The organism is Micromonospora sp. NPDC047134 (assembly GCF_040643455.1).
Lineage (GTDB): Bacteria > Actinomycetota > Actinomycetes > Mycobacteriales > Micromonosporaceae > Micromonospora.
This window is the reverse complement of the sequence record NZ_JBEYUI010000032.1, coordinates 1-51835: the sequence shown is the minus strand read 5'-3', so window position 1 is coordinate 51835 and position 51835 is coordinate 1. Positions and strand designations below refer to the sequence as shown.

Below are 51835 nucleotides of genomic sequence, written 5' to 3'. Positions count from 1 at the left end.
CCCCCACCCCCCACCCCCACCCCCACCCCCGTCTCGCCCCGTTGATCATGAGGTTGGCGGCACCTTGGAGATCAACGACTGCCGCCAATCTCATGATCAACGGGGGCAGATGGGGGAGTGGGGAGAGGGGGGTGGGTCCTGTAGGGCGTCAATGGTGACGTTCGGATGGAGTTCAGCTGTGCAGCAGCACGATGTTGGTGTTCTCGATGAGATTCAGCGGCGGGTGCTCTGGCTCGCCACCCGGATCGTGGATGCGGCCAATCGGGAACGGGTGACCGGGGACGGGGTGAAGGTCGGGGGGCATCAGGCGTCCAGTGCCTCGCTGGTCAGTACGATGACTGCGTTGTGGTTCGCGCATCTGGATGGCGAGGACCGGGTCGCGGTCAAGCCGCACGCCTCCCCGGTTTTCCATGCCATTCAGTACCTGTTGGGCAACCTGGACCGGTCCTACCTGACTCGGCTGCGGGCCCGGGGTGGTCTCCAGTCGTACCCTTCGCGGACGAAGGACCCCGACGGGGTGGACTTCTCCACCGGGTCGGTGGGGCTGGGTGCGGCCGCGCCGCTGTTCGCCGCGGTGACCCGCCGCTACGTGGACGCGCACTTCGGGGCCCGCCCGCACTCTCGGTTCGTCGCGTTGATCGGTGACGCCGAGCTGGACGAGGGCAACATCTGGGAGGCGGTCGCCGACCCGGCCACCACCGGGCTCGGCAACGTGATGTGGGTGGTCGACTTCAACCGGCAGTCCCTGGACCGGGTGGTGCCGGGGGTACGCATCGACCAGTGGCGGGGGCAGTTCGAAGCGGCCGGCTGGCACGTGGTCGAGGTCAAGTACGGCCGCAAGCTGGCCGAGGCGTACGCCCAGCCCGGTGGGGAGGCGCTGCGCGACTGGATCGACGCGATGCCCAACGAGCAGTACCAGTCGCTGTTCGGGCTGACCGGACCGGAGCTGCGCAAGCAGTTCCTCGACGGCGCGCCGAACGCGGTGGCCACCTTCGTCGAGGACATTCCGGACGCCGAACTGGGCCCCCTGGTCACCGACCTGGGCGGGCACGACCTGGCGGCGCTGCTCGACGCGTACGCCCAGTGTGACGCGGTGACCGACCGGCCGAGTGTCGTGTTCGCGTACACCGTCAAGGGTTGGGGTCTGCCGATCGCCGGCAATCCGCGCAACCATTCCGCGCTGCTCACCGGCGACCAGATCGAGGCCCTGCGGGCCGCGCACGGCCTGACCCCGGACACCGAGTGGGACCGCCTCGACCCGGCCTCGCCCGCGGGCATCCGGGCCGGGCAGCGTCGGGAGGCGCTGTCCCGCGCGCCCCGCCGGCGGGCGCTGGGAGTCACCGTCCCCCAGACCACGAAGGTACGCGCCACCAAGCCGATCTCCACCCAGGAGGTCTTCGGTCGGGTGCTGGTCGACCTGGCCCGGGATCCGCAGGTGGGCAGGTACCTCGTCACCACCGCGCCGGACGTGGCGACCTCGACCAACCTGGCCGGGTTCATCAACAAGACCGGGGTGTTCGCGCCGACCGCCCAGCGGTCCTGGTCGCAAGACCGGATGCTGCGCTGGACGGAGAGCCCCGAGGGGCAGCACATCGAGCTGGGCATCTCCGAGATGAACCTGTTCCTGCTGCTCGGCCAGCTCGGCCTGGCCTGGGACCTGTCCGGGCAGCCGCTGCTGCCGGTCGGCACGGTGTACGACCCCTTCGTGCTGCGGGGCCTGGACGCCTTCCTCTACGGCACCTACTCCGGCTCCCGGTTCGTGGTCGCCGGAACCCCGTCGGGCATCACCCTGGCTCCGGAGGGCGGCGCCCACCAGTCCACCATCACCGCGAGCGTGGGCCTGGAACTGCCCGGGGTGACCTTCATCGAGCCGGCGTACGCGACCAGCCTGGACTGGTTGCTCTGCGACGCCCTGGGGCAGATCGCCGGCCCGGACCAGCCCGCGGCGACCGCGGCACCGGCCGAGGACGGGGCGTACTACTTCCGGCTGAGCACCCGACCGATGGACCAGGCACCCTTCGAGGCGGCCCGCGCCCGCCTCGGTGACGCGGTGCTGCGGCGGCAGGTGCTGGCCGGGGCGTACCGGCTGGTCGACGCACACCAGGCGTACCCGCACCTGGCCGGGGCCCCGACGGTGCAGCTGGCCGCCTCGGGTGCGGTACTGCCCGAGGTGCTGACCGCCGCGGCGGAACTGGCCGAGGAGGGGGTGGCCGCCCACGTCGTGGACGTCACCAGCCTCGACCGCCTCTACCGGGCCTGGCAGCGCACCCTGCGGCAGGGGGTACGCACGGCGACCGTGCCCAGTGTGCCGGGGGCCCTGCGGTCGGCCTTCGCCGACCGGACCCCGGTGGTCACCGTGCACGACGCCGCCTCGCACGCGATGGCCTGGCTGGGCTCGGCCCTGGCCGCCCCGGCGGTGCCGCTGGGGGTGGACGAGTTCGGCCAGTCCGGCAGCGTCCACGAGCTCTACGACCTGCACGACCTGCTCCCCGGCAGCATCGTCAACGCCGCCCTGGCCGCCCTCTCCCTCCACTGACCCCGCCCCCTGAAGCGGCCACCCCGCCTCCGCTCACCCCCACCCCACCCTGCACCCCGCGCACGCCCTCAACCCCGCCACCCCTCCACCCCTCCACCTCCGCGATCTTGCACTTTCTGACGCCACAAACCTCGCGAACCGGCGCAAATCAGCGACCAAAAGTGCAAGATCGGCGAGGTGAGGGTGAGGGTGAGGGCGAGGCGGGGGAGGGGAGGGGAGGCGGCGTGGGGTGGGTTAGCGGGTGGGGGTTGGGGTGGGTGGGGTGGGGGTTGTGGGGGTTGTGGGGGGAGTTATGACGGTGCGTTCCAGGTTGACCTGGGCTTGGCCGGTGCCTCCGACGGTGATGGTGTCGTAGGCCTGGAGCTGCTTGTCCTGGTCGAAGTAGAGCACCGTCATGGTCAGCGGGGTCGGCTCCTCGCCCTCCAGGCCGCGTAGTCCGGCGCCGCCGGTGGAACCCTGCACCATCAGGGTGGTGGGCTGCTGGCCCGGTACCTCCGGCAGCTGTTCGATCTGCCGCCGGTGGGTGTGACCGGCGAGCACCAGCGGGGTGGTGCCGGACAGGGGGCCGGCGATGACGGGGTCGTGCACCAGGGCGAGGTTCACCGGCTTGGGGGAGCTGCGGATGGTGGCGGCCAGGGTCTGACCGGTGGTGACCAGTTCGTCCGCGGTGGGCGGGACCGGGCTGCCGGCGGCCGGGGAGGTGCTCTTGTCCGGGGTGAAGCGGGGGTCGCCGATGCCGGCGATGGTCAGTCCGGCGACCGTGGTGGTCGCGTTGTCCAGCACGATCGCATTCGGTTGGCGGGCCACCGCCGCCGCCGTACGACCGGAGTCGTGGTTGCCCCGGATGTAGACGTACGGCTTGCGCAGCAGGCTGATCGAGCCGACGTAGGAGGCCTCCGGCTCGCTGCCCCAGTCGGTGATGTCCCCGGTGTCGATGACCACGTCGATGCCGAACTGCTCCACCACGGTGCGGATGAGCTGCCAGGCGGCCGGGTTGAGGTGCATGTCGGAGATGTGCAGGACCCGGGTGGTGCCGGGATCCTGCTCGTACACCGGCAGCGCCGACACGGTGGTGTAGAGCTGGGTGACGTTGCCGATGAGGCGTTGGAGCTGCTCGGCGTACCGGGTGTAGTCGTTGGCGATCTTGCGTACGTCGCCGACGATCGCGGGGGCGTTGACCAGCAGCCCCTCGTAGGTCGGCTCCTCGATGGCCTGGGGTCGCAGGGTGCTCGCGGCGGTGCCCAGGCTGCCCGCGGCGATCAGCAGGGCCAGCCCGCCCGCCCAGGCGGCCCGGCGGGTGTCCCGGAACACCAGCAGGGCCAGCAGCACGGTGGCCAGCACGGTGGCCCCGAGGGTACGCAGCCCTAGCCGCAGTACCCCGTCGTGGACCTCGTCGACCGCCGACTGGGTGGCCCGGTTGAGACTCGCCGGGTCGTCCAGCAAGGCCTCGACCCGGCTCTGGTCCAGCGCACCCAGCTCCACGGTCAGCTGGGTGGGCCCGTCATGACTGTTGAGCAGGAGAGCGCCCAGCGGCGGGATCTTGATGGTGGTGCCGCCGACCGTGGTCGGTGAGATGGACAGCTTGGCGCGGAAGGGACCGATGTCCGTGTGAACCTGCCCGCCGGCCAGGGTGCCGAGCAGCACCCCGGCCAGGGTGACGACCAGCACGGCCAGAGCCGTCCCTATTCGGCGTAGGCCGGTGGACCGCCCACGGCGGGGGGACGCCGCATTGCCCCGCCGCAGCGCGGGGAAGCGGCGGGTGCGACGGGTCGGCTCCGCGCCGTGGGGCGGCTGCCCGTGTTCCTGATCGCCCATATCGAGACTCTGACCTGCCCGCCGAAGGATCTTGACAAACCTGAGGGTGCTGTACTAGAGCCTGCCTCAGCTTCGCCCAGCTCCGCCACCTGCGAAAACAAGTCGCAACAGTCGGTCGTCCTCGGCGGCGGGACGGCCCCGCCCGTCATGGTTGGAGGTGCCCACCCAGATCGAGCCGTCCGGGGCGGTGGCCACCGCGCGCAGCCGCCCGTACCGCTCGGTCAGCAGGGCCTGGGGCTGCCCGAGCACCGTCCCGGCGTCGGTCAGCTCGACCAGCCAGAGACGCTGGCCGCGCAGGCAGGCGGTGGCCAGGGTGCGTTCGGTGGCCGCCAGCCCGGAGCAGGAGGCCTCGTCGGTAGACCACTGCACGATCGGGTCGACGTACTTGTCGTCGTCCCCTCGGCCCTCCACCTCGGGCCAGCCGTAGTTCTTGCCCTTGGTGATCTGGTTGATCTCGTCCCAGGTGTTCTGGCCGAACTCGACGGCGTACATCCGGTCGCCGTCCCAGGTGATGCCCTGCACGTTGCGGTGGCCCAGGGACCAGACCGGGGAGTCCGGGAAGGGGTTGCCGGGCGCGGGCTTGCCCTCCGGGGTGATCCGCAGGATCTTGCCGCCGAGCTGCTCGGCGTCCTGGGACTGGTCGGTGTCCCCGGCGTCGCCGGTGCTGGCGTAGAGGTGCCCGTCGGGGCCGAAGGCCAGGCCGCCGCCGTTGTGGATGCCGGCCTTGGGGATGCCGGTCAGGATCGGGGTGGGTTTCTCGCCGAGCCGCAACCGGGCGATCCGGTTGTCCTGTTCGGCGGTGTAGTAGACGAAGATGGTCCTGTCCTGCGCGTACTGCGGTGACACCGCGATGCCCAGCAGGCCACCCTCGCCCGAGGCGACCACCTCGTCGATGGTCTGCACCTCGGTGACCCGCAGACCGTCCGTGGTCGACTCCGGGCCGACCTGGACTATCCGGCCGCTGTCCCGTTCGGTGACCAGGGCCCCGCCGTCGGGCAGGAAGGCGATGCCCCACGGCACCCGCAGCCCCTGGGCGAGCACGGTGGCGACTACCTCCCGGCCGCCCTCGCCCGCCCCGGCGGAGGGGGTGGGCAGGTTCGGCGGTTCACCGGCGGGATCCGGCTCCGGTTCGCCGAGGCTGCAACCGGTGGCGACCAGCAGGAGTGTCGCGCAGGACACCCCCAGGAGGGTACGGAGCTTACGGGCACGGGGGAGTGGCAGACGGGCGCTCACGCGGCCCAGGGTAGCCCGCCGTGGACGCCCGCGCCGGTGCCCGCATCCGCCGACCCGCCGTGGCTCTGGCCGTCGCCGGGGCTATCGTCAGCCAGCGTGAAGGTATGGATTCCGCACGAGACCGGTCACGACCTGCTGGGTGAGCTGCCGCCGGAGGTCATCGTCGAGACGATGAGCGATCCGGATCGGCTGCCCTCCCCGACCGCCGGTGTCCGGTTCTGGGTGCCGCCCTTCCTGGCCCCGGCGGCGGCCACCACCCTGCTGCGGGAACTGCCCGACCTGGCGGTGGTCCAGCTGCTCTCGGCCGGGGCGGATCCGTGGATCGGGCGGATCCCGCCGGGGGTCCTGCTCTGCGATGCCCGGGGGGTGCACGATCCCTCGACCGCCGAGTGGGTGGTCACCGCCATCCTGTCCCAGCTGCGTGGCTTCCCGGCCCTGGCCCGCGCCCAGGCCCAGCGCCGGTGGGCGTACGACGAGGTGGCCCCGACCGACGAGCTGACCGGCAAACGTGTGCTGATCGTCGGTGCCGGTTCGATCGGTACCGCCGTGCGGAACCGGCTGGCCCCCTTCGAGGTGCAGTTCGACCTGGTGGCCCGGACGGCGCGACCGGGGGTGCACGGGGTGGAGGCCCTGCCCACCCTGCTGCCGCAGGCCGACATCGTGGTGCTGCTGGTGCCGCTGACCGAGCAGACCCGGGGCCTGGTCGACGAAGCCTTCCTGGCCGCGATGCCGGACGGCGCCCTGCTGGTGAACGCCGCCCGGGGACCGGTCGTGGACACGAAGGCGCTGGTGGCCGAGGTGACGACCGGCCGGATCAGCGCGGCCCTGGACGTCACCGACCCGGAGCCCCTGCCCGCCGACCATCCGCTCTGGGAGCTGCCGAACGTGCTGATCACCCCGCATGTGGCCGGGTCGGTACGCGGGCTGCTGCCTCGGGCGTACGACCTGGTGGGGCGACAGATCCGGCGCTTCGTCGCCGGGGAGCAGCCCGACAACGTGGTGGTGGACGGCTACTGAGCCGCCTGGACCTCGCCCTGTCCGGCCGCGGCGACCAGCAGCGGCAGGTCCCGCTGGCGTACCGCGGGCAGGACGAGTCGAGAGCCGTCGTCGAGTTGGGCCACCGCCCGGCCGCGGGCGTCGCCGCCCAGCTCGACGATCTGGTCCCAGCGGATCCGGCGGTCGCCGACCAGGGCCCGTAGCCGCAGCCCGTCGCGGTCCGCGTCCGTACCGGCCCGCCAGGCCCAGACCCCCACGGCCAGGGGCACCAGCAACACCGGCAGCAGGTACGCGCTGGCGCTGGCCAGGGGCAGGGCACCGATGGTGCCGATGATCGCCCCCACCAGGAGGGCCTGATGGTGTCGGAATCGGGTGCTCTCGGTGCGGCTCACCCCTCGATGATTCCACCCGCAGGGCGGCGGACGGCACCGGGTGGCGGACGAGGGCCCTGCTGCGTGTGCTCAACCGAGCGCGTACAGTGATCTGGCTCACCGGGCGTCACTGCTTGCGCGCTGGCTCGTTTACGGGGACGAGTGGCCGACTAGCTGTTCGCCCCTCGCACCGCCGCACCGCCCCGTGCCCCCTCACGAAGGCGAATGTCGTGCCCGTCGCGTCCGTGTTCCGCGCCACCCTCCGACGTACCCCCCTGCCGGAGCTCTGCGTCGTCGCGGTGGCGGCCGTGCTCGTCCTGGTCAGCGCCGCCGGAGCGATGCCGGGGCTGGCGGTGGTGGCGCTGGCCGGCGCGGCCGGTTCGACCCTGGCCGGGGTGCGGCTGTCCCGCCTGGCCGCCGGCCCCGAGGTGCCGACCGCCGGTCCGGGCGGCGGGCGGCTGGCCCGTCGCCGTGCGGCCCGCCCCCGTCGGGCCGCCGCCCTGCTGCACGCGGCCGTGGTGATCGCCGGGCTGTCCGTGGCGGTGCTGCCGCTGGTCTCCGTCGGTGGCCGCCCGGCGGCCGCCCTCGCCGGACTGGCCGGTACCGCCGGACTGCTGGCCGGTGGCCTGTTCAGCCTGCCCCGCCGGGCGGAACTCTGCGCCCGGATGGGCCGTCGTCGGCTGCTCGACGGGGTGGCGGCCGGAGCCGCCCTGGTGCTCACCGCCTGGCTGCTGCTGCCGTACGCCGGGGTGTCCGCCCAGGTGCGGTTGGTCGCCGCGGTGGCCGTCGGGGTGCTGGCGGTAGCCGTGCTCGCCGCGCTGACCGGGCCGCACCGGCACTCCGGGATAACCCGGTGTCGGGCCGGGGCAGGACTGACCCTGCTGGCCCTGACCCTGCTGGTGGCGCTGCCGACCGAGGTGGGGCGGGCGGCCCTGGTGGCGGTGGCCCCTCTGGTGATCGGGGTGCTGCTGACCGCCGCCGGGGTACGGCGGGTGGTGGAGACGGACTCGGAGCCGACACCGGCGGCCACGGCGCTCTGGCCACGGGTGGTGGTGCCGGCGGCCGGGGTGGTGCTGGCCACCGTCCACCACCTCCAGTCCGGGCGGCTGCCGGACCGCACCACCGTGCTGCTGGCCCTCGCCGTGGTGCCCGCCCTGGTGGCCCGCGAACTGCTCGACCCCGGCCCGAAGTCCACCCCGACCCCGACAGCGCAGACCACTACGAGCCCGGGAGCCCCGACCCCCGGCGGCCAGCCGACTACCCCGGCCTCGGTGGCGCCGACCCCCACCGGCCCGGAGAGCACCCCGGTGACCATGGCCGTGGCGGCCGTCGAGGAGTCCGTACTCCGTGGCCGTGCCGCCCTGCTGCAAGCCCTGGCGGCCCGATCGCAGTCGGCGGGCGGCACCCTGCTGGTGGTCGACCTGCACCTCACGGAGTTGCCCGGGATGACCGTGCGGGACGACATGATTGCCGAGGCCCTCCGGCGGGCACGGGCCGTGACCACCCCGCAGGACGAGGTGGTAGACCTGACCGGCAGCGGTTTCGCGGTGGTCACCGGCGCCGCCTCGTTGCTGGCCTACGCCCTGGGCGCCCGGCTGCTGGCCGCGTTGAACCGGCCGTACGAGGTGTCCGGGGCGGTGCTGCGCTCACGGGCCAGTATCGGGCTGGCCGAACTGGCCCACGGTCGCCCGGAGGACGTGTTGCGCCAGGCGGAACTGGCCCGCCGACGCGCCACCCAGCTGGGTCGGGACCGGATCGAGTGGTACGACGCGTACCTGGAGGAGCAACTGGTCCGCCGACTGGACCTGGAACGGGAACTGCCCGGCGCGGTCGCCCGAGGCGAGTTGGACCTGGTCTACCAGCCGGTGGTCGGGCTCGGCGACCGGCTGCCGGTCGGTACGGAGGCCCTGCTTCGTTGGCGCAGTCCGGTGCTCGGCACGGTCTTCCCCGCCGAGTTGCTGCCGGTGGCCGAGGATCTCGACATCACCGGCGAGTTGGACGCCTGGGTGTTGGACCGGGCCTGCCGGCAGGTGGCGGAGTGGTCCCTCGGGGGACGACGGCTGCGGATGGGAATCAATGTCACCGTCCGGGAGCTGACCTCGCCGGATTTCGTGCCCCGGACGGCGGCGGTCCTGGCGGCGTACGGGGTGGCGCCGGATCAGCTGGTGGTCGAGGTGGCCGAGCCACGGGTGGGTGCGGAGTTGTCGACCGTGGTGGCCCGGTTGGCCGGGCTGCGGTCGATGGGCATCCGGACCGCTCTGGACGACTTCCGGGTCGAGCAGGCCTCCCTGGCCCAGCTCCGGCGACTGCCGATCGATCTGCTGAAGGTGGGACCGGAGGTGGCCGGGGCCGACGGGGAGCGCCCCCTGCTGGACGTGGTGGTCACGGTCGCCGACCGGTTGGGGGTGGAGGTGGTCGCCGACAAGCTGGAATCCGCCCACCAGGTCGAGGCGGCCCGCCGGGCCGGGTTCCGCTACGGCCAGGGGTACGAGCTGGCCCGGCCCGCCACGGCCGAGCGGGTGGAGGCGTACTTCGAGGACTTCCCGTACACCTTCCGGTGATCGCTTAACCGGTTCATGCCGCCGGACCGGTGCTGCCACGGGGGGTCAGGTGTGCCTGTTCGTCCTGGAGGTCGGTCGCGGGAGCACCCTCGATGAGCCGAAGGAGTTGCCGGGCGGCATGTGCCCCGTAGGCCGGGATGTCCCGGCCCACCGCGGTCAGCGGCGGATGCACCAGCCGACACAGTGGAGAGTCGTCCCAGGCCACGATGGACAGATCGGCGGGAACGGTCAACCCCATCTCCTGGGCCACGGACAACCCGGCGATGGCCATCACGTCGTTGTCGTAGATCACCGCGGTGGGGCGGATGCGGGAACTGAGCAACCGCCGGGTCACCCGGGCCCCTTCCTCCCCGGTGTAGTCCGTCGAGACGACGACCGACTCGGCCAGCCCCAGCCGCTGACACACCTCGGTGAAGGCCCGGGTGCGGATGTCGGTGTGCAGCAGGTCGGGCAGGCCGGCCACCCGGGCCACCCGGCGATGCCCCAGGGCGTACAGGTACTCCACGGTCTCCACGAGGGCCGCGGCGTCGTCGGCCCAGACGCTGGCCAGCCGCCCGGTGCCGGACGGCCCCCCGATCACCACGGCGGGCAGCCCCAACTCCTCCAGCACCGGCACCCGCTGGTCGTCGGTGCGCAGGTCGCAGACCAGCACCCCGTCGACCCGCCGCTCACCCCACCACCGGCGGTAGACCGCGATCTCGGCCTGCGGGTCGGCGACCACCTGGAGGGTCAGGGCGTACGACCGGGCGGACAACTCCGCCTCGACGCCACTGATCAGCTCCATGAAGAAGGGTTCTATGCCGAGGGTCTGGGCGGGGCGGGCGAGGATCAGGCCGATGGCCCGGGCGGTGGCCCCGGACAGGGCCCGGGCCGCACTGCTGGGGCTGAAGCCGATCTCGGCGGCGATGGCGAGGATGCGTTGCCGGGTCGCCTCGGAGACCCCGGGCTGGCCGTTGAGGGCGTACGACACCGCGCCCTTGGAAACCCCCGCCCGCCGGGCGACATCCGCGATCGTGGGCCGCTTCACCGGCGTACGCCCTCCTGAGCCAGTCCGTTGTCCGCTGGACAGGCTACCCGCCGATGGCCACCGACCAGGTGTGGGCCTGAAGGTGGCAACTTGTTCGGTTCAGCTCAGCACCTGAGGGCTCGGGTTCTGTCGAGCTGAGTCGGCCAGGCCCCCTGTATCGCCGGGTGGATCAGGGTTTTGTCGTCCTGAGGTTACGGGCGGGCCGGTTTGGTGACCCGCCGTTGACACGCCTGATGCGTCCCCGTACGGTGGCGTCACTTATCCGGTTCAGTCGATGTATCTCGATCTTTGTATCGAACCCACTCGTCTTGGAGGATGGGTCATGAAGCGGTCTACGCCTCGATGGCTGCGGGTAGCAGCCGTGGCACTGGTGGTCGGTTCCCTCGTCGTAGCCTGCAGCGGACGCAGCACCACCGGTGGCACCGGCGGCGACGGTCAGGTCACCCTGACGATCAACTTCTGGGGCGACTTCGGCCTGCAGGAGCTCAAGACCAGGTACGAGGCCGAGCACTCGAACGTCAGGATCGCCCTCAACTCGGGCGAGTACAACGCCCAGCACGAGGACCTGCAGAAGAAGCTGATCGCCGGTTCCGGTGCGCCCGACATCGCCGCCATCGACGAGGGCTTCATGGTGCAGTTCCGCAGCCAGGCGGACCAGTTCGTCAACCTCCTCGACCGTGGTGCGGGCAAGTACGAGAGCAACTATCTGCCGTGGAAGTGGAAGCAGTCGCTGTCGGCCGACGGCAGGACCCAGATCGCTCTCGGCACCGACGTGGGCGGCCTGGCCATGTGCTACCGCACGGACCTGTTCGCCGCCGCCGGCCTGCCCACCGACCGGGACCAGGTCTCCGCCCTCTGGCCCACCTGGGACGACTTCCTGACGGTGGGCCAGCGCTATGTAGCCCAGACGGACAAGAAGTTCCTCGACAACGCGACCAACCTGTTCAACCCGATCCTCGGCCAACAGCCGGTCGGCTTCTACGACTCCGAGGAGCGGCTGCTGATGGAGGGCGGCCCGAAGGTCGCCTTCGACTACGCGGTCAAGGCCGCCGACCTGGGCCTGTCGGCAAACCTGACCAGCTTCCAGGCCGACTGGGACAAGGGCTTCACCAACGGCTCCTTCGCGGTGCTCACCTGTCCGGCCTGGATGCTCGGCCACATCCAGAACACCGCGCCCGGGACCGAGGGCAAGTGGGACATCGCCGCCGTGCCCGGCGGGGGTGGCAACTGGGGCGGGTCCTTCCTGACCATCCCCAAGCAGGGCAGGAACGTCGACGAGGCGTACAAGTTCCTGGAGTGGCTGATCCAGCCCGAACAGCAGATCGAGGTCTTCAAGACGGTAGGCAACCTGCCCTCACAGCCAGGGCTCTACACCGACCCCGCGATCGCCGACTTCAAGAACGAGTTCTTCAACTCGGCGCCGGTCGGGCAGATCTTCCCGAAGATGGCCGAGGGCCTGACGCCGCAGTACCTGGGCCGGAAGAACGGACCGACCCGGGTGGCGGTGGAGAACGTGATCAACCGGGTGCAGAACGGCACCCTGAAGTCGGACGCGGCCTGGGCCGAGGCGATCAAGGAAGCCGAGAAGGCCAGCAGGTGAGGTGACCGGGATGCGCGGACGGGTCCGCGTACCCCGGCACCGGTCCGTCCTCCCGTCGTACCTGGAGTGTGTCCTCATGCCCACCACGCGCGCGGCCGGCGAACCGGCCCTCCGCCGCCGAGGGGCGGCCCCCGACCGGTCGATGACCTGGCGGGATCGGCTCCACCGCTTCGACGTGCGTTACGTGCCGTACCTGTTGATCGCGCCGTTCTTCCTGCTCTTCCTCGTCTTCGGGCTGTTCCCGATGGTCTTCAACGCGGTGGTGGCACTGCGGCACTGGCGTCTGGACCAGCCGGACCTGACCGGCTGGGCCGGGACGGAGAACTTCCGCCGGCTGTTCACCGACGGCGACTTCGGCAACGCCCTCTACAACACCTTCGGCATCTTCCTGCTCTCCACCGTCCCGCAACTGCTGCTGGCGCTGGTCGTCGCCTCGATGCTCAACCGTCGGCTGCGGGGCCAGACCTGGTGGCGGGTCAGCGCGTTGCTGCCGTACATCACCCCGATCACCGCCTCCACCCTGGTGTTCAACGTCTTCTTCGCCCGTGACCTGGGGATGGCGAACTGGGCGCTCGGGCTGGTCGGGATCGGCACCGAGACCCCGATCGACTGGCGGGCCGACAAGCTGCACTCCTGGATCGCCATCGCCACGATGGTCAACTGGAAGTGGGTCGGCTACCACGCCCTGCTCTTCCTGGCCGCTATGCAGTCCATTCCCCGGGACGTGTACGAGGCCTCGGCCCTGGACGGGGCCGGCCCCTGGCGTCAGCTCTGGCGGATCACCGTGCCGATGATCCGCCCGGTGCTCATCTTCAGCGTGGTGCTCTCCACCATCGGCGGGCTCCAGTTGTTCACCGAGCCGATGCTGTTCGACCTCAACGCACAGGCCGCCACCGGGGGTTCCGGCGGGGAGTGGCAGACCGTGGCCCAGCTGATCTACCGGGTGGGCTGGAAGGACCTCAACCTCGGGTACGCCGCCGCGATGTCCTGGGCGCTGTTCCTCATCATCCTGGTGGTCGCCGCGCTGAACACCGCACTGACCAATCGCATGTCGGGGGGACGCAGGTGAGTCTTCTTCAGCGGCGGCGTACCGCCCCGGCCGTACCCTCCGCCGCGCGTCGGCGGTCCGCGATGCTGGGCCGGGCCCCCCAGGACACCCCGGCCGGCATCGGCACCTATCTGTTCCTGTCGGTCACCGCCTTGTTCGCGGCCTTCCCGCTGTACTGGATGTTCGTCATCGCCACCAGCACCGACGAGGCCACCTCGCAGCTGCCGCCGGTGGTGATCCCCGGGGACCGGTTCCTGGCGAACCTGGAGGAGGTCTTCTCCCTCCAGGACGTCTACTTCGCCGCCTCCCTGGTCAACAGCGTCATCGTCGCCACGGCGGTGACCGCCTCGGTGCTGTTCTTCTGCTCGCTGGCCGGCTTCGCCTTCGCCAAGCTGCGGTTCCGGGGCAGCCGGGCCCTGATGCTCTTCGTGATCCTGACCCTGACCGTGCCCAACCAGCTCGGCATCGTCGCGCTCTACATCGTGATGGGCAGGCTAGGTTGGAACGGCACCCTGCTGGCGGTGATCGTGCCCGGCATGGTCACCGCGTTCGGGGTGTTCTACATGCGACAGTTCATCGTCAACACGGTGCCGGACGAGTTGGTCGAGGCCGCTCGGGTGGACGGGGCCAGCACCATGCGGATCTGGTGGACGGTCGCCCTGCCCGCGGTGCGTCCGGCCCTGGTGGTGCTCGGCCTGCTCACCTTCGTCGCCACCTGGAACGACTTCCAATGGCCCCTGATCACCCTCAACGGCACCGACTACCCCACCTCGATGGTGGCCATCTCCGACCTGGCCAGCGGCAACTACGTCATCTACCGGCGGGTGCTGGCCGGCGCGTTCGTGGCAACGGTGCCACTGCTGATCATGCTCGTCATCGGTGGTCGACAGATCGTCCGAGGAATCATGGAAGGCGCGGTGAAATCGTGAGCGACACGCGCGGGACCGGTCCGCTCCGGCAGGCACTGCACGAGGGTTGGACCCTGCGGGCGGTCACCGGCCCGCAGGTCCCACCGGAGGTAGAGGGTCGGGTCGTACCGGCCACCGTGCCCGGCTGTGTGCACACCGACCTGCTGGCCGCCGGACTGATCCCCGACCCCTACCTGGACGACAACGAGACCCGGCTGGCCTGGATCGGGCACACCGACTGGGCCTACGAGACCACCTTCGACCGGCCCCCCGGCGCCCACCGGCGGCTCGACCTGGTCTGTGCCGGGCTGGACACGGTGGCCACGGTGACCCTCAACGGGGTCGAGGTGGGCCGGACGGAGAACATGCACCGCGGCCACCGCTTCGACTTGACCTCGCTGCTACAACCCAGGAACAACACCCTGGCCGTACGCTTCGACTCCGCCTACCGGTACGCCCATGCCCATCGGGACCGCCTCGGGGACCGGCCCAACGCCTACCCGGAGCCCTTCCAGTTCATCCGCAAGATGGCCTGCAACTTCGGCTGGGACTGGGGGCCCACCCTGGTGACCGCCGGCATCTGGCAGGAGATCGGCCTGCACGGGTGGTCGGTAGCCCGGCTGGCCACCGTACGCCCATTGGTCACCGTCACCGGTGGCGACGGGCGGGTGGACCTGCATGTCGAGGTGGACCGGCTGGCCGAGGTGCCGCTTACCGTACGGGCCCAGGTGGCCGGGGTGCTCGTCGAGGCGACCCTCCCGGCGGGGCAGCGCAGTACCACCCTGGTCGTCGAGGTGCCCCGACCCGCGCTGTGGTGGCCACGGGGCCACGGCGACCAGCCCCGCTACGACCTAAATCTGACCCTGCACGGGCCGGAGGGGGACATTCTCGACACCTGGCACCGGCGGATCGGGTTCCGCTCGGTACGCCTGGACACCACCCCGGACCCGCACGGTGCCCCGTTCACCCTGCACGTCAACGAGGTGCCGATCTTCGTTCGGGGAGTCAACTGGATCCCGGACGACGTCTTCCCCACCCGGGTCACCCGGGAACGCCTGGCCCACCGCTTCGACCAGGCCCTGGCGGCCAACGTCAACCTGCTGCGGGTCTGGGGCGGCGGCCGGTACGAGTCGGCGGACTTCTACGACCTGGCCGACGAGCGGGGCCTGCTGGTGCAGCAGGACTTCCTCTTCGCCTGCGCGGCCTACCCGGAGGAGGAGCCGTTCGCCACCGAGGTGGCCGCCGAGGCCGCCGAGCAGGTGACCCGGCTGGCGCCGCATCCCTGTTTGGTGCTGTGGACCGGGAACAACGAGAACATCTGGGGCTGGCACGACTGGGGTTGGCAGGAGCAGTTGGCCGGGCGCAGCTGGGGTCGCGGCTACTACCTGGACCTGCTGCCCGGCATCCTCGCCGACCTGGACCCCACCCGCCCCTACTGGCCGGGCAGCCCCTGGTCGGGCAGCGAGCAGATCCACCCCAACGACCCGGCGTACGGCACCACCCACATCTGGGACGTCTGGAACACCGAGGACTACCTCAGGTACCGCGACTACCTGCCCCGGTTCGTCGCGGAGTTCGGATACCAGGGGCCACCGGCGTACGCGACCCTGCGCCGGGCGATCTCCGACGAACCCCTTGCGTACGACTCGCCCGGCATGGCGCACCACCAGAAGGCCATCGACGGCGACGCCAAACTGCGCCGGGGGTTGGACGCCCACCTGCCCGAGCCGCGTGACTTCGACGACTGGCACTACCTGACCCAGCTCAACCAGGCCCGGGCCATCCAACTGGGGGTGGAGCATTTCCGCTCCCACCGGGGGCGGTGCATGGGCACCATCGTCTGGCAGTTCAACGACTGCTGGCCGGTCACCTCCTGGGCCGCCATCGACGGGGACGGTCGCCGCAAACCCCTGTGGTACGCGCTGCGCCGGGCGTACGCCGACCGGCTGCTCACCCTGCAACCCCGCGACGGCGGGCTGGCCCTGGTGGCGGTCAACGACACCGGTCAGCCCTGGCGGGCCCCGGTCACGGTCACCCGGTTCACCCTGGCCGGGGAGCCCCGCGCCAAGACCACCCTGGAGGTGGCGGTGCCCGGGTACGCCACGGTCACCCTTGCCCTGCCGGCGGACCTGGCCCGCCCGGAGGACCCGTACACCGAACTGCTGGTGGCCGAGGCGGGCGAGGCGGCCGGACGGGCCTGGTGGTTCTTCGCGGAGGACCGTGACCTGCCGTTGCCGGCGGCGGACTTCGCGGCCACCGTGCAGCCGGTCGACGGCGGCCTGCGGGTCCGGGTGCACGCCCACACCCTCCTGCGGGACCTGGTGCTCTATCCCGACCGGCTAGATCCCGACGCCGAGGTCGACGAGGCCGTGGTGACCCTGCTGCCCGGGGAGTCGACGACCTTCACGGTGCGTACGGCGCAGCCGATCGACCCGACCGCGCTGATCACCCGACCCGTGCTGCGCTGCGTCAACGACCTGTCCACCCCGTCACCGGCCTGATCGACCGGCCACCCCGCTGCCCGCCCCGGCACCGGGTCTCCGGCGGCGGATCGTGGCGGTGGGTCAGTCCGCGACCCGCCAACGTCCGCTGGCGGCCCTGGGATCCGCCCGGTCCGGGCCGCTCCGTCGGATTTCTAAGTTGAAGAATCCTGCAAGTGCTAAAGTCTTCAGCGTGCCGACCTGGGCGCTGGGGAAGGAGCACGAGGCGTGTCCGTGCCGCTGTACCAGGCGAAGGCGGAGCTTTTCCGCACCCTCGGTCATCCCGTCCGCATCCGGGTGCTGGAGTTGCTCCAGGACGGCCCCAAGCCGGTGCGTGACCTGCTGGCCGCCATCGAGGTGGAGGCCTCCAACCTCTCCCAGCAACTGGCCGTGCTGCGCCGGGCGGGCATGGTCACCTCCCACCGGGACGGCCCGCTGGTGATGTACGCGTTGAGCACCCCCGACGTGGCCGACCTGTTGGCCGCCGGTCGGCGGATCCTCGGGGCGGTGCTCGCCGACCGGGACGGCCTGCTCGACCAGTTGCGTGCCGGGGGAGCGGGCCGGTGAACGATGTCGGCGCCGCACACCCCGGCAGGCCGGGCGCCGTGCTGGCCGCCGTCTGGCGGCGTACCCGTGCCCTGCTGCCCGACCGGGCCGACCTGCAGGCGGTCCGGCGAGCGCCGCGCCGCGACCTCGTGGCCGGGCTGACCGTGGCGGTCGTCGCCCTGCCGCTGGCCCTGGCCTTCGGGGTCACCTCCGGGCTGGGGGCGGAGGCCGGGCTGATCACCGCAGTGGTCGCCGGTGCGGTGGCTGCCGTCTTCGGCGGCTCCAACCTCCAGGTCTCCGGGCCCACCGGGGCGATGACGGTGGTGCTGGTGCCGATCGTGGCCCAGTTCGGGGCGGCCGGAGTGCTGATGGTCGGCGTCCTGGCCGGGCTGATCCTGATCGCCCTGGCCTTCGCTCGCATGGGGCGATTTGTGCGCTTTCTTCCGGTCCCGGTGATCGAGGGCTTCACCGCCGGCATCGCCGTGGTCATCGCCCTGCAACAGGTACCGGCCGCCCTGGGGGTGACCGACGCCGAGGGGGAACGGGTCTGGGCGGTGGCCGCCGACGCGGTGGCCCGGTTCGTCGCACACCCCCAGCCGGCCCCGATCGTGATGGCCCTCGGGGTGGCGGCGGTGATGCTGATCGGCGCCCGGTGGCGTCCCGGGGTGCCGTTCTCGCTGCTGGCCGTGGCCGCCGCGACCCTGCTGGCGGAGTTCGCGCCGATCGACCTGATCCGCATCGGGGCCCTGCCGCAGTCCCTGCCCGCCCCCTCGCTGGACTTCCTGGACCTGGGTGCGGTCGGGGTCCTGCTGCCCGCCGCCCTGGCGGTGGCGGCACTGGCCGCGTTGGAGAGCCTGCTCTCGGCCACGGTCGCCGACGGCATGACGGTCGGCCAGCGACACGATCCGGATCGGGAGCTGTTCGGGCAGGGCCTGGCGAATCTGGCCGCCCCGCTGTTCGGCGGCATCCCGGCCACCGCGGCGATCGCGCGTACCGCCGTGAACGTGCGGGCCGGCGCCGTCTCCAAGCTGGCCGCCCTGATCCACGCCCTGGCCCTGGCCGCCATCGTGCTGGCCGCCGCGCCCCTGGTCGGCCGCATCCCGCTGGCGGCCCTGGCCGGGGTCCTGCTGGCCACCACGGTACGGATGGTCGAGGCGGCCTCGCTGTGGGCGCTGGCCCGCTCCACCCGGGGCGACGCCCTGGTGCTGGTGCTCACCTTCGCGGTCACCGTCATCTGGGACCTGGTCACCGCCGTGGCGGTCGGGGTGGGGGTCGCCATCATGGTGGCCCTGCGTGCCGTGGCCCGCAGCGCCCGGCTGGAACAGGTCCCCCTGGACGCCGACGATCACACCGCCGAGGAGCAGGCCCTGCTGGCCGAGCACATCGTGGCCTACCGCCTGGACGGCCCCCTCTTCTTCGCGGCCGCGCACAACTTCCTGCTCCAGCTCTCCGACGTGGCCGACGTGCGGGTGGTCATTCTCCGAATGGCCCGGGTCACCACCATCGACGCCACCGGTGCCCAGGTGCTCGGCGACGCCATCCGCCGCCTCCAGGGCCGGGGCATCACCGTGCTGCTGTCCGGCATCGATTCCGACCACGACCAGGTGCTGGACACCCTCGGGGTGGCCGATCAACTACGCCGCGACAACCTGATCTTCCCCGACACCCCGGCCGCGATCGCGTACGCCCGTACCCTGGCCCTGCCCGCCGCAGCCGCAGCCTAGGCGGCGAGGGCGCGCTGGTAGGGTCGCCGCCCCCTAGGCGGACACCCGCTGACCGCCCCGCTGGCAGGGGCGCCGCCGCCGTTACGGCGCCGCCATCCCACACGCATTGACCAGTGTCGAATGACCGGCTACCATTCGGGCGGGTCGGAAAGCGCTTTCCCGCTGTCGGGTGGCCCGGCCTCGATCCTTGGAGAAGCCCCATGGAGTGGAAGTCAGTCGGTGCCGCCCTCCTACTCGTGGCCGCCGCCGTCACCGTGCCGGCGGCCGGACCGGCATCGGCCGCCCCGGTCCGGTACGAAGCCGAGCACAGCCCGGCACGGTGCACCGGCACCATTGACAGCAACTGGCCCGGCTACTCCGGCAGCGGGTTCTGCAACGGCAACAACGCCGTCGGTGCGTACGCCGAGTTCACGGTCTCCGCCGCCACCTCCGTGACGGCGGAGGTGCGGGTCCGGTTCGCCAACGGCACCACCGGCAGCCGTCCGGTCGACCTGATCGTCAACGGATCGACCGTGCGGAGGGTGTCCTTCGAGAGCACCGGGGCCTGGGGCACCTGGGTGACGAAGTCGCTGTCGGTGAGCCTGCGTGCCGGCAGCAACACCATTCGACTGCACCCGACCGCCGCCGAGGGGCTGCCCAACCTGGACTACCTGGAGTGGGACACCGACCCCGCGCCGTCGGAGGTGCTCCATGTGGCCACCAACGGCGACGACGGCAATCCGGGCATCCTGGCCGCCCCGCTGGCGAGCATCCAACGGGCCGTGGATCTGGCCCAGCCCGGCCACACCATCCTGATCCGGGGCGGGCGGTACGCCCCCGGCAGCAACATCCAACTGCTCAAGGACGGCACCTCCGGCCGACCCATCACGATGCGCAACTACCCCGGGGAGCGGGTGGTCATCGACGGGGAGAACATGCCGCACACCCCGGCCCCGGTCGGCGGCAGCATCCCCCGGCCCGAGCGGGGCGCGGTCCACATCGAGGGCGACTGGTGGCGGCTGATCGGTCTGGAGATCATCAACGGCCCGTACGGGGTGTTCGGGCTGGATGTCAACAACGGGGTCTTCGAACGCCTGGTGACCCGGGACAACTACGAGTCCGGCTTCCACCTGCAAGGGGCCTCGAGCAACAACCAGATCATCAACCTGGACTCGTACGGCAACCGGGATCCGCGTAAGAACGGGGAGAGCGCCGACGGCCTTGCCATCAAGGAGGGGTCCGGCAGCGGCAACCTGGTGCGGGGCGTCCGGTTGTGGAACAACTCCGACGACGGGCTGGACTACTGGATGTTCGCCTCGCCCATCCTCACCGAGAGCAGCCTGGCCTGGGGCAACGGGTTCAACCGGTGGAACCTGCCGGACTACACCGGTGACGGCAACGGGTTCAAGCTCGGCGGCAATTCCGTCTCCGCCAACCACACCGTGCGCAACAGCATGGCCTGGGACAACGCGGTCGGCGGCTTCATCGACAACAACAACCCCGGACAGCACCGGATCGAGCGGAGCACCGCCTGGCGCAACCCGGGCACCGGATTCAACCTCAGCCGCTCCAGCAGCACCCTGACCGGCAACCTGGCCCTGGGCAACGGCACCAACGTCTCGCTGGGTGCCAACTCCCGGGGCAGCGGCAACTCCTGGGACCTCGGCGGCAGTTGGTCGCTGGCCAACACCAACCCCACCACGATCACCGGCCCCCGCAACGCGGACGGTTCGATCCCCTCCTCGACCTTCCTGCGCCCGGCCAACGGAGCCAACGTCGGAGCCCGCTTCTGAGGGACTGCGCCGAGGAGGTCGACAAGGCCCTGGGACAGTCGACACAGGCCCAAGGGACGGCCGCCTCAGCGCCGCAGGTCCAGCCAGACCAGCCGGTGGTCGGAGGTGGGGAAGCCGCCCGGCAGGGCGGGGGAGTAGTCGCCGACCAGCCGGAACAGCGGGTCACCCGGCACCGGCCAGAAGACCCCGGCGGAACGGACCGGCAGGCCCCGGCTCGGCAGCAGGTAGTCGATCCGCAGGTTGCCGGGGCTGGTGTCGGCGAAGTCACCGGTGTCGAAGCGCGGATCGCCGCGGTGGTCCAGGTTGGCACCACCCTGCCGCTGGGCTGCGGCCGTACCACCCGCGCTGGCCGGCACGACCCGGTCGTCGACCCGGGGGTGGCCGAGCAGTTGCTGCGCAGCCCCGGGCACGCTGTCCCCGTCGTACGGGTCGGCGTTGAGGTCCCCGGCGATCACGAAGGCCGCGCCGGGCCGCAGCCCGCCGCGCCGTCCGGCGTCGTCGTGGATGTAGCCGCCCCGGCCGGGGGAGACGTAGTCGGCCCAGAACCGGATCTCGTCGTGGTTGCGGCGGCCGTTGCGGTCCTCCGGCCCGTCGAAGACCGGCGGCGTGGGATGGCTGGCCAGCAGGTGCACGGTACGGCCCGGCAACCGGATCGGCAGGTCCCAGTGGCTCTTCGAGGACAGCCGCAGGTCGGCCAGTTCCGCCGGGGAGTACCAGTCGGCCGGCTCGGGGGTGGCCGGGTCGTCCGGCAGCAGCGCGCCGGGCATGTCCCGCCACCGGAAGGTTTGGAAGGTGCGGACCTTAGCCACATCGATCGGGTACGCCGAGTAGACCGCCATGCCGTACTGGCCGGGGAAGAGACCGAAGCCGTACGCGTCGTCCGGCCCGCCGACCGTGCCGTCGTTGTTGAGGTCGTGGCCGGAGGGGACCCCGGTGTTCGACGGGGCGGCGTACCGGTACGGGTAGCGGATGGCCCGGGTGCCGTTGCGGGGCACGGAGAGGTAGTTCTCCTGGAACAGCGCCAACGCCCGGCCGGCCGGGTCGTAATCGAACTCGTTGACCAGCAGTACCTCGGGGCGTACCCGCTGGATCACCTCGGCGACGTTGGCGGCCTGGGCGTTGTCCCGGCGGGACAGGTCGGCGACCAGCCCACCGGCGGTGTCCCGGTTCAGCGAGGCGTTGAAGGTGGCCACCCGTACGGTGGCAGGATGCCGCCCACCGGCACCGGCCGGACCCGTCACCGCGAGCGTCGCGGTCGCCGCCAGCAGCGCCGCCGTGACACCGGCGCAGACCCTCCGCCTAGCACCCATCGAGGTACCTCCCCATTCACGATTCACGATCGCCACGCTACCGAAAGCGGCGTGGCGGCAGGATGAACCGCGATCGACGATCGTGCCCGGGACGAGCGCTCAGGGCTAGCGTCACCCGTGCAGGGCCTCGGTGACCGCGCGGGCCCGGTCGGGCACGGTGAGGATCTCCGTGCTGTCCACGAACTGGTCGACCCCGCCGAGGTGTCGCGGCAGGGCCGACACCTCCGGATCGGTGATCGACCGGTGGGTGGAGTCGGCGAAGCGGTCCGCGGCCAGCACCCGGAAGGGTCGGTCGTGGAACTGGCGCACCCGGGGCTCGACCGGTTCGCACAGGCCGAGGTCGTTGTGGGCGCAGGCCAGATATTCGTACGCGGCGCAGAGGGCGTCCTCACGCTGCGGCCATTCCGGGGCGGTGAGGGCCTCGGTGAGCCACGGTTGCAGGGTCGGGGCGCAACGCAACCGGGCGAACGCCGTACCCAGCCATTTGCTGTAGGGCGGGTAGCGACGTTCGATCAGCATCGCCAGGCGCATCAGGTCGCGGACCAGCCGCGCGGTGACCAGCCGGCAGCCGAGGTCGTCGCCGGCCTCGGCGCAGCGACCCGGGAAGGATTCCTCCTGGGCGATACGCCGCCACTGGCCGGCCAGCAGATACCGCCAGATCTCCTCGGGATACCAGGCCAACGCGGCCCGCAGGGGCTCCAGTCGGCCCAGCCCGTCGTGGAAGACCGCGCCCGAGGTGAGCTCCAGCAACCGTTGGGTCGGGAGGGCCAGCCAGTCGCGGGCGGACAGCCCGCCGCGCGGGTCCGTGCCGAGGCGGGCGACCAACCAGGTGTCCAGGTCGACCACCTCGACCCGGTGCGCCACCGGGCCCTCGCCGACCGGCCCCAGGGTGCCCGAGCGGCCCGGCTCGGGCGGGCTGAAGTTCGTGCTCCAGCCCCGCACCGTGGCCGGCATCCGCTCGGCCAGCGCCCGGATCAGGTCCTCGGTGTGCCGGTGGGCGTCGGCGGGCCGGAGGAACAGCAGCAGCCGGGGTCCCCAGTCGTGGTCGGTCGAGCGGGGGGTGTCGAAGCCGAGCACCTCCGACCCGGGGCCCAGCAGGGCCGCGGAGTGGACCAGCCCGGGGTGGGTGCCATCGAGGATCGGCCGCACCGCCTCGTGGTAGGTGTCGGCCGCGAGAGACAGACCAGGGATGAACGCCGGTACGCCCATCCCTGGTGTCTAGCTCATTCGGGCACGCGGCGGTAGGCGCCGTCGCTGGCCGAGGTGGCCATCGAGGCGTACGCGCGCAGTGCCGCGGAGACCGGGCGCTGCCGGTCGACCGGGGTGTACGGGCGGTCCCGCTTCTCCTGGGCGATGCGCCGGGCCTGCAGCACGTCCTCCGGCACGTTCAGCTCGATGGACCGGTTCGGGATGTCGATGACGATCTCGTCGCCGGGCTCGACCAGCGCGATCAGCCCACCGGCGGCGGCCTCCGGGGAGGCGTGGCCGATGGACAGCCCGGAGGTGCCACCGGAGAACCGGCCGTCGGTGAGCAGGGCGCAGGCCCGACCCAGCCCTCGGCCCTTGAGGAAGGAGGTGGGGTAGAGCATCTCCTGCATGCCGGGGCCGCCCTTGGGCCCCTCGTAGCGGATCACCACCACGTCCCCGGCGACGACCTCCTTGGCCAGGATGGCGGTCACCGCGTCGTCCTGCGACTCGTACACCTTGGCCGGGCCCCGGAAGGTCAGGCACTCCTCGGGCACCCCGGCGGTCTTCACCACACAGCCCTCCGGCGCCAGGTTGCCGTAGAGGATGGCCAATCCACCGTCGGCGCTGTACGCGTGCTCCCGGTCCCGGATGCAGCCCTCGGCGGCGTCGGTGTCCAGGGTGGACCAGCGGTTGGTGGTGGAGAAGGGTTCCGTGGTGCGTACCCCGCCCGGCGCGGCGTGGAACAGCTCGGTCGCCTCCGGGGTGGCCGAGCCGCCCCGCACGTCCCAGTCGGCCAGCCAGCGCTCCAGGGTGGGGGAGTGCACGGCGTGCACGTCCCGGCGCAGCAGCCCGGCGCGGTTCAGCTCGCCCAGGATCGCCGGGATGCCACCGGCCCGGTGCACGTCCTCCATGTGGTACTGCGGGGAGTTCGGGGCGACCTTGGCCAGGCAGGGCACCCGGCGGGAGATCTCGTCGATGTCGCCGACGGTGAAGTCCAGCTCGGCCTCGCGGGCGGCGGCCAGCAGGTGCAGGATGGTGTTGGTCGAGCCGCCCATCGCCACATCCAGGGCCACGGCGTTCTCGAAGGCGGCCCGGGAGGCCACCACCCGGGGCAGTACGGAGGCGTCATCCTCGTCGTACCACCGCTTGGCGATCTCCACGACGGTGCGGCCGGCCTCGACGAACAGGGACCGCCGGGCGGCGTGGGTGGCCAGGGTGGAGCCGTTGCCGGGCAGGGCCAGGCCGATGGCCTCGGTCAGGCAGTTCATCGAGTTGGCGGTGAACATGCCCGAGCAGGAGCCGCAGGTCGGGCAGGCGGAGCGCTCGATGGCGCCGAGCTGGTCGTCCGTGACGGCCTCGTTGGAGGAGGCGATCATCGCGTCGATCAGGTCGATCTTGGAGTGCACGATGCCCTCGATGGCCACCGTCTTGCCGGCCTCCATCGGGCCGCCGGAGACGAAGACCGTGGGGATGTTCAGCCGCAGGGCGGCCAGCAACATGCCCGGGGTGATCTTGTCGCAGTTGGAGATGCAGACCAGGGCGTCCGCGCAGTGCGCGTTGACCATGTACTCCACCGCGTCAGCGATCAGCTCCCGGCTGGGCAGGGAGTAGAGCATCCCGCCGTGGCCCATGGCGATGCCGTCGTCGACCGCGATGGTGTTGAACTCCCGGCCCACCCCGCCGGCCTCCGCTACAGCGTCGGCAACCAGGCCACCCATGTCCTTGAGGTGTACGTGACCCGGGACGAACTGGGTGAAACTGTTCGCGATGGCGACGATCGGCTTACCGAAATCGTCGTCGGTCATCCCGGTGGCCCGCCACAGGGCCCGGGCACCGGCCATCGTCCGACCGTGCGTGGAGGTCTTCGAACGCAGCTCAGGCATGGGTATCAGTCTGGCACCGTCGTCCCTGGGTCGGACAGGTGAGTCGGATGTGTCCCAACAGATGCACACCCGATCCCCACGGCGCGCGGCCATCCGGCAGAGTGAGGTGGTGCACACACCCCCGGGCATGATCGGCGCCGCGGTGCTGAGCGCGCTCGTCGCCGTAGCGGCCGGGGTGTTGCTGGCCGCCGCCGCCCGGCGTCGTGGTGGGCCGCACCGCCAGGCGTACGCCCTGCTCGCGGTCGCCGCGGCGGTGTCCCTGATCACCCTGTTGCTGGCCGCGGCCGGTGCCCTGAGCGCCAACGAGCACTGGGCACACGAGCAGGCGCAACGCACCGACTGGGCCAGTGCGGTGGCGGTCGGCACCGCGGTGAGCGGCCTGTTGTTCTGCGGCGGTCTGCTCCGGATGCCCGGGGTCGCCGGTTCGGTGGGCTCGGCCGGTGGGCTGGCCCTGGAGGGCGTGGTCGTGGGTGCCGCGCTGTGGTTCGTCGGTTGGGTGCTGGTTTCCGAACCGACCCGGCTGCTCGGCGACGCCACCCCGGCGGCCTGTCCGGCGATCCTGCTCACCTCGGTCAGCGCGGCGCTGTGCTGCGGCCTGGCCGCCATCCTGGTGCTGCGGGCCACCCGACCGCGACGTGGCCTGGCCATGCTGGGCGCCGGCATCTCCGTGGCCACCTGCGGCGGCCTGGGGGTGGCGGCCGGGCTCTGCCAGGTCGGTCCCGCGGTGACCTCGGTCAGCCTGATCGTGCTCGCCGTCGGCCTGCTGACGGCCGCGGTGGCGGTGGGCCGGATCGACCCCTCCGGGCAGCTCACCACGGATGTGATCCGCCACGACGGCGAGTACGCCTTCATCCCGATGGCCGCGATGGCCGGTTCGGCGATGTACCACCTGCTGCGGGGCGGCCAGTTCGACGCCCTGGGCATCATCGCCGGCAGCGTGGAGGGCTTCGCCCTGGTGGCCCGGCAGCACCTGACCCTGCACCTGCTCCGGGCCTACGCCCGGCGGTTGGCGGAGCGGGAGGCCCACTTCCGGCAACTCGCGCACACGGACGCGCTCACCGGGCTGGCCAACCGGCGTGGGCTGCTGCGGGCCCTGCACCGGTGCGCGCAGAGCCCCTGCATGCTGGTCAGCCTGGACCTGGACGGCTTCAAGAACGTCAACGACATGCGCGGTCACGACGTCGGTGACGCGGTGCTGGCCGAGGTGGGTCGGCGGCTGCGGAGCAACCTCCGGCCGGGGGACCTCGCCGCCCGCCTGGGCGGAGACGAGTTCGCGGTCCTCATGCACGGGCAACCGGCCGAGGTGGAGGCGGTCGCCGAGCGGCTGCGCAAGGTGCTGGGGGAGGCATACCAGCAGCCCGAGGGGCCGGTCTTCCTCTCGGTCAGCATCGGCCTGGCGACCTGGGCCGACACCCCGGACGTGGAACTGCTGCTGCGGCACGCCGATCTGGCGCTGCGCTACGCCAAGCAGCGGGGCAAGAACCGGACCGAGCGGTACGACGGGGGGTACGACCGGCTGCTGCGCCGGCGGACCACCCTGGAGCACGAGTTGCGGGGCGCGATCGGGCGCGACGAGCTGCGGCTGGTCTTCCAGCCGGTGGCCTCCCTGCCCTCGGTGCGGCCGGTCGGGGCGGAGGCGCTGCTGCGCTGGCGCCACCCCGAGCTCGGCAACGTCCGCCCGGACGAGTTCATCCCCCTGGCCGAGGAATGCGGCATGATCGCCGAACTCGGTGCCTGGGTGCTGCACCAGGCCTGTCGGCAGTTGTCCCGCTGGCTGGCCGAGGGGCACGACGTCTGGGTGTCCGTGAACGTCTCCCCCCGGGAACTGCACGCCCCGGCCTACGTGGTCCAGGTGGCCGAGGCGCTGCGGATCCACCACGTCCCGCCGCAGCGGCTGGTGCTGGAGGTCACCGAACACGCGGTAGCCACCGATCTGGACGAGCTGATCCGCCGGCTGACCGCCCTGCGGCGGACCGGGGTGCGGATCGCCCTGGACGACTTCGGTGCCGGCTACTCCTCCCTGGGCCAGCTGCGCCGACTCCCGATCGACATCCTCAAGATCGACCATGGCCTGGTGGCCGAGCACGAGCCGGTCCGCCCGGTCGGGAGCGAGGGACCGGCCTTCGCCCCCATGGTCGACATCGTGATGCGGCTGGGGCACCAGTTCGGCCTGGAGGTCATCGCCGAGGGGGTGACCACCCCCACGGAGTTGGCCGCGGTGGTGGCCGCCGGTTGCCGTTTCGGTCAGGGGGCCCTGTTCGGGTGGGGCGTACCGGCAGAGCATCTGGAGGCGATGCTGGAGGCGGCCACCTCGCCGGGGGCCCGCCCGGCGCGTCCGGCCGGGGTGGGCTCGGTGCCCGCCCAGAGGGCCGAAAATGGGACGTCGGAGCAGGTCAAACCGGGTGCTGCGGGCCTGCCAGGGGGCAATACCCCCCGTCCGTGAACCAAAATGTGGGATCAGTTGACTCATCGCGTGAGATGCGTCAGTCTTGAGTCATGTCGTACCGGTCGCTGCGAGTACTTATCTGAGCGCACTCTCCTCACTGAGAGTGCGCTGGCCCCGTGCATCTGGCACGAGGGCTTTTTTGTTGCCGTCGAACCCACCGCATCCGGCTCGTCCGTGTGCACTGTGTGAGCAGCCCAACCAACTCCAGCCGAAGGCAATCGCCATGACGAGACCCACACCAGAGACCATCGCCCATTCCGTCCGGCGAGCCCGTAACTCCGCCGAGACCACGGGTGACAACGACCACACCCGCGCGGAGGTCGCCTCGGCCCCGGTACAACCCGCCCAGGTCTCGGGAGCCGGCTCGCTGGTGCGCTCCCTGGAGGCGCTCGGGGTCGACGTCGTCTTCGGCATCCCCGGCGGGGCGATCCTGCCGGCGTACGACCCCCTGTACGACTCGACCGTCCGGCACATCCTGGTCCGGCACGAGCAGGGGGCCGGTCACGCGGCCACCGGTTACGCGCAGGCCACCGGCCGGGTCGGGGTCTGCATGGCCACCTCCGGTCCGGGCGCCACCAACCTGGTGACCCCGATCGCGGACGCGTACATGGACTCCGTGCCGCTGGTGGCGATCACCGGCCAGGTGGCCCGTCCGGCGATCGGCACGGACGCCTTCCAGGAGGCGGACATCCAGGGCATCACCCTGCCGATCACCAAGCACAACTTCCTGGTGCAGAGCCCCAGTGAGATCCCGCGCATCCTGGCCGAGGCGTTCCACCTGGCCTCGACCGGCCGGCCCGGCCCGGTCCTGGTGGACATCCCCAAGGACGTCCTCCAGGCGGAGACCACCTTCGTCTGGCCGCCCACCCCGGACCTGCCCGGCTACCGGCCGACGCTGCACCCGCACGGCAAGCAGATCCGCGAGGCGGCCCGGCTGATGACCACCGCCCGCCGCCCGGTGCTCTACGTCGGCGGTGGGGTGCTCAAGGCCGCTGCCACCGAGGGGCTGCGCCGGTTGGCCGAGCTGACCGGCATTCCCGTGGTGACCACCCTGATGGCCCTGGGCGCCTTCCCGGACTCCCACCGCCAGCACCTGGGCATGCCCGGCATGCACGGTACGGTCGCCGCGGTCTACGGGTTGCAGAAGGCCGACCTGATCGTGGCCCTGGGTGCCCGGTTCGACGACCGGGTCACCGGCAAGCTGGACTCCTTCGCCCCGGACGCCACCGTGGTGCACGCCGACATCGACCCGGCCGAGATCGGCAAGAACCGGCACGCCGACGTGCCGATCGTCGGTGACGCCCGGTACGTCATCGACGAGCTGCTCGCGGCGGTCACCGCCGAGCAGGCCGCCGGGCGGGTCGCCGACCTCGGCGACTGGTGGACCCAGCTCGACGACCTGCGGGAGCGCTACCCCCTGGGCTACGAGGAGCCCTCCGACGGCACCCTCTCCCCGCAGTACGTGATCAAGCGGCTGGGCGAGATCGCCGGGCCGGACGCGATCTACGTCGCCGGGGTCGGCCAGCACCAGATGTGGGCCTCCCAGTTCATCTCGTACGAGAAGCCGCAGACCTGGCTCAACTCCGGTGGTCTCGGCACCATGGGGTACGCCGTGCCGGCCGCGATGGGCGCCAAGGTCGGCCGGCCGGACGCGGTGGTCTGGGGCATCGACGGTGACGGCTGCTTCCAGATGACCAACCAGGAGCTGGCCACCTGCGCCCTGGAGGGCATCCCGGTCAAGATCGCCGTGATCAACAACGGCAACCTCGGCATGGTCCGGCAGTGGCAGACCCTGTTCTACGGTGAGCGCTACTCCAACACCGACCTGGGCACCCACAAGCACCGCATCCCGGACTTCGTCAAGCTGGCCGAGGCCCTCGGCTGCGTCGGGCTGCGCTGCGAGACCGCCGAGGACGTGGACAAGACGATCGAGGCGGCGATGTCCATCAACGACGCGCCGGTGGTCATCGACTTCGTGGTCGGCAAGGACGCGATGGTCTGGCCGATGGTCGCCGCCGGTACCAGCAACGACGAGATCATGTTCGCCCGCGGCGTCCGCCCGACCTTCGACGAGGATGACATCTAGTCATGGCCGATTGCACCGAGCGAAGCGAGGGCCAAGAGGACATGACGAGGAAGGCACTGCCATGACGATGCACACGCTGTCCGTGTTGGTGGAGAACAAGCCGGGCGTGCTGGCCCGGGTCTCCGGGCTGTTCTCCCGGCGCGGCTTCAATATCGACAGCCTCGCGGTCGGGGAGACCGAGAACCCGGACGTCTCGCGGATCACCATCGTGGTCAACGCCGACTCCTCCCCGTTGGAGCAGGTCACCAAGCAGCTCAACAAGCTGGTCAACGTGCTCAAGATCGTCGAGCTGGACCCCTCCACCTCGGTGGCCCGGGAGCTGCTGCTGGTGAAGGTGCGCGCCGACCGCGCCGCCCGGGGACAGGTCCTGGAGACGGTGAGCCTGTTCCGCGCCCGGGTGGTCGACGTGGCCGCCGACACCCTGACCATCGAGGCCACCGGCACTCCCGACAAGCTCGACGCGCTGCTGCGCGACCTCGAGCCCTTCGGCATCAAGGAAATGGTCCAGTCGGGCCTGGTCGCGATCGGACGCGGCCCGCGTGCGATCACCGCCGGCCCGGCCCTGAGGGCCGCCTGACCCACATCACCCCGGCCGGGTCCGCCTGGACCGGCCGGCCACGAGCCACGACGGGCCGCTGCGGCCGCCGTACGAAAGGGAAGTCATGAGCGTTGAGGTGTACTACGACGACGACGCCGACCTGGGCCTGATCCAGGCGAAGAAGGTCGCCGTGATCGGGTACGGCAGCCAGGGCCACGCCCACGCGCTGTCGCTGCGCGACTCCGGTGTCGACGTGGTGATCGGTCTGCCGGAGGGCTCGAAGAGCCGCCCCAAGGCCGAGGAGCAGGGCCTGCGGGTGCTCACCCCGGCCGAGGCGGCGGCCGAGGCCGACGTGATCATGATCCTCGCCCCGGACACCGCGCAGCGCCACATCTACACCGAGTCGATCGCGCCGAACCTCACCGCAGGCAAGGCGCTGTTCTTCGGGCACGGGTTCAACATCCGCTACGGCCTGATCAAGCCGCCGGCCGACGTGGACGTGGCGATGGTCGCCCCGAAGGGCCCGGGTCACCTGGTCCGCCGGCAGTACGTCGACGGCAAGGGGGTGCCCTGCCTGGTCGCGGTCGAGCAGGACGCCAGCGGCACCGCCTTCGCGCTGGCCCTGTCGTACGCCAAGGGCATCGGCGGCACCCGGGCGGGTGCGATCAAGACCACCTTCACCGAGGAGACCGAGACCGACCTCTTCGGCGAGCAGGCCGTGCTCTGCGGTGGGGCGGCAGCCCTGGTGCAGACCGGCTTCGAGGTGCTCACCGAGGCCGGGTACGCCCCCGAGGTGGCCTACTTCGAGTGCCTGCACGAGCTGAAGCTGATCGTGGACCTGATGTACGAGGGCGGCATCGCCCGGATGCGCTACAGCGTCTCCGACACCGCCGAGTACGGCGACCTGTCCCGGGGCCCGCGGGTCATCGACAGCCGGGTCAAGGACGAGATGCGCAAGATCCTCGGTGAGATCCAGAACGGCGAGTTCGCCCGCGAGTGGGTGGCCGAGGACGAGGCCGGCCGGCCGAACTTCGGCAAGTGGCAGGCCGAAGGCGCGGCTCACCCGATCGAGGAGACCGGCGCCAAGCTGCGCGGCATGATGAGCTGGGTGGACCGCCCGATCACCGAGACCGCCTGAGATCTTCGCGACGGGTTGCGAGATCCGTCTCACCCGACGGCACCCGCGCCGGACGTTCTCCCCGACGTCCGGCGCGGGTGCCGTGCTGTTCGGACCCACCGGCAAGGGGTCAAACCGCACGTCACGTCCGGTTTGTGAGGGCACTCACCCCCTGGTCCGGGCCATCTCGGGCGGCCGGGCCCCTACGATTCCGGGTAGGTGCTCCAGCCGCACCCCACGGCCATGGCCCTGCCCGCGCCGGGCGCAGCGCAGCGTCCACGCACCGGCCGACCGCTCTGACGACATCTACGAGGACCAATGACTCCTGTCGTACTGATCGCCGAAGAACTCGCTCCTGCCGCAATCGAGGTGCTCGCTCACGACTTCGACGTCCGGCACGTCGACGGCACCGATCGCCCGGCTCTGCTCTCCGCCCTGGCCGAGGCCGACGCCGTCATCGTCCGCAGCGCCACTCAGATTGACGCCGAGGCGATCGCCGCCGCACCCCGGCTGAAGGTCGTGGCCCGGGCGGGCGTGGGTCTGGACAACGTCGAGGTGCCGGCCGCCACCGCGCGGGGCGTCATGGTCGTCAACGCCCCCACCTCCAACATCGTCTCCGCGGCCGAGCAGGCCGTCGCGCTGCTGCTGGCAGTGGCCCGCAACACCGCCAGCGCCAGCGCCGCCCTCAAGGCGGGGGAGTGGAAGCGGTCGAAGTACACCGGCGTGGAGTTGCAGGGCAAGACCGTCGGCGTGGTGGGCCTGGGCCGCATCGGGGTGCTGTTCGCGTCTCGTATCGCAGCCTTCGGCACCCGGCTGATCGCCTACGACCCCTACATCCAGCCGGCTCGGGCCGCGCAGCTCGGGGTCCGCCTGGTCGGCCTGGAGGAGCTGCTGCGGGAGAGCGACTTCATCTCCATCCACCTGCCGAAGACCCCGGAGACCGTGGGCCTGATCGGTGAGAAGGAGCTGTCGATCGTCAAGCCGGGCGTACGGATCATCAACGCCGCCCGCGGCGGACTGGTCGACGAGCAGGCCCTGGCCGACGCCCTGGCCGAGGGTCGGGTCGCCGGTGCCGGGGTGGACGTGTACGCCAAGGAGCCCTGCACCTCCTCGCCGCTGTTCGCCTTCGACAACGTGGTGGCCACCCCGCACCTGGGTGCCTCCACCGCCGAGGCCCAGGACAAGGCCGGCCTGGCCGTGGCCAAGAGCGTGAAGCTGGCCCTGCAGGGCGAGTTCGTGCCGGACGCGGTCAACGTGCAGGCCGGTGGGGTGGTCGCCGAGGACGTACGCCCGCTGCTGCCGCTGGCCGAGAAGCTCGGCCGGGCCTTCACCGCGGTCGCCGGTGGGGTAGCCGCCAGCGTCACCGTCGAGGTACGCGGTGAGATCGTCAACCACGACGTCTCGGTGCTCAAGCTGGCCGCCACCAAGGGCCTGTTCAGCTCGGTGGTGGAGGAGCAGGTCACCTACGTCAACGCGCCGCACCTGGCCGCCCAGCGTGGGGTGGAGGTCTCCCTGACCACCCACACGGAGACCGTGGAGCACCCGGTGCTGGTCACCGTGCGCGGCGCCCTGCCGGACGGTCGTACGGTCAGCGTCTCCGGCACGGTGACCCACGCCGGCACCCGGGACATCATCAAGCTGACCGAGGTGGACGGCTTCGACGTGGAGATCGGGGCGGAGGGCATCCTGCTCTTCCTCCGCTACGCCGACCGTCCCGGGGTGGTCGGCACGGTCGGCACCCTGCTCGGCGAGGCCGGGATCAACATCGCGGCGATGCAGGTGGCCCGCCGGGAGGCCGGTGGCGAGACCCTGATGACCCTCACGGTCGACCAGGCCCTCGGCGCCGACCTGCTCACCTCGGCGGCGGACTCGATCGGCGCGGCCTCGGCCAGCGCGGCGGACCTGCGCGACGAGTAACAGTTCAGGCGACGCCACCAGGGGCTCGGCCATCGGCCGGGCCCCTGGTGCTTGACGTCTGCGTGGTGCCGGGTCAGCCGGACAGTCGGGCTACCGGCGGTGGGTAGACCGAGCCGTCCTGGGCGTCGTAGAGCATCAACCGGTGCTCTCCGGCCAGCCGCTCGATGTCCAGCAGCACCTCATCCGGGCAGGCCGGGTCGAGATTCATCTCGATATGGTCGGCCGTCGCGTGCAGTGGTGCCACCGCCCAGGGCCCACCGGTGATCCCCGGTTGGTCGGGGTAGCGGGCGGTGATCGCCCGGTAGAAGGCGACCACCCGGGGGTCCGGTCGGTGCTGGGCGTGCTGGCCCTCCCGGCACCGCTGCACCGCCGCGCGCACATCGTCAGGCGTCGCCCCGTCCGCCAGGGCCCACACGCTCAGATCGAAACTCACGGCCGACAGCGTGCCATCCGCGATTGTCCCTGTCGAAAACGGCCCTGGCACGGGCCTGCGGTGACGGGTGTGATGGTCCCCTGTAGAGCCTTGCCGTGAAACACGCCGATTCGCTAGCTTACTGGTGCGGTTTCTGGCCGATCCGATGATGCCGGCCCGTCTTCGGGTGGCGAGGTCGACGTCCGATCGACCGGCCCGTACCCCTCGATTGCGCGAGCCATGCGCATTCGCCTCGACCGGCCTCCGCGGCCGTTGCCGCGGCCGTGGAGGCCGATCGCCGAGACTCCACGATGGACCCTGTCCAGGGTGCATGTGGACGGTCAGTGGTGGGTGGCGATGAGGGCGCGGTAGGGCGATCCGGCCCGGAACCAGTTCAGCCCGGTCGGACCGGCGGCGTACAGCGCGGTGGCGTAGGCGTCCGCGACCGCCAGGTCCGGGCCCACCACGGTGGCGGCGACCATCTGGTCGGCCGCTTCCCCGGTGCGCGGGTCGACCACATGCCCGCGTCGGCCGGTCACCCCGGAGGTGCCGATCGCACCCGCCGTCATCTCCAGCACCAGTGGCGCCCGACGGCGGTCGGTCGGATGGTGCACGGCCACCCGCCACGGGCCGCCGTGCCCGGCGTGTCCGCGTACCACCAGGTCGGCGCCGGTGAGCACGGCGTAGTTCGTGATGCCGGCGGCGCGCAGCCGGGCCGCCGCCCGTTCGACCGCCCAGCCGCCGAGCAGGCCGCCGGGGTCGAATCCGCCCGGCACCGCCCAGGCGTCGAACCAGCCGTCCGTGGCGGCGCGCATCGCGGCGCACCGGTCCACCAGGTCCGCCAGCGGCGGGTAGGACTCCGGACTGATCTCGCCCCGACGCAGCCGGGACACCAGACTCTCCGGCCGGTTGGGACCGTAGGTCAGGTCGATCGCGCGCAGTTCGGCCACCGCGTCCCGCAGGGCCTCACCGACTCCCCGCCGACCCGGCCCGGTCGGGGCGTTGAGCAGCAGGGTGTACTCGGCGGTGGAGGTGCGCACGGTGTGCCGTACGGTGAGCCGGTCGTCGGCACCCCGGCCGGCCCGGTCCGGGCGCGCGTCGCGGATGCCCAGGCGCAGGTCCGGTCGGCGGTAGCGAAAGGTCGCCGGGTCGATCCAGCGGGTACGCGGCTGCTCGTCGGTCCACATGGTGTCCGCCCCTCCTTCGACGACCGGCCCCACGCCGTAGTGGTCGTCGTCGGCCCTGTCCGGCCGGTTGTCGCTCACGCTAGGCAGCCCAGATGACGGCAGCATGAGCGGACGCTGAGAAGCTGCTGTGCGTGTCACATCCCGAAAAGTGGAACACTCGTACCGGGAGGCGGGACGGCGGCGTACCGTCTAGCCGATACGAGCGAAGGAGCTGACGAACGTGGCACGGATCGCGGTGGTGGCCGGGGACGGGATCGGACCCGAGGTGGTCGCGGAGGCCCGCAAGGTCATCGATGCGGTTCTGCCCGGGGTGCAGGCCACCGAGTACGACCTGGGTGCGGCACGTTACCACCGCACCGGCGAGGTGCTGCCGGACTCGGTGTTGGCCGAGCTGGCCGGGCACGACGCCATCCTGCTCGGTGCGGTCGGCGACCCCACCGTCCCCCCGGGGGTGCTGGAGCGGGGTCTGCTGCTCAAGCTGCGTTTCGCCTTCGACCAGTACGTCAACCTGCGGCCCTCCCGGCTCTGGCCCGGGGTGGCCAGCCCGCTGGCGACGGTCAAGCCCGGCGAGGTCGACCTGGTGGTGGTCCGCGAGGGCACCGAAGGGCTGTACGCCGGTGCCGGCGGCACCCTGCACCGCGACACCCCGGCCGAGGTGGCCACCGAGGAGAGCCTGAACACCCGACACGGGGTGGAGCGGGTGGTCCGTGACGCCTTCGCCCGGGCCAGCCGTCGGGAACGGCGCAAGGTGACCCTGGTGCACAAGACCAACGTGCTCACCCACGCCGGCTCGTTGTGGGCCCGCGCCTTCGAGGCGGTGGCCGCGGAGTACCCCGAGGTGACCACGGAGTACCAGCATGTCGACGCCGCCGCGATGTTCCTGGTGACCCAGCCCCAGCGCTACGACGTGGTGGTCACCGACAACCTCTTCGGCGACATCCTCACCGACATCGCCGCCGCGGTGACCGGCGGGATCGGGCTGGCCGCCAGCGGCAGCATCAACCCCGACCGGACCTACCCCTCCATGTTCGAGCCGGTGCACGGCTCCGCGCCGGACATCGCCGGGCGTGGCATCGCCGACCCGGTGGCCGCGGTCCTCTCCGGCGCCCTGCTGCTCGACCAGCTCGGCCACTCCGAGGCCGCGGAGCGGATCACCGCCGCGGTCGGTGCGGAACTCGCCGCTCGTACCCCGGGCGAGGCGGTACGCACCGCCGAGGTGGGCGACCGGATCGCCGCCCAGGTAGCCGCCTGAGTCCACATCAGGTCTCGCCACCGGCGACAGCCGGTGGCGATCGGCCCGAACGTCCGGGTGGAAGCGACGACTCGCTGGTACTACCGACCAGTGCGCCTACCCGCTGAACGACCGTTCGGGGTAAGTTTTTGGCACAAATACTTCTGATGTGCGCCGCCTCGGCGCATGTCGTCGTCCCCCAGGGAGGTCAGCGCGATGAGCGGTGGTGACAAGCTCGAATTCGAGATCCGTCCGAATCCCGCGCCGGTATCCGCCGCCGACCGGGCCGCGCTGCTGGCCAACCCTGGATTCGGCCGGGTGTTCACCGACCACATGGCCATCATCCGCTACGCCGACGGCAAGGGCTGGTACGACGCCCGGGTCGAGGCCCGGGGGCCGATCCCGATGGATCCCGCCAGCGCGGTGCTGCACTACGCGCAGGAGATCTTCGAGGGGATGAAGGCGTACCGCACGGTCGACGGCGGGGTGACCATGTTCCGCCCGTACGCCAACGCGGCCCGGTTCAACACCTCCGCCACCCGGATGGCCATGCCGACCCTGCCGGAGCAGGCCTTCGTCGACTCGCTGCTGCGGCTGATCGAGATCGACCGGGAGTGGATCCCGGAGGGCGAGGACGGCAGCCTCTACCTGCGGCCCTTCATGTTCGCCAGTGAGGTCTTCCTCGGCGTCCGCCCGGCCAACGAGTACCTCTACGTGGTGATCGCCTCCCCGGTGGGGGCGTACTTCTCCGGTGGGGTCAAGCCGGTGACGGTCTGGGTGTCGCCGGACTACACCCGGGCCGCTCCCGGAGGCACCGGCGCGGCGAAGTGCGGCGGCAACTACGCGGCCTCCCTGGCCGCCCAGGCCGAGGCCGCCGAGCACGGCTGCGAGCAGGTGGTCTTCCTGGACGCGGTGCAGCGGCGGTACGTCGACGAGTTGGGCGGCATGAACGTCTTCTTCGTCTACGACGACGGCTCGGTGGTCACCCCGCCGCTGACCGGCACCATCCTGCCCGGCATCACCCGGGAGTCCGTGCTCACCCTGGCCTCGGCGGCCGGTCATTCCGTGCAGGAACGGCCGGTCAGCTTTGACGAGTGGCAGGCGGACGCCAACAGCGGCCGACTGCGCGAGGTATTCGCCTGCGGCACCGCCGCGGTGGTCACCCCCATCGGTCGGGTCCGGTACCCGGAGGGGGAGTTCACCATGGGCGGTGGTGAGCCGGGTCCGATCACGATGGCGTTGCGTCAGCAACTGGTCGACCTGCAGCGCGGCAACGCCCCCGACCCGCACAACTGGGTCCACCGCGTCCTCTGAGCTGTGCGAAAGGGCCCCCTGCCGGTGCGGGGGGCCCTTTTTCGCAACCAGGGCTCAGCCGAGCAGGTGGGTGCGCAGGGCGGCCAGTTGGTCGTCGGTGACCCCGGCGTGCCGCAGGTAGCCGTCGATCGAGCCGTGGCCCTCGCGGATCTCCGCCAGGAAGGTCAGCATCGTCTCCGCCGGTGAGAACACGAACGGGGCGGGAAGTTCCGGCAGGTGGGGGTAGGCGGTGGCGAGCCAGGCGACGAACCGCTGCGAGGCCTCCGTGCTCAGCGCGTAGTCCGCGGCGATCTCGGCATCATCGACACCCAGGGCCGCCAGGGTCAGGCCGCAGACGATGCCGGTGCGGTCCTTGCCGGCCACGCAGTGCACCACCACGGGGGCGTTGGCGCTGTCGGCGATCAGGCCGATCGCCTGGGCCAGCCCGGCGGTCCCGGTCCGGGCCAGGTCGGCGTACCGGTCGGCCAGGTAGCGGGCCAGATCGCTGCCGGGCTGGTACGGCTGCCTGCCCCATTCCTCGTGCTCGGGGTGGATGTGCCGGTAGTCGAGCCCCTCGATTTCGGGGACCCGGCCGTCGCGTTGGACCTCCTGGGGGCGGCGCAGGTCGACGACCGTGCGTACCCCCAGGGCGCGGAAGGCGTCCAGGTCCGCGCCGTCCATCCGGTGCAGGGAGTCGGAGCGGTAGAGCCGCCCGGAGCGCACCGTCCGCCCGTCCAGGCCGCGGTAGCCGCCCACGTCCCGGAAGTTGAACATCGCGGTGAAGGGGATCCTGCGCCTGTCGTCGATCGCGTCCATGCGGACACCGTATCGGCCGGTGGGAGGCTTTCCCACCGGCCGATACCGCGGATCAGTACTTCAGGTCGCCTCAGCGAAGGCCGCCGGGCGGGGTGGCGGAGTAGGTGTCGTTGTAGTACCCGCCGAGCTTGTCCCGGTACGCCGGGTCGTTGATCGAGTCGTCGTACTCCGGCGCGGCCTTGATCTGGTCCTTGGTGCGGTCGACGTAGACCTTCTGCTCGTCGTGGTCGACGTGGTTGACCGTCCCGGCCGGCAGCATGACCTTCTTGCCGAAGATCCACGGGCCGGTGTCGACCACCAGGTAGCTGGCGTCGACCTCGCTGCTGTCACTGTCGATCTTGCCGATCGAGCCGTCGCTGGCCTCGACCTTGTAGCCGATCAGGCTGGTGCCGGCGACCCCGGCCTCGTCCCGGTAGCTCCAGGGGCTGAAGGAGCTGGTGGGGGCGCCGGTGGTGACCACGTCCTGGTCGACGGCGCGCAGGGCCGGGTCCGGCGTGGCGTGCGTGTTGTTCGGGTCGAGCCTGTCCATGGGATCTCTCCTGTCTCGACTTGGCTCAGTCGTCTCGGAGGTACGTGGTTCGTTGTCCCGAAAACTCCTACCCGGTGCGACTCGTCCTACACCCACCTTCTCCGATGAGACCCAAGTCATCGTCCCGAGATATGGATTCTGCCTCCCAGATCCGCCGCCGAGTGGCAGAGTGCAGAACGTGACCAGCACCGCCCGCATTATTGGCAACTAGCGCGCCGGCCTTCCCCTCCGCCGAGCGCGCAGACCTCCCGCAGCCGCGGGGGGTCTTTTTGTTGCGCCGGCCGGTGCCATACGAAGGGATCACCATGACGTTCCAGGTCTACGACACCACCCTGCGCGACGGTGCCCAGCGCGAGGGGGTCAGCTACTCCGTGGTCGACAAGCTCGCGGTGGCTCGACTGCTCGACGAGTTCGGCGTCGGGTTCATCGAGGGTGGCTGGCCGGGAGCGGTGCCCAAGGACACCGAGTTCTTCCGTCGGGCGCGTACCGAGCTGGAGCTGCGGCACGCCGTGCTGGTCGCCTTCGGCGCCACCCGCCGGGCCGGTGCGGTGGCCGCCGACGACCCGCAGGTGCGCGGCCTGCTGGAGGCGCAGACCCCGGCGATCGCCCTGGTCGCCAAGGCCGACCTGCGGCATGTCGAGCGGGCCCTGCGGACCACCGCCAAGGAGAACCTGGCGATGATCCACGACACGGTCACCCATCTGGTCGCCGAGGGCCGTCGGGTCTTCGTCGACGGGGAGCACTTCTACGACGGCTACCGCCACGATCCGGCGTACACCGCCTCCGTGGTGGAGACCGCCCTGGCCGCGGGCGCCGAGCGGTTCGTGCTCTGCGACACCAACGGCGGCATGCTGCCCTCGCAGGTCACCGCGGCCATCACCGACCTGACCGACCGCATCGGGGTGGCCCCCGAACTGCTCGGCATGCACGCCCAGAACGACACCGCCTGCGCGGTGGCCAACACCATCGCCGCCGTCGAGGCCGGGGTCCGCCACGTGCAGGGCACCGCCAACGGGTACGGCGAGCGGCCGGGCAACGCCGACATCTTCGCGGTCGTCGCGAACCTTCAACTCAAGCTCGGGCTGCCGGTCCTACCGGAGGGCTGCCTGGAGCAGATGGTGCGGGTCTCCCACGCCATCGCCGAGATCGCAAACATCGCCCCCGACACCCACCAGGCGTATGCAGGGGCCGCAGCCTTCGCTCACAAGGCGGGACTGCACGCGAGTGCGATCAAGGTGGATCCGCTGCTGTACAACCACATCGAACCCGAGGTGGTCGGCAACGACATGCGGATCCTGGTCACCGAGATGGCCGGCCGGGCCAGCATCGAGCTCAAGAGTCGTGAGCTCGGGCTGGATCTGGCCGGCCATCCGGAGGCCCTGTCCCGGGTCACCAACCGGGTCAAGGAACTGGAGGCCGGCGGCTGGTCCTTCGAGGCCGCGGACGCCTCCTTCGAGTTGCTGGTGCGCTCCGAGTTGCCGGGCGCCGCGGCGGTGCAGCCCTTCAACCTGGAGTCGTTCCGGGTGCTGGTCGAGCACCGGGAGGACGGCGCGGTGGTCTCCGAGGCGACCGTGAAGATCCGGGTGGGCGGTGAACGGGTGATCGCCACGGCCGAGGGCAACGGCCCGGTCAACGCCCTGGACGAGGCGCTGCGGGTCGGTCTGGGCCGGCACTACCCGCAACTGCGGGACTTCGAGCTGGCCGACTACAAGGTGCGCATCCTGGAGGGCAGCCACGGCACCGGAGCGGTGACCCGGGTGCTGGTCGAGACCGCGAACGGCCGTGGCGGCGGCTGGACCACGGTGGGTGTGCACCCCAACGTGGTCGAGGCGAGCTGGCACGCCCTGGTCGACGCCCTGACCTACGGCCTGGGCCGGGGGTAGGCGCAGTTCGGCCAGCACCATGCGGTGGTCACTGCCCGGCAGTGGTCGGACGGTCGCATCGTGTACCGCGATGCGACGGTCGACGAGCACGTGGTCGATCGTTACCGGGGGGATCAGGCTGCCGTCGTACGGGCCCCAGGTGCCGGTGAGCCCGGCGCCGACCGCCGCGGCGGCGTCGACATAGCCGGTATCCAGCAGGGCCCGCAGCGGCCCGTGGTCGAGGGTGGCGTTGAAGTCTCCGGCGAGGATGCTCAGCGCCCCCTCCGGGGTGGCCGCCGGCTGGGCCGCCAGGTCGTCGCGCCAGAAGCCCGTCTGATCCAGGGCGTACGGCGCGGAGGAGTGGGCGGACTCGACGCGTACCTCCTGGGCGCCCGGTACGGCCACGGTCGCGTACGCCTGGGTGAAGCCCCAGCCACCGCGCAGGGTCCGGAGGCCGGCGTCGCGGATCGGGTGGCGGGCGTACAGGCCCGAGCCGGGGGTGCCGACCACCGGGTTGAGGTGGCGGTACGGCAGCAGCCGGTCCAGGCCCAGCCGATCCAGTTCGACCTGGGCCGAGGGGGTGAACTCCTGCACCACGAGCACGTCGACCTGCTCGGAGCGGACCAGGTCGACCACGGCCGCCGGGTCGGCGGCACCGGCCAGCAGGTTGGCGGTGAGCAGCCGTACCGTCGGCCCGTTCACCTGCGGTTGGGGCGAGGGCAGGGCCCGGGGCACCACCACGGCGACCAGGGCCACCGTGGTCAGCGCCGCGACCACGGCCGGCCAGCGGCGCCGTAGGGCGAGCGCGAGCAGCAGCGGCACCAGGCTGCCGAGCGCCGCGTACGGGGTGAACGCCAGCAACTGCACCAGGGGCCCGCGGTCCAGGCCCAGCAGTCGGGCCAGTACCCAGCCGAGGCCCGGTACGACGGCCAGCCAGCAGATCGCGGTGCCGAGCCGGGGGAGTCTCGCGGTGACGATCTGCACATCTGGAGGCTACGGGTGCCCCGCCCGCATCCGGTTGCTGACCGGCCGGGCGGCTCTGGGTGGTCCGGCCCCCTCCAGGGTCGTAACGCCGCCGCCGCGCGGTCTGGGTGCCCCACGGCCGTAAATTCCGACGTTTGTCCGACGGCCGTCGCGGGAAGCAAGCACCGTGACGGACATCTCGGACACCCTGTCCAGCCTGCCCACCCCGGCCGATCAGGACGCGACCGCGGCCGAGCTGCACCAGACCCTCAACGAGGTCAGACGGGTGATCGTCGGGCAGGATCAGCTCGTCGAACGCCTGCTCACCGCCCTGCTGGCGGACGGGCACTGCCTGTTGGAAGGCGTACCGGGGGTGGCCAAGACCCTGGCCGCACAGACCCTGGCCACAGTGGTCGGTGGCACCTTCTCCCGGATCCAGTTCACCCCCGACCTGGTGCCCTCGGACATCGTCGGCACCCGCATCTACCGGGCCTCCAAGGAGAGCTTCGACGTCGAACTGGGCCCGATCATGGCCAACCTGGTGCTGGCCGACGAGATCAACCGGGCTCCGGCGAAGGTGCAGTCCGCCCTGCTGGAGGCGATGGCCGAGCGGCAGGTCTCGATCGGTGGACGCAGCTACCCGGTGCCGGAGCCCTTCCTGGTCCTGGCCACCCAGAACCCGATCGAGTCCGAGGGGGTCTACCAGTTGCCGGAGGCCCAACGGGACCGCTTCCTCATGAAGATCGTCGTCGACTATCCGGACGACGCCGACGAACTGGCGATCCTCTACCGGATGAGCGCCGAGCGCCCCCGGGCCCACCGGGTGCTGCGACCGGACCGGTTGCGGGAGTTCCAACTCCACGCCCGGCAGGTCTTCGTCCACCACGCCATCGCGGAGTACGTCGTCCGACTCATCCTGGCCACCCGTGACCCGGCCCGGTACGGGATGCCGGACCTGGCCCCCCTGCTCGCGTACGGTGCCAGTCCCCGCGCCACCCTGGGGATGGTCGCCGCCGCCCGGGCCCAGGCCCTGCTGCGCGGCCGGGAGTACGTGCTGCCGGAGGACGTCCGGGAACTCGCCGTGGATGTGCTGGCCCACCGGCTGGTGCTCTCCTTCGACGCGGTCGCCGACGGGGTGAGCGCCGAATCGGTGGTACGCCGACTGGTCGAGGTGGTGCCGCTGCCCCGGGTGGTCAACGGCCAACCGGAGTACGCCGCCGATCTGGCGGCCGCGTGATGAGAGGTGGCCGGGTCCCGGTGTCGGCGGACCCGGTGCTCACCGAGCTGACCCCCGACCAGCGGCTGCGCCGGCTGGAGCTGACCGTCACCCGGCGCCTGGACGGTCTGTTGCACGGCGAGCATCGGGGTCTGCTGCCCGGACCGGGCAGCGAACCCGCCGGCAGCCGCGAGTACCGGCCCGGCGAGGACGAGGTACGCCGGATGGACTGGGCGGTCACGGCCCGGACCACCGTGCCGCACGTCCGGGAGGTCGACGCCGACCGGGAACTGACCACCTGGCTGCTGGTCGACGCCAGCCCCAGCATGGAGTACGGCACCGCAGAACTGGACAAGCGGGAACTGGCCGTGGCGGCGGTGGCCACCATCGGCTTCCTCACCGCCGGCAGCGGCAACCGCCTGGGGGCGCAGGTGCTCACCCCGTACGGGCTGCATCGGGTGCCCGCGCGGGGTGGACGCAGCCATCTGGTCGGCCTGATGCGCGGCCTGCTGGCCGCCCCCCGGCAGGGGGTCAACCCGCCGGCCCGCCCGCCCGGCGAGGAGGTCGACCTGGCCGCCGGGCTGGCCGCGGTGCACCGGACGGCCAACCGGCGGGGTCTGGTGGTGGTGATCTCGGACTTCCTGGACGGCCTGCCGGACGACCCACGGTCACCGGCCGACTGGGAACGCCCGCTGCGCCGGTTGGGCGTGCGGCATCAGGTGCTGGCGGTGGAGGTGGTCGATCCGCGCGAACTGGAACTGCCGGACGTCGGACTGATCACCCTCACCGATCCGGAGACCGGCGCACGCCGCGAGGTCTGGACCGGCGACCCCGGCCTGCGGGAGCGGTACGCGGCCGCCGCCGCGGCCCAGCGGGACCAACTCCGCCAGGCCCTGCGCCGGGCCGGGGCGGCCCACCTGGCGTTGCGTACCGACCGGGACTGGGCCACCGACATCGTGCGGCATGTGCACGCCCAGCGTCGGTTGGCCCTGGCACCGGCCGCGCCGAGGCGGGGAGGTGTCGCATGATCTGGGAGTCACCCATCCGGCTCTGGTTGCTGCTCGGGGTGGCCGCGCTGGCGCTGGCCTACCTGGTGGCGCAGCGCCGCCGCAGCCGGTACGCCGTCCGGTTCACCAACCTGCGTCTGCTGGACCGGGTGGCCCCCCAGCGCCCGACCTGGCGTCGGCACCTGCCGGCCGGTCTCTTCCTGGCCATGCTGGCGTTGCTGGTGGTCGGCTTCGCCCGGCCGACGGCGGAGGTTCGGGTGCCCCGGGAACGGGCCACCGTGATGGTCGCGGTGGACGTCTCCACCTCGATGCTCGCCACCGATGTGGACCCGGATCGGCTCAGCGCCGCCAAGAGCGCCGCCCGGGAGTTCGTCGACGGACTGCCCAGGGAGTTCAACGTCGGGCTGGTGGCCTTCGCCGGCAGCGCCGCCGTGCTGGTGCCGCCGGGCACCGACCGGGAGGCGTTGGACGAGGGGATCCAACGCCTGGCGGAGGGGATCACCGGGGTGCAGGGCACCGCCATCGGCGAGGCGATCAGCACCTCCCTGGGCGCGGTCCGGGCCCTGGACGAACAGGCCACCACCGAACCGCCCCCGGCCCGGATCATCGTGCTCTCCGACGGGGCCAACACCTCCGGCATGGATCCGATGGAGGCCGCCGCGGAGGCGGTGGCCGTGGAGGTGCCGGTGCACACGATCTCCTTCGGTACCCCGGGCGGCTTCGTGGACCGGGGCGGGCGACCCATCCAGGTGCCGGTGGACGGGGAGACCCTGCAGGCCGTGGCCGAGCAGACCGGCGGGGCCTTCCACCAGGCCGACACCAGCGACGAGTTGCGTGCCGTCTACGACGACATCGGCAGTTCGGTGGGGTGGCGCAAGGAGCGGCAGGACATCTCGGCCCGGTTCATCGGGCTCGGCCTGGTGTTCGCGATGGGGGCGGCCTTCGGCTCCATGCGCTGGTTCTCCCGCCTGCCCTGATCGCGTACCGGCCGGTCCGACCCCGGCCCGGCCCGACCTCCGCACCAGCTGCGGGCGCACATGTGAGGAGCGTACGAATGGCAGTGCAGACCGGACTGGGTGAGCCCCGTGGGCCCTGGTTCGTCTCGCCGGAGCTCGACCCGCACGGTCGGGACGGGACGGGGCAGGCTGCCCGGATGCGCGACGAGGCGGGGTGGGGTTGGCGTCGTCGACTGCTGGGCGGGCTGGCGGTGCTGGCCCTGTCGACCGGCTCGGGGGCGGTGGCCGGTGGCTGGGTGGCCAGTCGGGGGATTCCCGAACCGGCGGCGGCCTCGGCCGCGCCGGTGCCCGCCGAGCTGGTGACCGCCGCCGAGAAGACCGTGCCCGGGGTGGTCTCCGTGCTGGTGGGTGGGGCCACCGGGTCCGGCTTCGCGGTCGACTCCGAGCAGCACATCATCACCAACGACCACATCCTGGCCAAGGGCCGGGGTGGCCCGGTGACGGTGGAGTTGCCCGACGGCCGCCGGTTCGGCGCCCAGGTGGTCGGCCGGGAACCCGGCAGCGATCTGGCGGTGTTGAAGGTGCCGGGGTCCGCCGGGCTGGCCTCGCTGCCACTGGCCAAGCCGGGCTCGACCCGGGTGGGGGAACCGGTGCTGGCGGTCGGGTCCCCGCTGGGGCTGTCCGGCACGGTCACCGCCGGCATCGTCAGCGCCCTGGACCGGCAGGTGCGCCTCGGGGACAACCGGCACCGGGCGGTGCAGACCGACGCCTCGATCAACCCGGGCAACTCCGGCGGACCGTTGGTCAACGCCCGGGGGGAGGTGGTCGGGGTGAACACCGCGATCGCCACCATCGACGGTAACGGTTCGATCGGCATCGGCTTCGCCATCCCCATCGAGCAGGTGCAGCAGACCGCGGACACGATCATCGGCAAGGGCGGCTGATATCACCGAGAGTGACTGTCCGATTACCGAAGCATGGGGGGATCTGTCGGATTCCGGCGATCGAAGATCGGAGAATGGAAATATCACGCTGAGTATGCATACTCACGGTTGTGGAGCGTCCTCTCATCGCGGTCCTCCTGCTGGTGGGCCTCATCATCGGAACCGGCGTGGGGTCCTCGTACGCCCGCGCTCGACGGGGCTGGACCGACTACCAGACCGCCAAGAAGACCGTGCCGGGTGCCCGTCGTGGCGCCTGGCTCCTGATCAAGGTGGCCACCACGAAGATCGGGGTGATCCTCCTGCTGCTGATCGGGGCGGTCGCCTATGCCGCGACCGGGGGAGACGACGACTCGGAGCCGGCCTCGCCGAACCCGAGCAGTTCTCCCGAAGCGTCCCCGGGGCGCTAGCCTCAGGGCGTGGACGGCGGACTGCGGGTGACCGATCGGTGGGTCGTGCCCGCCGCCGAGCTGCGGGAGCGGTTCTCCCGTTCCTCCGGGCCGGGCGGGCAGGGGGTCAACACCACGGACTCCCGGGTGGAGCTGAGCTTCGACCTGGCCGCCTCACCCAGCCTGCCGGAGTCGCTGCGGGTGCGGGCGCTGGACCGACTCGCCGGACGGCTGGTCGACGGGGTGCTGACCATCGCCGCCAGCGAACACCGGGCCCAGTTGGCCAACCGGGAGGCGGCCCGGGAGCGGTTGGCCGCCCTGCTGCGCGAGGCGGTCGCCCCGCCACCGGCGCCGCGTCGGCCCACCAAGCCCTCCCGCGGGGCCAAGGAGCGGCGGCTGGCCGACAAGAAGCGCCGTTCCCAGCGCAAGCGCGACCGTCGGGTGGACGGCGACTAGCCGGGTCGACTCCAGGAGAGCCCGGACATTGATGATTTTCATCTTTGTTGGTTGAATGCGCGCGGGAGCATTCGGGCCGTCACACGAACTTCGACACGTGACAGGAGTCCCTCCACCATGCTCCGTAGGCCTCTGCGCAACGCTGCCGCCGGGTTCGCGGCCGTCCTCCTGGCGATCACCGCCTGGTCCGCGCCATCGACCCCACCAGCCGACCCCCTCCAGTCCGCCTCCCCGGTCGCCGCCTCGGCGCCCCTCGCCTCCGCGCCCCTCGCCTCGGCGGCGCTTGCCGATCCGGTACGCATCATGCCGCTCGGCGACTCGATCACCGGTTCACCGGGCTGTTGGCGGGCACTGCTCTGGAACCGCCTCCAGTCCGCCGGGCACTCCGCCATCGACTTCGTCGGCACCCTCGGCCCGCAGGGCTGCGGCCAGCCCTACGACGGGGACAACGAGGGCCACGGCGGCTACCTGGCCACCAATGTGGCCAACCAGAACCTGCTCCCGGGCTGGCTGTCGGCCACCCGGCCGGACATCGTGCTGATGCACTTCGGCACCAACGACGTGTGGAGCAACATCGCCCCGACCACCATCCTGGCCGCCTACAGCAGGCTGGTGGACCAGATGCGGGCCAGCAACCCCGCCATGCGCATCCTGGTAGCGAAGATCATCCCGATGGCCCCGAGCAGTTGCCCGGAGTGCGGGCAGCGGACCGTGGCCCTGAACAACGCCATCGACGGTTGGGCGGCGGGCAAGACCACCAGCCAGTCGCCGATCGTCGTGGTGGACCAGTGGACCGGCTTCAACACCGCCACGGACACCTACGACGGGGTGCATCCCAACGCCGCCGGCGACCAGAAGCTGTCCGACCGCTGGTACCCCGCCCTGGTGTCCGCCCTGACCGGCATCCCGACCCCCACTCCCACTCCCACTCCCACTCCCACGGTCACCGCGACCCCGACCCCGCCGCCGCCGGGAGGTTGCGTGGCCGGCTACCGGCTGGCCGGTAGCTGGCAGGGCGGGTTCCAGGCGGAGGTGACCGTACGCAACGACGGTGCGACCGCACTCGCCGGCTGGGTGGTACGACTCGACTTCGCCGACGGGCAGCGGGTCACCCAGGCCTGGAGCGCCGAGGTGACCCAGACCGGCTCGGTGGTCACCGCCCGAAACGCCGGCTGGAACGGCACCCTGGCGCCCGGCGCCCAGACCACCTTCGGGTTCCTGGCCTCCGCCGGCAGCACCAACACCGCGCCGACGGCACACTGTTCCCGCTCGTGACCACGGCTGCGGGGCCACCGGTCGGTGGTCCCGCAGCCCTCTGCCCGCTGGTCAGGCCGGCGCCGGTTGCTCCACTGTGGCCAGCAGGGTGGTGCAGACCTCGATCAACCGGGCCCGGAGCAGCCCGGAACGCTGGGCGAACTCCCGTTGCCGGGTCACGTACTCGGCCTTGCCCTCCGGGGTCTCGATGGCCACCGCCGGCTGCCCGTAGGAGGAGAGGTCGTACGGGGAGGCCTGCATGTCCAGCAGCCGGATGTCCCGGGCCAACTCGAAGCAGTCCAGGGCCAGTTCGCCGGGGACGGCCGGGCCCAGCTTGGTGGCCCACTTGTGGCAGTCCATCGCGGCGTGCAGGCAGCCCGGCTGGTCCAGGTCCACCTGGCTGGCCCGGGTGGGACGCAGCCGGTTCAGGTCGACCGCCTCCGGGGTGAAGAACCGGTACGCGTCGAAGTGCGAGCACCTGATCTGGTGCGCCTCGACCACCGCGTCGGTGCCCTCCTGACCCAGCCGCAGGGGCAGGGGGTGCCGATGCTCACGTTGGCGGTAGACCATCGCCCACTCGTGCAACCCGAAACAGCCTGTGAAGGCCGGGCGGGTGGCGATCGAGGAGAGCAGCCGCCAGATGAAACGTACCGATTCGGCCCGGTCGGCGAGGAAGGCCGCCGCGTCGAAGCCGATCGTGCCGTCGGGGTCGGTCGCGTACCACCGCCACTGCCCGTTCGGTGCCGGGCCCTGCGGCCCGGGTTCCAGCCGGACCCCCACCCCGGGATGCCAACGGCGCAGCATCGAGGGCCGGGTGCCGTAGTACTCGTAGAGGAAGTCGTCGATCGCGTGACGTTGCCGGGCCGCCCGGCGCCGGCGATGTGCGGCCGTCAGGGCCTCGGCCCGCTCCTCGTGGGCCCGGGCGCGCGGCATCCACACGGCAGCCGGCAGGCTGTCGAAGCTGGGGTGGGCGGCGGTCACCGTCCAAGGGTACGACCGCCGCTGATCAGGGCACGTCCACCCGTACCCCGGAGGAGAAGACCCCGCTGCGAAGCTCCAACTGCTGCGGTGCCTCCCCGCCGTTGACGGTGAAGACCAGCGGCAGCACCATGCGGCTGCCCGCGGCCATCGGCTCGGCGAAGACGTCCCGGCCCTGGTTGACCCGGCGGGTGGCCTGCTCGTCGGTGGTCACCCAGTTGCCGTTCGCCAGGTACGCCCGTTGCAGCTTGCCGTGCCAGCTGTGGTGCTCCCGGGTCAGGTTCCGGACCCCGACGGTGGCCTGGCACTGCCGGGCGCCCTGCCCCGGATCGCAGTTCATCCGGTAGACGGTGAACTCGAAGGCGTCCTCCCGCAGGGGTATCCCCAGGCCACCGGTGACCCCGGTGCCCTTCCAGGCCCCGTTGGTCGGCTGGCTGTCGGTGTCGATCGCGGCCACCCGGCGGGTGGCGGTCCACGCCGCTATGCCCAGGGTGGCCGCCAGCACGGTCGCGGCCACCGGGACGATCACCCACACCGGCGGGGTACGCCGACGGGTGGGCGGCCGAGGTGCGGCCGGTCGGGGATAGATCCGCCCGGGCCCCTCCGAGGCCAGCGCCGCCGCGGCCGGGGGCCGGCGCCGCCGCCAGGTGGCGAAGCCCAGACCGGCGAGGACCAGCAGCACGGCCACCCCGGCCAGCAGGGCGGGTGCCTGGTCACGCCACCCCGGGGACTCCTGGGCGCGCGCCTCGGTGGCACCCGGGGCCGTCCAGGTGGCGGTCGCGCAGTCGTACGGCCGGCGGCCGTCCACCGCGAAAGCGCAGGCCGGAGCGGTCACCGGCTGCTGCGCCGCCGTACCGCTCAGGGTGGTGTCCAGCTTGGTGGTGCTGCGCGGCGACAACCTCAGCCGCCAGGTCACCTCCGTGGCCGTGGACCCCCCGGGACGTACCTCCCGACCGCCGTCGCTGATCGCGGTCGCCGAGACCCCCTGGGGCAGTTCCTGGCGCACGGTGGTCTCCACCGGGGTGTTGCCGGCGTTGCGGACCTCGATGCGGTAGCTCGGCTGGGTGGTGCTGGCCGGAGCGACCTGCACGCTGACCTTCGGCGCCGGAGCGGGCGAGGCCAGCCGGGTCGGAGTGGGCACGGCCGGTGGTGCCGAGGGCATCGTCGGCTCCGCCGTGGCCACCGCCGCCGGACGCGCGGCCGCTGCGACCGCCGGACGTTCGGCCGCCGAGACTGCCGGCGGTCGTTCGGCCGCCGCGGGCTCTGCCGCGGTGAACGCCGGTAGCGCCGGCACCGCGGCGGTGAGAAACCCCACGCAGTGCACGATCGCCGCCAGGGCCTTGTGGTGTCGTGTCGATGCAGGCATACGAACGAACCTCCGCAGCCGACGCTAGGTCGACGGCGTCGTCGGCCGGGTACGAAGCGGCGAATCCGGCACCGAGGGTGATCGTCAGGGGTAAGCTGCCGCACCCGGTCCACGGGCGGGGCTAGATTGTCCTGGTGCGTATCGCTCGTTTCGCTCATGCCAAGGGAATGTCGTTCGGAGTCGTCGAGGGGGAGCCGGGGACGGGCCCGCAGGGGCTGACCATCGCCGAGATCTCGGGACATCCGTTCGGCCAGATAACTTTCAGCGGCGCCCGTTGGGCGCTGTCCGACGTCCGCCTGCTCTCGCCGATCCTGCCCAGCAAGGTGGTCTGCGTCGGCCGTAACTACGCCGAGCACGCCGCCGAGCACGGCAGCGAGGTGCCCAGCGAGCCGCTGCTGTTCCTCAAGCCCTCCACCTCCGTCATCGGCCCTCGGGACGCCATCCGGCTGCCCGAGTTCAGCAAGCAGGTGGAGCACGAGGCCGAGCTGGCCGTGGTGATCGGTGCCCCGGGGGCGCGCCGCGCCGACCGGGCCGCGGCGCAGCGGGCCATCTTCGGCTACACCTGCGCCAACGATGTCACCGCCCGGGACCTGCAACGCTCCGACAACCAGTGGACCCGGGCCAAGGGGTTCGACTCCTTCTGCCCGATCGGCCCCTGGATCACCACCGGCCTGGACATCAGTGACCTGGAGATCCGGTGCGAGGTGGGACGGGACCCGGAGGAGATGGAGGTCCGCCAACTGGGCCGGACCCGGGACATGGTCTTCGACGTGCCCGCCCTGGTGTCGTACATCTCGCATGTGATGACCCTGTTGCCGGGCGACGTCGTGCTGACCGGCACCCCGGCGGGGGTTAGCCCGCTCGTGGACGGGGATACGGTCACCGTCCGGATCGAGGGGATCGGCGACCTGACCAACCCGGTGGTATCCGCCACCTGAGCCTGTTTCCGCAGGTCAGAGGTGGTTTGGGGAAGTCGATTTGGCCTGCCGGTGCCGGGAGGGTAAGGTTTGATCCCGGCGCCGCAAGGGGCCGATGGGGTATGGGGTAATTGGCAGCCCAACTGATTCTGGTTCAGTTAGTCTAGGTTCGAGTCCTGGTACCCCAGCGCATCCGAGGTTCGCGAGAACCGAGGTCGCTGGATTCTGGTGGGTTCAGCATCAAGGTTCCGCCACGGAACATTGATCGCTAGGTCTGGTAGAGTTCGGCGGCACCACCGAAAGGTGGTGTCGCATTGTGTTCTGGCCCCGTCGTCTAGCGGCCCAGGACGCCGCCCTCTCAAGGCGGTAGCGCCGGTTCGAATCCGGTCGGGGCTACAGATAGGTTCACGGCTCGTCCCTCCAGGGGCGGGCCGTTCGCCGTTTCCCTGCTCAGTGTCCCCTTCACCCCGCCCGGCCAGTGCCCGCTGCGGCGCACAGCGCCTCTCCGGTTCAGCCGGCCCGACGCCCGCCGGCCCGGCGCAGCAACCCTGCCGGCCCGGCGCAGCAACCCTGCCGGCCCGGCGCGCAGTTGCTCTGACCCGCCCCCGCGTTCGAGCATTCGACCAGCTAGGAGGCGCCGCCAGGGTTCGGCGCGCCGACGGTGCACCAAGCCCACCCACCCCGCTGATACGGCGCTGGAGATCGCCGCTAGACTACTGCCGCACCGCTGGAAGCGGCGGTGAACCAGGAAAGTTCTGGCCCCGTCGTCTAGCGGCCCAGGACGCCGCCCTCTCAAGGCGGTAGCGCCGGTTCGAATCCGGTCGGGGCTACCAACCGAAAGCCCGCCTCCTCGAGGCGGGCTTTCCCTCGTGTTTTGACCATCGGGGGGATTTGTGGTGGTCGAGGTCTAGCGGAATGGGGAGGACCCTGTCCATGATCTGAGTTCTCACACAAAGATCA

Annotated in this window: 39 protein-coding genes, 3 tRNA genes and 1 pseudogene; 29 read left to right on the top strand and 14 right to left on the bottom strand. The window is 71.6% G+C overall.

The window, feature by feature from the left end; all coding sequences use genetic code 11:
- The first annotated feature begins 178 nt into the window (after positions 1-178).
- Positions 179-2536, top strand: a complete 2358-nt coding sequence (locus ABZ795_RS26235) for a pyruvate dehydrogenase (protein WP_357532284.1) — start codon at positions 179-181, stop codon at positions 2534-2536.
- A gap of 234 nt (positions 2537-2770) precedes the next feature.
- Here the strand turns inward: ABZ795_RS26235 and ABZ795_RS26230 are convergent, their stop codons facing one another.
- Together ABZ795_RS26230 and ABZ795_RS26225 are read right to left on the bottom strand one after the other, a co-directional pair.
- Positions 2771-4351, bottom strand: coding sequence for a metallophosphoesterase (locus ABZ795_RS26230; RefSeq protein ID WP_357532283.1), 1581 nt, complete (start codon positions 4349-4351; stop codon positions 2771-2773).
- Between the two features lie 66 nt (positions 4352-4417).
- Positions 4418-5584, bottom strand: a complete 1167-nt coding sequence (locus tag ABZ795_RS26225) for a PQQ-dependent sugar dehydrogenase (RefSeq protein ID WP_357532282.1) — start codon at positions 5582-5584, stop codon at positions 4418-4420.
- Between the two features lie 96 nt (positions 5585-5680).
- On the opposite strand from ABZ795_RS26225, the gene ABZ795_RS26220 reads away from it, so the two are divergent.
- Entirely contained in the window at positions 5681-6601 is a 921-nt protein-coding gene (locus ABZ795_RS26220) for a 2-hydroxyacid dehydrogenase (RefSeq protein WP_357532281.1), read from the top strand.
- On the opposite strand, the gene ABZ795_RS26215 is transcribed toward ABZ795_RS26220, so the two are convergent.
- Positions 6595-6972: a PH domain-containing protein gene (locus ABZ795_RS26215; RefSeq protein ID WP_327022341.1), complete on the bottom strand. Its 378-nt coding sequence runs from the start codon at positions 6970-6972 to the stop codon at positions 6595-6597. The two genes, ABZ795_RS26220 and ABZ795_RS26215, sit on opposite strands and share 7 nt — an antisense overlap.
- A 209-nt stretch (positions 6973-7181) precedes the next feature.
- On the opposite strand from ABZ795_RS26215, the gene ABZ795_RS26210 reads away from it, so the two are divergent.
- Positions 7182-9512 (top strand): EAL domain-containing protein, encoded by a 2331-nt coding sequence (locus ABZ795_RS26210; RefSeq protein ID WP_357532280.1) that lies wholly within the window; start codon positions 7182-7184, stop codon positions 9510-9512.
- 13 nt (positions 9513-9525) lie between these two features.
- Here the strand turns inward: ABZ795_RS26210 and ABZ795_RS26205 are convergent, their stop codons facing one another.
- The gene (locus ABZ795_RS26205) at positions 9526-10539 is read right to left on the bottom strand and encodes a LacI family DNA-binding transcriptional regulator (RefSeq protein ID WP_357532279.1); all 1014 of its coding nucleotides are present in this window, start codon (positions 10537-10539) and stop codon (positions 9526-9528) included.
- Between the two features lie 322 nt (positions 10540-10861).
- On the opposite strand from ABZ795_RS26205, the gene ABZ795_RS26200 reads away from it, so the two are divergent.
- The 7 genes from ABZ795_RS26200 (at position 10862) to ABZ795_RS26170 (ending at position 20617) form a co-directional block, all read left to right on the top strand.
- Positions 10862-12139: an extracellular solute-binding protein gene (locus tag ABZ795_RS26200; RefSeq protein WP_357532278.1), complete on the top strand. Its 1278-nt coding sequence runs from the start codon at positions 10862-10864 to the stop codon at positions 12137-12139.
- Positions 12140-12149: 10 nt separating this feature from the next.
- Positions 12150-13208, top strand: a complete 1059-nt coding sequence (locus tag ABZ795_RS26195) for a sugar ABC transporter permease (protein WP_357532277.1) — start codon at positions 12150-12152, stop codon at positions 13206-13208.
- Between the two features lie 62 nt (positions 13209-13270).
- Positions 13271-14116, top strand: a complete 846-nt coding sequence (locus ABZ795_RS26190) for a carbohydrate ABC transporter permease (protein ID WP_327027239.1) — start codon at positions 13271-13273, stop codon at positions 14114-14116.
- Positions 14113-16596, top strand: a complete 2484-nt coding sequence (locus ABZ795_RS26185; RefSeq protein ID WP_357532276.1) for a glycoside hydrolase family 2 protein — start codon at positions 14113-14115, stop codon at positions 16594-16596. The genes ABZ795_RS26190 and ABZ795_RS26185 overlap by 4 nt, the downstream gene beginning before the upstream one ends.
- 207 nt (positions 16597-16803) lie before the next feature.
- Entirely contained in the window at positions 16804-17142 is a 339-nt protein-coding gene (locus tag ABZ795_RS26180; RefSeq protein ID WP_357532275.1) for a metalloregulator ArsR/SmtB family transcription factor, read from the top strand.
- Positions 17143-17180: 38 nt separating this feature from the next.
- On the top strand, positions 17181-18845 hold the full coding sequence (locus ABZ795_RS26175; protein ID WP_357532287.1) for a SulP family inorganic anion transporter: 1665 nt from the start codon (positions 17181-17183) through the stop codon (positions 18843-18845).
- A gap of 200 nt (positions 18846-19045) precedes the next feature.
- A complete protein-coding gene (locus tag ABZ795_RS26170) occupies positions 19046-20617 on the top strand; it encodes a carbohydrate-binding protein (RefSeq protein WP_357532274.1) in 1572 nt (523 codons plus the stop codon).
- A gap of 65 nt (positions 20618-20682) precedes the next feature.
- On the opposite strand, the gene ABZ795_RS26165 is transcribed toward ABZ795_RS26170, so the two are convergent.
- The 3 genes from ABZ795_RS26165 to ilvD form a co-directional block, all read right to left on the bottom strand.
- The gene (locus ABZ795_RS26165; RefSeq protein WP_357532273.1) at positions 20683-21927 is read right to left on the bottom strand and encodes an endonuclease/exonuclease/phosphatase family protein; all 1245 of its coding nucleotides are present in this window, start codon (positions 21925-21927) and stop codon (positions 20683-20685) included.
- A gap of 111 nt (positions 21928-22038) precedes the next feature.
- Positions 22039-23136 carry a DUF4037 domain-containing protein gene (locus ABZ795_RS26160; protein ID WP_357532272.1) on the bottom strand — a complete coding sequence of 366 codons (1098 nt, stop codon included), beginning with the start codon at positions 23134-23136 and terminating at the stop codon, positions 22039-22041.
- Positions 23137-23150: 14 nt separating this feature from the next.
- On the bottom strand, positions 23151-24998 hold the full coding sequence (gene ilvD, locus ABZ795_RS26155; RefSeq protein ID WP_357532271.1) for a dihydroxy-acid dehydratase: 1848 nt from the start codon (positions 24996-24998) through the stop codon (positions 23151-23153).
- Between the two features lie 109 nt (positions 24999-25107).
- On the opposite strand from ilvD, the gene ABZ795_RS26150 reads away from it, so the two are divergent.
- The 5 genes from ABZ795_RS26150 to serA all read left to right on the top strand — a co-directional run bounded on the left by ABZ795_RS26150 (position 25108) and on the right by serA (position 33102).
- Complete coding sequence (locus ABZ795_RS26150; protein ID WP_357532270.1) at positions 25108-27441, top strand: EAL domain-containing protein; 2334 nt, start codon at positions 25108-25110, stop codon at positions 27439-27441.
- Between the two features lie 226 nt (positions 27442-27667).
- Positions 27668-29530, top strand: a complete 1863-nt coding sequence (locus ABZ795_RS26145) for an acetolactate synthase large subunit (RefSeq protein WP_357532269.1) — start codon at positions 27668-27670, stop codon at positions 29528-29530.
- A gap of 61 nt (positions 29531-29591) precedes the next feature.
- The gene (gene ilvN, locus ABZ795_RS26140; RefSeq protein ID WP_327022324.1) at positions 29592-30107 is read left to right on the top strand and encodes an acetolactate synthase small subunit; all 516 of its coding nucleotides are present in this window, start codon (positions 29592-29594) and stop codon (positions 30105-30107) included.
- An 85-nt stretch (positions 30108-30192) separates the two neighbouring features.
- On the top strand, positions 30193-31206 hold the full coding sequence (gene ilvC / locus ABZ795_RS26135; RefSeq protein ID WP_327022323.1) for a ketol-acid reductoisomerase: 1014 nt from the start codon (positions 30193-30195) through the stop codon (positions 31204-31206).
- 297 nt (positions 31207-31503) lie between these two features.
- Positions 31504-33102 (top strand): phosphoglycerate dehydrogenase, encoded by a 1599-nt coding sequence (gene serA, locus ABZ795_RS26130; protein WP_327022322.1) that lies wholly within the window; start codon positions 31504-31506, stop codon positions 33100-33102.
- A 73-nt stretch (positions 33103-33175) separates the two neighbouring features.
- On the opposite strand, the gene ABZ795_RS26125 is transcribed toward serA, so the two are convergent.
- Complete coding sequence (locus ABZ795_RS26125; RefSeq protein ID WP_327022321.1) at positions 33176-33535, bottom strand: hypothetical protein; 360 nt, start codon at positions 33533-33535, stop codon at positions 33176-33178.
- Positions 33536-33855: 320 nt separating this feature from the next.
- Positions 33856-34701 carry an FAD:protein FMN transferase gene (locus tag ABZ795_RS26120; protein ID WP_357532286.1) on the bottom strand — a complete coding sequence of 282 codons (846 nt, stop codon included), beginning with the start codon at positions 34699-34701 and terminating at the stop codon, positions 33856-33858.
- A gap of 220 nt (positions 34702-34921) precedes the next feature.
- On the opposite strand from ABZ795_RS26120, the gene ABZ795_RS26115 reads away from it, so the two are divergent.
- Both ABZ795_RS26115 and ABZ795_RS26110 read left to right on the top strand, forming a co-directional pair.
- Positions 34922-35953: a 3-isopropylmalate dehydrogenase gene (locus tag ABZ795_RS26115; RefSeq protein WP_357532268.1), complete on the top strand. Its 1032-nt coding sequence runs from the start codon at positions 34922-34924 to the stop codon at positions 35951-35953.
- Positions 35954-36148: 195 nt separating this feature from the next.
- Positions 36149-37246 (top strand): branched-chain amino acid aminotransferase, encoded by a 1098-nt coding sequence (locus tag ABZ795_RS26110; RefSeq protein ID WP_357532267.1) that lies wholly within the window; start codon positions 36149-36151, stop codon positions 37244-37246.
- 54 nt (positions 37247-37300) lie between these two features.
- On the opposite strand, the gene ABZ795_RS26105 is transcribed toward ABZ795_RS26110, so the two are convergent.
- A complete protein-coding gene (locus ABZ795_RS26105) occupies positions 37301-38041 on the bottom strand; it encodes a tyrosine-protein phosphatase (RefSeq protein WP_357532266.1) in 741 nt (246 codons plus the stop codon).
- Positions 38042-38111: 70 nt separating this feature from the next.
- Entirely contained in the window at positions 38112-38570 is a 459-nt protein-coding gene (locus tag ABZ795_RS26100; protein WP_327022317.1) for a PRC-barrel domain-containing protein, read from the bottom strand.
- Positions 38571-38875: 305 nt separating this feature from the next.
- On the opposite strand from ABZ795_RS26100, the gene cimA reads away from it, so the two are divergent.
- Positions 38876-40453, top strand: coding sequence for a citramalate synthase (gene cimA / locus ABZ795_RS26095; protein WP_357532265.1), 1578 nt, complete (start codon positions 38876-38878; stop codon positions 40451-40453).
- Here the strand turns inward: cimA and ABZ795_RS26090 are convergent.
- Positions 40442-41416: pseudogene (locus ABZ795_RS26090) on the bottom strand (endonuclease/exonuclease/phosphatase family protein); the annotation flags it as partial. The gene cimA and the pseudogene ABZ795_RS26090 sit on opposite strands and share 12 nt — an antisense overlap.
- A 166-nt stretch (positions 41417-41582) precedes the next feature.
- Between ABZ795_RS26090 and ABZ795_RS26085 the strand changes: the two are divergent.
- The 7 genes from ABZ795_RS26085 (at position 41583) to ABZ795_RS26055 (ending at position 47635) form a co-directional block, all read left to right on the top strand.
- Positions 41583-42632 (top strand): MoxR family ATPase, encoded by a 1050-nt coding sequence (locus ABZ795_RS26085; protein WP_327022314.1) that lies wholly within the window; start codon positions 41583-41585, stop codon positions 42630-42632.
- A 20-nt stretch (positions 42633-42652) separates the two neighbouring features.
- The gene (locus ABZ795_RS26080) at positions 42653-43639 is read left to right on the top strand and encodes a DUF58 domain-containing protein (protein WP_357532264.1); all 987 of its coding nucleotides are present in this window, start codon (positions 42653-42655) and stop codon (positions 43637-43639) included.
- Entirely contained in the window at positions 43636-44595 is a 960-nt protein-coding gene (locus ABZ795_RS26075) for a VWA domain-containing protein (RefSeq protein ID WP_327022312.1), read from the top strand. Before ABZ795_RS26080 ends, ABZ795_RS26075 begins: the two co-directional genes overlap by 4 nt.
- Before the next feature lie 77 nt (positions 44596-44672).
- Complete coding sequence (locus ABZ795_RS26070) at positions 44673-45518, top strand: trypsin-like peptidase domain-containing protein (protein WP_357532263.1); 846 nt, start codon at positions 44673-44675, stop codon at positions 45516-45518.
- A 110-nt stretch (positions 45519-45628) separates the two neighbouring features.
- Complete coding sequence (locus ABZ795_RS26065) at positions 45629-45925, top strand: hypothetical protein (RefSeq protein ID WP_327022310.1); 297 nt, start codon at positions 45629-45631, stop codon at positions 45923-45925.
- Positions 45926-45934: 9 nt separating this feature from the next.
- Positions 45935-46360 (top strand): alternative ribosome rescue aminoacyl-tRNA hydrolase ArfB, encoded by a 426-nt coding sequence (gene arfB, locus ABZ795_RS26060; RefSeq protein WP_327022309.1) that lies wholly within the window; start codon positions 45935-45937, stop codon positions 46358-46360.
- A 117-nt stretch (positions 46361-46477) separates the two neighbouring features.
- Positions 46478-47635, top strand: a complete 1158-nt coding sequence (locus ABZ795_RS26055; protein WP_357532262.1) for a cellulose binding domain-containing protein — start codon at positions 46478-46480, stop codon at positions 47633-47635.
- A 51-nt stretch (positions 47636-47686) separates the two neighbouring features.
- Here the strand turns inward: ABZ795_RS26055 and ABZ795_RS26050 are convergent, their stop codons facing one another.
- A complete protein-coding gene (locus ABZ795_RS26050; protein WP_357532285.1) occupies positions 47687-48547 on the bottom strand; it encodes a 3-methyladenine DNA glycosylase in 861 nt (286 codons plus the stop codon).
- A gap of 73 nt (positions 48548-48620) precedes the next feature.
- Complete coding sequence (locus tag ABZ795_RS26045; protein WP_357532261.1) at positions 48621-49958, bottom strand: hypothetical protein; 1338 nt, start codon at positions 49956-49958, stop codon at positions 48621-48623.
- Positions 49959-50092: 134 nt separating this feature from the next.
- On the opposite strand from ABZ795_RS26045, the gene ABZ795_RS26040 reads away from it, so the two are divergent.
- The 4 genes from ABZ795_RS26040 to ABZ795_RS26025 all read left to right on the top strand — a co-directional run bounded on the left by ABZ795_RS26040 (position 50093) and on the right by ABZ795_RS26025 (position 51708).
- Positions 50093-50896, top strand: a complete 804-nt coding sequence (locus ABZ795_RS26040) for a fumarylacetoacetate hydrolase family protein (protein WP_327022306.1) — start codon at positions 50093-50095, stop codon at positions 50894-50896.
- Between the two features lie 95 nt (positions 50897-50991).
- Positions 50992-51063, top strand: a tRNA-Gln gene (locus tag ABZ795_RS26035).
- A 135-nt stretch (positions 51064-51198) separates the two neighbouring features.
- A tRNA-Glu gene (locus ABZ795_RS26030) sits at positions 51199-51271 on the top strand.
- A 361-nt stretch (positions 51272-51632) separates the two neighbouring features.
- A tRNA-Glu gene (locus ABZ795_RS26025) sits at positions 51633-51708 on the top strand.
- The last annotated feature ends 127 nt before the right edge of the window (positions 51709-51835 follow it).

Bases quoted from the DNA above. Each gene is read 5' to 3' on its own strand.
- ABZ795_RS26230 (WP_357532283.1), bottom strand. From the start codon at position 4,351: ATGGGCGATCAGGAACACGGGCAGCCGCCCCACGGCGCGGAGCCGACC.
- ABZ795_RS26055 (WP_357532262.1), top strand. From the start codon at position 46,478: ATGCTCCGTAGGCCTCTGCGCAACGCTGCCGCCGGGTTCGCGGCCGTC.
- ABZ795_RS26110 (WP_357532267.1), top strand. From the start codon at position 36,149: ATGAGCGGTGGTGACAAGCTCGAATTCGAGATCCGTCCGAATCCCGCG.
- ABZ795_RS26120 (WP_357532286.1), bottom strand. From the start codon at position 34,701: ATGTGGACCGACGAGCAGCCGCGTACCCGCTGGATCGACCCGGCGACC.
- ilvN (WP_327022324.1), top strand. From the start codon at position 29,592: ATGACGATGCACACGCTGTCCGTGTTGGTGGAGAACAAGCCGGGCGTG.
- serA (WP_327022322.1), top strand. From the start codon at position 31,504: ATGACTCCTGTCGTACTGATCGCCGAAGAACTCGCTCCTGCCGCAATC.
- cimA (WP_357532265.1), top strand. From the start codon at position 38,876: ATGACGTTCCAGGTCTACGACACCACCCTGCGCGACGGTGCCCAGCGC.
- ABZ795_RS26100 (WP_327022317.1), bottom strand. From the start codon at position 38,570: ATGGACAGGCTCGACCCGAACAACACGCACGCCACGCCGGACCCGGCC.
- ABZ795_RS26070 (WP_357532263.1), top strand. From the start codon at position 44,673: ATGGCAGTGCAGACCGGACTGGGTGAGCCCCGTGGGCCCTGGTTCGTC.
- ABZ795_RS26075 (WP_327022312.1), top strand. From the start codon at position 43,636: ATGATCTGGGAGTCACCCATCCGGCTCTGGTTGCTGCTCGGGGTGGCC.
- ABZ795_RS26195 (WP_357532277.1), top strand. From the start codon at position 12,150: ATGCGCGGACGGGTCCGCGTACCCCGGCACCGGTCCGTCCTCCCGTCG.
- ABZ795_RS26050 (WP_357532285.1), bottom strand. From the start codon at position 48,547: ATGCCGCGCGCCCGGGCCCACGAGGAGCGGGCCGAGGCCCTGACGGCC.
- ABZ795_RS26170 (WP_357532274.1), top strand. From the start codon at position 19,046: ATGGAGTGGAAGTCAGTCGGTGCCGCCCTCCTACTCGTGGCCGCCGCC.
- ABZ795_RS26165 (WP_357532273.1), bottom strand. From the start codon at position 21,927: ATGGGTGCTAGGCGGAGGGTCTGCGCCGGTGTCACGGCGGCGCTGCTG.
- ABZ795_RS26145 (WP_357532269.1), top strand. From the start codon at position 27,668: ATGACGAGACCCACACCAGAGACCATCGCCCATTCCGTCCGGCGAGCC.
- ABZ795_RS26105 (WP_357532266.1), bottom strand. From the start codon at position 38,041: ATGGACGCGATCGACGACAGGCGCAGGATCCCCTTCACCGCGATGTTC.
- ABZ795_RS26190 (WP_327027239.1), top strand. From the start codon at position 13,271: ATGCTGGGCCGGGCCCCCCAGGACACCCCGGCCGGCATCGGCACCTAT.
- ABZ795_RS26200 (WP_357532278.1), top strand. From the start codon at position 10,862: ATGAAGCGGTCTACGCCTCGATGGCTGCGGGTAGCAGCCGTGGCACTG.
- ABZ795_RS26160 (WP_357532272.1), bottom strand. From the start codon at position 23,136: ATGGGCGTACCGGCGTTCATCCCTGGTCTGTCTCTCGCGGCCGACACC.
- ilvD (WP_357532271.1), bottom strand. From the start codon at position 24,998: ATGCCTGAGCTGCGTTCGAAGACCTCCACGCACGGTCGGACGATGGCC.
- ABZ795_RS26045 (WP_357532261.1), bottom strand. From the start codon at position 49,958: ATGCCTGCATCGACACGACACCACAAGGCCCTGGCGGCGATCGTGCAC.
- ilvC (WP_327022323.1), top strand. From the start codon at position 30,193: ATGAGCGTTGAGGTGTACTACGACGACGACGCCGACCTGGGCCTGATC.